We start from the raw sequence: 57,671 nt of genomic DNA, 5'->3' as shown, positions 1-57,671 counted from the left end.
GGCTCCTGGATGGCCGACGCGCGCACCGGCCAGGTCCTGTGGCAGACGGCCTCCGGGTCCGACAACGGCCGCGGTGTCGCCGCCGACATCTACGCCGGCAGCGCGGGCGCCGAGGCCTGGTCAGCCGCCGACACGACCCTGCGCTCGGCCACCGGCGCCTCGCTCGGGCGGGAACCGTCCAGTATCAACTTCCTCTCCTGGTGGGACGGCGACCCGGTCCGCGAACTCCTCGACGGCACCCGCATAGACAAGTACGGCACCTCCGGCGACACTCGCCTGCTGACCGGATCCGGCGTCTCCTCCAACAACGGCACGAAGTCCACACCGGCGATCTCCGGTGACATCCTCGGCGACTGGCGCGAGGAGGTCGTCTGGCGCACCAGCGACAACACCGCGCTGCGCATCTACTCGACCCCGCACGAGACCAGCACGAAGATCACGACCCTGCTCCACGACACGCAGTACCGCACGGCCCTGGCCTGGCAGAACACGGCCTACAACCAGCCTCCGCACCCGAGCTTCTTCATCGGCAACAACATGCCGACGGCTCCCAGGCCGACGGTCTACACCCCCTGAGAAAGCCGAGGGCGTATGCCGTCTCCGGCATACGCCCTCACCAGCACGGTCAGGCCACCGTGCAGCTCTGGTCACCCAGCTTGAACGCCGTCGGTTTCGTGTTCGTCCCCGACGAGTTGGCCGTGAAGCCGAAGCTCACGGACGAGCCCGCCGCCACGTTGCCGTTCCAGCCGACGTTCCTCGCCGTCACCGCCGAACCCGACTGCGCGGCCTCGGCGTTCCACGCCTGGGTCAGCTTCTGGCCGTCGGCGAAGGACCAGCCGAGCGACCAGCCGTTCCAGGCTCCGGCACCAGTGTTGGTGAGCTGTACGTCCGCCTGGAAGCCGCCCGACCACTGGCTCGTGACCTTGTACGTCACCTTGCAGGCACCGGCCGGCTCGGGGCCGGGCCCGGGGCCCGTGGTGCCGCCGTCGGAGCTGTCCCCGTAGATGACGCCACGGCCGTTCGTCGACACGTACACCCGGCCGTACACCCTCGGGTCACCGGTGATGGCCGCGCCCGTCCAGCCCCACTGGTGGACGTCGTCGTTGATGCGGGTCCAGGTCGCGCCCTTGTCCGTGGAGCGGAAGACGCCGCGCACGCCGCCGATCTTCGCGCTGGTGTAGAGCGTCTGGTAGGAGGCGCCGGGGGCCGCCTTGCCGAAGCCGATGGTGTCGGCCTGTTCGACGTTCGGCAGCTTCGTGAAGCTCGTGCCGCCGTCCGTCGAGTGCCACAGACCGTACGCCCCGTCGCTCGCGCCGCCCGCCAGCCACACGTCGCCCTTCCCGCCGGGCAGCGCCTTGAAGCGGACACTGTCACCGCCGGGCAGGCCCGTCGCCGGTGACTCCTTGAACGTCGCCCCGCCGTCCGTACTGACGTAGAACTTCCCCGACTTGAAGCCGTAGAAGGTCTTCGGGTCGACGCGGTCCGACTCGACGATCGCCCCGGAGGGGATCCCGCCGGACGCCTGCCACGAGGTGCCGAAGCCCGTCGCGTGGTGTACGCCGGCGCCCTCGGGGCTCCACACGAACCGGCTGCCGTCGGCCGCCGCCGCGACCGTGCCGCCGCCGCTCACGCCCGAGGGGTCGGTCCCCGCGAACCAGTTGGCGCCGTTGTCCGTCGAGAACGAGATGTGCGGACCAGAGTCGAGGTTGCCGACCCGGACGACCGTGTTCGGGTTCGACTCGGCGAAGTCCAGGCTCGTGGTCGTCGTGAAGTTCGGCTGGGTGAACATCATCGGCGGGACCTTCGTCAGATCCGTGTGCCGGAAGCCGCCGATGTCACCCAGCGCGCTCAGCAGCGGCGCGCCCGACGGCGGTGACGCCAGGTCGTTGACCGCCGTCTCCTCCAGTCCCTGCACCATCGGCTTGACGGCGAACTTGCTTCCGCTGTCCCAGTTGGTGAGGTTCTCGGTGCCGTAGATCGTCGCGCCCGTCCCGTACATCATGCGGTTCGAGTTGAACGGGTCGATCTCCAGGGCCTCCGTCATCCACCCCAGCTTCGGGGTCTGCTCGGGCGGCTGCGGGTTGGCGCCCCACGTCAGCCACGGCGAGGAGGAGACGTCCATCGTGTAGCGGTTCTCGCGGTTCGGGTACGACGTGTAGTCCCACGCCTTGGTCCAGGTCGCGCCGCTGTCCGTGGAGCGGAAGATCTGCGTGTCCGGCCACCAGGCGCTGTACGCGGTCGCCATCACCGTGCCCGGCTTCTGCCGGTCCACCGTTAGCCCGCTGAAGCCGTAGAACGTGTCGGCCTCCGCCACCGGGCTGATGTCCTTCCAGGTCCCGGTCCCGGTCGCGTACCGCCACAGCTGTCCCTTGCCGCCGTCGTACGGTCCGCCCTTGTCGCTGTAGGCGAGGTACAGATAGCCGTTCTTCGCGTCCAGGACTCCCTTGTGGGCGAGGTGGCCGGTGGGCTGCCCGGCCAGCCGCTGCCAGCTCGCGCCCGCGTCCGTCGAGCGGTACACCGCGTTGTCCTTGTCGGCGACCCCCACGTAGATCGTCTTCGTGGCACTGCCCGACGTGCCCGTGGACTCGTCGAAGGTGACCCAGACGATGCCCTGGTTGTCGGAGGCGTAACCGCTCGTGTCGCTCGGGTCCTGGGCGTAGTTGCCGACGTTGGGGAAGTTCGCCACCTGCGACCAGGTCACGCCCGAGTCCGTCGACCGCCACAGCCCCTTGCCGCTGGGCGCGCCCAGGTACAGCACGCTGTTCCGGTTCGGGTCGACGGCCAGCCGCTCGCCCATGCCCCGCCCCGGCATGTTGCCGCCCAGCTTGAACGGCAGATTGGCCTTCTGCCAGCTCGCTCCCCGGTTGGTGGAGCGCATGACCGCACCGTTCTTCGGATCCCAGCTGTTGGTGTACGTACCGACCGCCGCGTACACCTTGTCCGGGTCGACGGAGTCGGAGGCGATACTGACGACCCCCGTGTGCCCCCAGTCGTCCCAGCCCACGGAGTCCAGCAGCGGCGTCCAGGTCTTCGACGCCTCCTGCCACCGGTAGGCACCGCCGATGTCGGTCCGGGCGTAGGCGAGGTTCTTCTCACTGCGATTGAAGACGATCCCGGGGACAAATCCGCCCCCGTCGATCCGCGCGTTCTTCCAGGAGTAGCTATCGGCAGCGATCTTCACCGACGGCGGATCAGCGGCCAGGGCGGCGGGAGCGCCCGACAACAGCCCGGCCGCCAGCGCGAGCACGGCAGTGAGGATGCGGGTTCTTCGCACGGTGGGGGTCCTTCCGTGAGGGGGAACGTGCGAGAGCCGGGCGGCCCCCAGTGCGGGTGGGGACCGCCCGGCCGGTCGGCCCCGTCGTCAGGTGACGGGACCACGAACGCGGAGCTTCGGACGCACCGTCTTTTCAGGGGCGCGGGGCTGCATTCGATTTGCGGCTCCGCCGCGTGTGCGCGACCAGCCACACACCGGCCCGCAGATTGCAACCGCCGAACCCGCGGAGCGCCCGGCGGGGACTATTCGAGAAGCTCCGCGTACGAGCCCATGGCCAGCGCGATATCCGCCTGAGCCCAGAACCGGTGATACGTGAACGACGGCACCGCACCGCCCGCGAGATAACTCTCGATCTTCGACCAGGCCGGGTCGTCCTCGTAGAAGGACCGGATCGAGTCGAACGTCGACGACGAGTTGATCGCGTCACCGTTCGGCATCGTGCCCGTCCAGCCACTCGGGATGGACACCGAGTCGTCGAACCGGTTGTAGTCCGCTCGGTTCTCCGGGACGGCGACCCCGATGTCGTCCTGGTGGTTCGCCCACATACCGTCCAGCAGCTTCTTCGCCGCCGCCGCGGCCTCCGTGTCACCGGAGCGGTCGGCGTAGTACGTCAGGGTCTTGGCGTACGAGGCCGCCACACCGACGTCGTTGGTGTAGTCGGCGACGGTGACGTGCAGCCCGCTGTTGGAGCCGGGGCTGGAGGCGTTCCAGGTGTCGGGCTGGCCCGACCACTGGAGCGTCGACGGGATGCGGAACGTGCCGTCCGGGTTGAACGTGGTCTTGGACAGCGCCCAGTCGACCCACTTGTCGAGGACCGTCTTGGCCTGCGCGTTCCCCGTCTGCTGGTACAGCTCGGCGACCCGCTCCATGGACCACGCCTGGAAGCCGAACCACTGGTTGGACGGCGGGTCGTGGTAGACCGGCTTCTCGTCGTAGTACATGCCGTAGAACGTCGACTTCCCGGCGGGCGGGGTCGCGTACCGTCCCGCCCAGCTGTTGGTCGCGCCGCCGGCGATGCCGCCCTCGTCGGACTGCAGCCAGCGGTAGAACTCCAGCTGCCGGTCCATGGACTTGGCCCAGTCCGCCGCGCCCGTCGCCGACTTGGGCTTCAGCGGGGCGTAGCTGCTCAGCGCGTACGCGGCCAGCGGGTTCTGGTAGCCGCCGTGGGCGTGGCTGGAGCCGATGCGCCAGGACCAGCCCGCGCTGGTGTCGGTGGCGCCGCCCCAGGCGTAGTACCAGGACATCAGGTACATCGAGGCGTCCTTGCCGGTGCCCGCCGGGCAGGCCGAGGGGCCGACGCAGTTGCCGATCTTCTTGAAGTACTTGTCGAACATGGAGTAGCGCAGGTAGTCGCCCATCTTGGCCGCCTTGGCGACCGTCCCGGAGACCTGCCCGCCCTTGCCCTGCTCCTTCGCCCACAGGTCCGCCCAGTAGGCGGCCTGCACGGCGCGCGCGTCGGCGTCCGGCGCGTTGGTGAACTTCCACTGCTTGGCGTATGAGGCGTCACCGGTGAACAGGTCCAGATAGCCGTTCTTGCCGCCGTACTTGAAGGCGTCACAGGTCGGCTGCGGCACCGTCTCCCACACCGACTCCTGCGGGCCGCGCTGGAAGGTGTTGATGTACGACGGACCGGTGTCCGACGGCCCCGCCTCGCACTTGCCGGGCGAGTTGCCGTAGCCGTATACGTTGTCGACGTCCTGGAGCCAGTGCATGCCGTAGACGTCGTCCGTGCCGTACGCGCTCTTCAGCTCGGCCGCGATCGGGTCCCGGCCCACCGAGACGCCGGTGTCGAGCTTGGCCGGGTACTCGCCCGGCGTGTCCAGCTCGGGCGCGTAGGTCGCCGGCTTGGAGGCGTTGTAGAAGGAGTTGGTGGGCTGGTCGGCGTGTGTGGGGATCATGTACTTCTCCATGAGCTCCCACGCCCCGTTGAACTTGGACCAGTCACCGGTCACCTTGCCGTACATGGCCTGGAGCCACAGGAGGTAGCTGTACGCCTCCGAGGTGGTCTCGTGGCCGTGGTCCGGCGCCTCGACGATCAGCGTCTCGACCGAGTGGTAGGGAATGCCCTCGGGGGAGAAGTAGCCGTTCGCCGGGTTGGTGATCTTCCCGTAGAGCTCGAGGAAGCGGGCGTCGTACGCCTTGGCCGCCGCCAGCTGCGTGACGGTGACCGAGGCCTTGGCGTGACCCGCTGCCGTCGACTCGAACACGGCGAAACCGGTACCGGAGTCGGCCGCAGTGACGGTCACCTTCTGGCCGGTGTTCCAGTTCTGCGGGGTGAAGGTGAGCGAGGCGCCGCCGGTGACCGACAGGCCCGAGTTGCCGCTCGCGCGGGCCGACGTGACCGTCACGTTGGACGCCGGCTGCTTGGACAGCTTCACCTCGTACGTGCCCGACTTGCCCGACTGGACTCCCAGTTGAAGCGGCGAGGCGACGACGGTGGGGCCGGAGGCGACGGTGATGCCGACCGGGGTGGAGTCGGCGGAGGCGCCCATGCTGTCGTAGGCCTTCGCCACCAGGGAATGACTGCCCACGGTCAAATCTGAGACGGACAGCGCGTAGGGCGCGCTGGTGTCCGTGCCCAGCAGCTTGGTGTCGTCGTAGAACTCCACCTTGCTGATCGTGGCGTTGTCCGCGGCGGCGGCGGTGGCGGCCAGCGGGACCGCCTGGCCCTGGGTGTAGACGGCGCCGGCGGCCGGGCTGGTCAGCACGGCGATCGGCGGCTGGTGCGCGCCCGTGCAGGGGGTGCCGTTGACCGCGAAGGACGTGGGCGCGGTGTTGCTGCCGCTGTAGCTGAACTGGGCGCCGGTGGAGACGGCGGCGCCCGCGGCGACCCGCGCGTTGTGGGCGGCGTTCTTGACGGTGATGTTCTGGCCGGACTGCGACCAGGTGCCGTTCCAGCCGTTGCCCAGCTTCTGGTTGCCGGAGTAGGCGTAGGTCAGCGTCCAGCCGTCGATGGCGTCCGTGCCGCGGTTGGTGAGGGTCAGGTCCGCGGTGAAGCCGGAGCCCCAGTCGTTCGTCTTGTAATCGACACTGCACTGAAGTGCGGCCGCCTGCGCGGTGGTCGACCCTGAGGAGAGCATCGTCAACGGAAGCGCGAGAGCTGCGAGCGCGGCGGTCCACAGACGCCGCACCGCTCTCCGCCTCCGGGGTGGGGGATGCATGGTGCTGGTTCCTCCTTGCGGCTCGGAGAAGTCAAGGCTTGAACCAGTGGGAGCGCTCCCATAGTGCGGACGGGTCAGGTACCGGTCAAGGTCCTTGAAGAGTCGAAAAGATTCGACGCCGTGTGTTGAGCGAAAGTCAGTGACTCCCCTGTTCTTTGCCGACACTTGCCGCTACCTTCCTTGACACCAGTGGGAGCGGTTCCATCAGTCGACGCGTCCGTCACGACGGGCCCGACCTGCACGGAGTCGCTCATGCGACACCCCTCGCGTTCAGTACTTAGAGCCGCCGCCCTCGCGGTCGTCCCCGGCTGCGCGAGTGCCGGTGCCGGGTTCCTCATGTCCTTGTCGGAGCGCGCCCTGAACGGCTGACACCCCCACCACCGAAAGGGAAACCCGCAGTCATGAGCCGTACGAGAACAGCGTTACTGGCCGCCATGGCCCTGGTCGCCGGAGCCACCGGCACGGCGTTCGCCGTCGATCCGGGCGGCATCGGCACCGCCGCGGTCCCCTGCACCGTCGACTACATGGTGCAGAACCAGTGGAACACCGGCTTCACCGCCGCCGTGACCATCACCAACAACAGTGCCGCGAAGTCGTCCTGGTCGCTGAAGTGGTCGTACGCCGGCAACCAGAAGGTCACCAGCGGCTGGAACGCCAAGATCAGCCAGAGCGGTGCCGACGTCACCGTGGCCAACGAGAGCTACAACGCCCAGCTCGCCACGGGCGGTTCGGTCAGCTTCGGCTTCCAGGGCTCCTACAGCGGCAGCAACGCGATCCCGGCCACCTTCACCCTCGACGGCGTGACCTGCAACGTCGACAGCGGCGGTCCCGGCGGCCCCACGGATCCGCCGGACCCGGGCGGCCCCGCCAACCGGGTCAACAACCCCTACGACGGCGCCAAGGTGTACGTGAACCCCGAGTGGTCCGCGAAGGCCGCCGCCGAGCCGGGCGGCAGCCGGGTGTCCAACCAGCCGACCGGCGTCTGGCTGGACCGGATCGCGGCGATCAACGGCGCCGGCGGCAAGATGGGCCTGCGCGCCCACCTCGACGAGGCGCTGCGCCAGAAGGGCTCCGGCGAGCTCGTCGTCCAGCTCGTGATCTACAACCTGCCCGGCCGTGACTGCGCCGCCCTCGCCTCCAACGGCGAGCTGAAGCCCGACGAGATCGGCCGCTACAAGACGGAGTACATCGACCCGATCAAGGCGATCCTCGCCGACTCGAAGTACTCCTCGCTGCGGATCGTCACGACCGTCGAGATCGACTCGCTGCCGAACCTCGTCACCAACACCGGCAGCCGCCCGACGGCCACCCCGACGTGCGACGTGATGAAGGCCAACGGCAACTACATCAAGGGCGTCGGCTACGCGCTGAACAAGCTCGGCGACGTGCCGAACGTCTACAACTACGTCGACGCCGGCCACCACGGCTGGATCGGCTGGGACGACAACTTCGCTCCCTCCGCGACCCTGTTCAAGGAGGCGGCGACCGCCGAGGGCGCGACCGTCAACGACGTCCACGGCTTCATCACCAACACGGCGAACTACAGCGCCCTGAAGGAGGACCACTTCTCCATCAGCGACAACGTGGCCGGCAAGTCCGTCCGCGAGTCGAAGTGGGTCGACTGGAACCGCTACGTCGACGAGCTGTCCTTCGCCCAGGCGTTCCGCAACCAGCTGGTCTCGGTCGGCTTCAACTCCGGCATCGGCATGCTGATCGACACCTCCCGCAACGGCTGGGGCGGCGCGAACCGGCCCACCGGCCCCGGCGCCCAGACCTCCGTCGACACCTACGTCGACGGCGGCCGCTACGACCGCCGCATCAACCCCGGCAACTGGTGCAACCAGTCCGGAGCCGGCCTCGGCGAGCGGCCGAAGGCCAGCCCGGCTGCAGGGATCGACGCCTACGTGTGGATGAAGCCCCCGGGCGAGTCCGACGGGGCGAGCAAGGCGATCCCGAACGACGAGGGCAAGGGCTTCGACGAGATGTGCGACCCGGCGTACAAGGGCAACCCGCGCAACGGCAACAATCCGTCCGGTGCGCTGCCGGACGCCCCGCTGTCCGGGCAGTGGTTCTCCGCGCAGTTCCGGCAGCTGATGCAGAACGCGTACCCGCCGCTGTCCTGACCCGCTGACACCCCGTCCCCACGGATCCGCCGGGGCTCCGGCCCCGGCGGATCATTTTTTGCGGGAGCGGCAAGAGCGGTGGCCTTCCCCGGTGCGTCGGCTCAGGCTGGCGGCATGGAGAGGGAGAGGCTGAGCACCATGGCGCACGACCACGACCACGACCACGAGCACAACCAGGAGCACGGGCAGGGCCATGGCCACCATCACGGCTCCACGGACATCGACTGGGCCGAGATGGGCCCGAAGCTGGAGTCACAGGCGGAGCTGTTCGCGTCCCTGTACGAGCGGGCCATGGCCTGGCTGGCGCAGGAGGTGACCGAGCCGGGTCTGATCGTCGACGCGGGCAGCGGGCCGGGCGTCGTGTCCTGTCTGTTCGCCGAGACGTTCCCGGGCGCGAGGATCGTCGCGGTGGACGGCTCCGAGCCGCTGCTGGTTCGGGCACGGGCACGGGCCGAACGGCTCGGGGTCGCCGACCGCTTCGGCACGATCGCCGGTGAACTCCCGGACGTGCTCGACCAGTTGGACTACCCCGCCGACTTGCTCTGGGCAAGCCGCAGCCTGCACCACCTGGGCGACCAGCGGGCCGCGCTCACCGCCTTCGCAGCGCGGCTCGCGCCCGGCGGCACGCTCGCCCTGATGGAGGGTGGTCTGCCCCCGCGGTACCTCCCGCGCGACATCGGCATCGGCCGGCCCGGACTGCAGGCGCGCGTCGACGCGGTGGAGGCGGAGTGGTTCACGCGGATGCGGGCGGAGCTGCCGGGCCATGTCGCGGAGACGGAGGACTGGCCGGGGCTGCTGGCCGCCGCGGGACTGAAGCATGCCAGGACGCATACGTTCCTGCTCGACCTGCCCGCGCCTGCTTCGGAGCGGGCGCGGGGCTATGTCGTGGCGTCCCTGTCGCACATGCGCGAGAGGCTCGCGGACGGCCTGGACGCGGAAGATCTCGCGACTCTTGATCGGCTGCTTGATCCTGACGACGAGGCGAGTCTGCATCGGCGGTCGGATGTGTTCGTCTTGGAGGCCCATACGGTGCACACGGCCGTTCGGGCTGGCTAGGACCTGTCTGACACGGGTGCTGGGTGTTGATGCTGGGGGCGGGTGGGTGCGCAGCCCGGCGGTGCGGTGTGCCGCTGCGCCCACCCGTGCCGCCCCAGCGGCACGAATGCCCGCAGCTCAGCGAGCTGCGAGCATTCGGGGGGGAACCTCAGGCGCCGTCGAACGTCGCCGGGTCCGGGCCCAGGCGGCGGTCCTCGTTGAGGGCGCTGATGGCCGCCAGGTCCTCCGTGTCCAGGCTGAAGTCGAAGACCTCGATGTTCTCCTTGATCCGCGCCGGCGTCACGGACTTGGGGATGACCACGTTGCCCAGCTGGATGTGCCAGCGCAGGACGACCTGGGCCGGCGTGCGGTTGTGCTTCCGGGCGATGGCCACGATCGCCGGGACCTCCAGCAGGCCCTTGCCTTGTCCGAGCGGCGACCATGCCTCCGTGGCGATGCCCTGCTCCGCGTGGTACTCACGGGCCTCGCTCTGCTGGAGGTGCGGGTGCAGCTCGATCTGGTTCACGGCCGGGATGACCGACGTCTCGCCGATCAGCCGCTCCAGGTGCTCGGGAAGGAAGTTGGAGACGCCGATGGCCCGGATCCGGCCGTCGGCGTGCAGCTTCTCGAACGCCTTGTACGTGTCGACGTAGGTGCCCCGGGCCGGCAGCGGCCAGTGGATCAGGTACAGGTCGACGAAGTCCAGGCCGAGCTTGTCCAGCGACGTGTCGAAGGCGCGCAGCGTCGAGTCGTACCCCTGGTCCGCGTTCCAGAGCTTCGTGGTGACGAACAGCTCCTCGCGGGGGAGACCGGACGCGGCGATGGCCTTGCCGGTGCCCTTCTCGTTGCCGTAGATCGCCGCTGTGTCGATGCTGCGGTACCCGGCCTCCAGCGCCGTCGCGACGGCCGACTCGGCCTCGTCGTCCGGCACCTGCCAGACGCCGAAGCCCAGCTGGGGCATCTCGACGCCGTTGTTCAGGATGATCGGGGGGACCTTGCTCACGAGCTCTCGATCCTTCGGTTTGTGGTCGGTGTACCTCCCATCGTCAACGATCACGAGCCGTGATGCATTCCTGACGGGAGAATTGCGGCGTGAAATTCACCTGTCACCTGGACATTCACGCCCGGTACAGTGCCTCGACCTCGTTCTCATACGCCTTTTCGATCGCCTTCCGCTTCAGCTTCAGGGACGGGGTCAGCAGCCCGTGCTCCTCGGTGAACGGCTGGGCCAGGATGCGGAAGGTGCGGATCGACTCGGCCTGTGAGACAAGGGTGTTGGCCGCGACCACCGCGCGCCGCACCTCCGCCTCCAGATCCGCGTCGCGCACCAGCTCCGCCGCGGACATCCGCGGCTTGCCCCGCATCGTCAGCCAGTGCTCGACGGCCTCCTGGTCGAGGGTCACGAGGGCGGCGATGTACGGGCGGTCGTTGCCGACGACGATGCACTGGTTGACCAGTGGATGGTCACGGACGCGTTCCTCCAGCACGCCTGGCGAAACACTCTTGCCGCCCGATGTGACCAGGATCTCCTTCTTGCGGCCGGTGATGGTGAGGTAGCCGTCCTCGTCGAGGGAGCCGAGGTCGCCGGTGGCCAGCCAGCCGTCGTGCAGGGTCTGGTCGGTCGCCTTGGGATTGTTGAGGTACCCCTGGAAGACGTTCTGGCCGTGCAGCCAGATCTCGCCGTCGTCCGCGATGTGCACGGTCATGCCGGGGATGGGCTGCCCGACCGTGCCGAACCGGGTGCGGCCGGGCGGGTTGGCGGTCGCGGCGGCCGTGGACTCGGTCAGGCCGTAGCCCTCGTAGATGTGCACGCCCGCCCCGGCGAAGAACAGGCCGAGCCGCCGGTCCATCGCCGAACCGCCCGACATGGCGTGCTTGATACGGCCGCCCATCGCGGCGCGGATCTTGGCGTAGACGAGCTTGTCGAACAACTGGTGCTGCATGCGCAGGCCGGCGGACGGGCCGGGGCCGATGCCCCAGGCCTTCGCCTCCATCGCGTCCGCGTACTTGATGGCGATGTCGACGGCCTTCTCGAACGGGCCGGAACGCCCCTCCTTCTCGGCCTTGCGGCGGGCCGCGTTGAACACCTTCTCGAAGATGTACGGCACGGCCAGGAAGAACGTCGGCCTGAACGCGGCCAGGTCCGGCAGCAGGGCCGCCGCGTTCAGCTGCGGCTGATGGCCGAACTTCACCTTGCCCCGGATCCCGGCGACCTGGACCATCCGCCCGAAGACGTGGGCGAGCGGCAGGAACAGCAGGGTGGCGGCCTCGTCGCCGCGCTTGGAGTGGAACACCGGCTCCCAGCGCTCGATGACGGTGTCCGCCTCGTACATGAAGTTGCCGTGCGTGATGACGCAGCCCTTGGGGCGGCCGGTGGTGCCCGAGGTGTAGATGATCGTGGCGACCGAGTCGGGGGTGACGGCCTGCCGGTGGCGGTGCACCACCTCGTCGTCGAGGTGTGCGCCGGCGTCGTACAGCTCGTGCACGGCGCCCGAGTCGAGCTGCCACAGGCGGCGCAGCTGGGGCAGCCGGTCGATGACGGTGGCGATCGTCATCGCGTGGTCCTCGTGCTCCACGACCGCGGCCGTCACCTCGGCGTCGTAGAGCATCCAGAAGCACTGCTCGGCCGAGGATGTCGGGTAGACGGGCACGACCTGGGCGCCGATCGTCCACAGCGCGTAGTCGAACAGCGTCCACTCGTAGCGCGTACGGGACACGATCGCAACGCGGTCGCCGAACCGGATGCCGCTCGCCAGCAGGCCCTTGGCCAGGGCGAGCACCTCGTCGCGGAACTCGGCGCTGGTGACGTCGCGCCACTGCCCGGACTCGTCCTTGCGGCCGAGCGCGATGCGCAGCGGGTCCTCCTGGGCATGCTCGAAGACCACGTCGGCCAGACCGCCCACGGGAGGTGCCAACGCCAACGGAGGGTTGGTGAACTCGCGCAAACCCCGCTCCCCGCTCCTCAGCGCTTTTGTTGAGTGACGCTCCGCACAGCGCCGTGAAAGCTACCCCAACCGGGCAGAGGGCGGGAGGGGTGGCGAAGGCGAGCAGCGCTCTTGTCCGCGCTGCAGGGAGGGAAAATGCGCCCACATGGGGAAGGGTCGGACAGAATCCTGACGGTTGAGTAAGTTTCGGAGCCGTAATCTCCACCGAATCTGTACGACCCCCTACGGCCCGAGGCTCCTCGTGCGCGGTGCCCGGCCGTCTCTTCTGTCAGCGCCCCGTAGACGGATTTCGTCACTCCGGTTCAGTCGGTCGCCGCCCGCCAGGATCGCCGCGGCCAGGGCGTCCGCCGCCCCCTGGGCGGCGGGGCTCCGCCGGCCGTGGACCACGACGAAGTCGACCTGTCCCAGTTCCGGCAGCCCGGCCCGGTCCGGGATCCGGACCAGGCCCGGCGGGATGAGGCCGCGGGAGTGGGCCATCACGCCGAGCCCCGCCCGGGCCGCCGCGACGAGGCCGTTGAGGGAGCCGCTCGTGCACACCACACGCCACTCGCGGCCCTGCCGCTCCAGCGCCTCCAGGGCGAGCGCGCGGGTGATGCCCGGCGGTGGATAGACGATGAGCGGCACGGGACGGTCAGGGTCGAGCCGGAGGCGCTCCGCGCCGATCCACACCAGCCTGTCGTGCCGGACCAGCTCGCCGCGCGGATCCTCGGGCCGCCGCTTGGCCAGGACGAGGTCCAGCTTCCCGGCGGCGAGCTGCTCGTGCAGCGTGCCCGACAGCTCGACCGTCAGCTCCAGGTCGACCTCGGGGTGGTCGTGCCGGAAGCCCTCGAGGATCTCCGGCAGCCGGGTCAGTACGAAGTCCTCCGACGCGCCGAAGCGCAGCCGGCCGCGCAGCCGGGTGCCCGTGAAGAACGCCGTCGCCTGCTCGTGCACCTCCAGGATCCGGCGCGCGAACCCGAGCATGGCCTCGCCGTCCTCCGTGAGCTCCACCGAGTGCGTGTCCCGGGTGAACAGCGTCCGCCCGGTGGCGTCCTCCAGCCGCCGCACGTGCTGGCTGACGGTGGACTGCCGCAGCCCGAGCCGCCGGGCGGCCTGCGTGAAGCTCAGTGTCTGCGCCACCGACAGGAAGGTGCGCAGATGGGCGGGGTCGTACATGCCCGCCAGGCTATCGCAGAACGTGATGACAGTGAGAGCGGTATACGGGATTCCCGATCGCCGTGCCGGGGAGCAGGATGGAAGGGGGCCGTACCGGCCCCGCACCGCACCTGAGTACCGCACGTATGTACCGCCCGTAAGTCCCGAGCAAGTGGAGCACCGTGAAACGCCTGCGCCGGCCGCGTCGGATGCCGATCGACCCGTACATCCTTCTCCTCCTCGCGACAGTGGGTGTCGCCGCGCTGTTCCCGGCGCGCGGGACGGTGGCCGATGTCGCGTCCGGTGCCTCCACGGCGGCGATCGCCCTGCTGTTCTTCCTCTACGGCGCCCGGCTGTCCACCCGTGAGGCCCTGGACGGGCTGCGCCACTGGCGGCTCCACGTCGCCGTCCTGGCCTGCACCTTCGTCGCCTTCCCGCTGCTCGGCCTGGCGGCCCGCGGGCTGGTGCCGGTGATCCTGACCCACCCGCTGTACCAGGGCCTGCTCTTCCTCACGCTCGTCCCGTCGACCGTGCAGTCCTCGATCGCCTTCACCTCGATGGCCCGCGGCAACGTGCCCGCCGCGATCTGCGCGGGCTCCTTCTCCTCTCTCGTCGGCATCGTCGCCACCCCGCTGCTCGCGGCCTCGCTGCTCGGCGGCAGCGGCGGCGGGTTCTCCGCCGACTCGCTGCTGAAGATCGTGCTGCAACTGCTCGTGCCGTTCCTCGCCGGGCAGCTGCTGCGCCGCTGGATCGGTGCCTTCATCACCCGCCACAAGAAGGTCCTCGCCCTGGTGGACCGCGGCTCGATCCTGCTCGTCGTCTACACCGCGTTCAGCCAGGGCATGGTCCAGGGCATCTGGCACCAGGTGAGCCCCCTCCGGCTGGGCGGGCTGCTCGTCGTCGAGGCCGTGATCCTCGCCGTGATGCTGCTGCTGACCTGGTACGGCGGCAAGGCGCTGGGCTTCGTCCGGGAGGACCGGATCACCCTCCAGTTCGCCGGTTCGAAGAAGTCCCTGGCCGCCGGACTGCCCATGGCGAGCGTCCTGTTCGGCGCGCAGGCCTCGCTGGCCGTGCTGCCGCTGATGCTCTTCCACCAGATGCAGCTGATGGTCTGCGCGGTGATCGCCAAGCGCCGCTCGCACGACCCCCGCCCGGAGGTCACCGGGCCGGAGCCAGCCGCAGCGTCACGAACCGCGGTCGGTACAGGGACACGTTCCGGCTGAGCTGGGCGGCGGCGCCCGTCGTCTCCAGCCAGTTGACGTCGTAGCTCAGCACGAGACGCCCGTCGCCGCTCAGCACCGGGTGTGCCTGCGGGTTGTAGGCGGCCACCTGGCCCTGCGGCAGCGACGGGCTGAACTCCTTCGCGGGCCCGTGCCACGGCCCGGCCGGAGAGCACGCCCAGTACGAGGCGACGGTGGTCAGGCCCTTCGTGCCCGCGGCCATCGTGAACAGCAGGTACGTCCCGCCGTCCCGGACGACCGAGAACGCGCTGCCCACGCCCCTGCGCTGCCCGTCTCCGAGCACCGCCCGGGGGCGGGCGCCGGCCGCCCACGCCGAGCCGTTCCAGTACCGCCAGGCCGCCGGATCCCCGAGCCTGCCCTCCGGCACCCGCGCCACGTACGCGTGCGAGGCCGGGCGGGAGGCGGCCCGGCCGTCGTCGCCGCCGAAGACGTACGTCCAGCCGTCCTCCTCGACCAGCGTCGTGCCGAACAGCACCCGCCGGGACGGGTCGGGGACCAGCTGCTGGTCGAGCACCTTGACGACCGACTCCAGGCGCAGTTCGGGCAGCGACAGCGTGGCCACCTCGGTCGCGGTGGGCACGCCGTAGATCCACGGGGCCTGGCCGGCAGTACGCACCCACAGCAGCACCCGGACGACCTGTTCCGAGGAGCCGGGGGAGCGGGATTCGACGCGGGCGGCGACCGGCCAGCGCCACTGGTTCGGCGCCGGGTCGGCGAAGAGCGGGGCGGGGAGGGTGGTCTCCAGCCGGCCGTCGCGCATCAGGACGGCCGAGTTGCGCACCAGCGGCGCGGTGGTGTCCCGCCAGGCGTGGGACTCGCCGGCCGGGTTGGGCGGGCCGTACACCCGGCCCAGATAGGTGTCGGAGAACAGCCACAGCACCCGGCCGTCCGGCAGCCGCACCGAGTGGGTGCCGTCGCCGCCGGTCCAGTCGTCGGTTCGGGCCGCGTCGTCGCCGTAGCGGGCGAACTCGGCGGTGAGTCCGTCGTCCGCCTGCCAGGAGCGGACCGTCCGCGCCCAGCAGGCGGTGTCGTCGTCCGGGCTCTCGTCCTCCGGGAGGGCGATGAGCAGCGCTGCCCCGAGAACCAGAACCAGCAGCAGGCCGATCCCGGTTCCCGTGCGCTGCCGTGCTCGTGCTGCACTTACGTCGTCGGGCACGTGCCGTGACGTTAGTTGCTGCCGCTCACCCGGTCCATGGGGAGCCACAGCACCGTGCCCCTGGCGGCCGCGCCCTTGGTGCCGGCGCCCAACTCCCTGTCGCTGAGGGCGCGGTTCCAGACGCGGACGTCGTCGATCGCCCCCGTCAGGAACGCCCGGCTGTCCATGCGCTGGCCGATGTGCACGCCGAACGGGGAGTTACGGCTGACCGAGCCCGGCACGTCCGGGGTGCTGATGGGCGTGCCGTCGAGGAAGAGGGTCAGCTGCCCGCCGCCCCGGCGCAGGACCAGGTGGTGCCAGCGGCCGTCGTTGTGGGCGCCGTCGGTCCACACCGAGGCCGTCCGGACGGTCGTCGCGCCCGACCGGGTGGTGATGAGCGCCCGGACCCGGTCGCTCGCCGGTTCCCCGCGCAGCCAGACCTGCGGCTGGGTGGTGCCGATGCCGCCCATCCACAGGAAGGGCTGTTCGCCGGTCGTGGCCGTGTAGCGGAAGAACAGCGAGGCCGTGAAGTCCCCCTCGCCGAGCGGCAGTCGGGACCGGTAGGGCAGGCGTACGGCGTCGTCGGCGCCGTCGAAGGACAGCGCGCCGCCGCGGACACCGGCCGTCCGCCCGGCACCGCCGAGCACGGCCGCCGGCTTCGCGCCCGGTGCCGCGTCGAGGGTGGTCGGGTCGGCGCCACGGCGTGGTTTCAGCCAGTCCTCGGTGAAGCGGACGAAGCGGATCTCGTCGCGGGCGTCGACGGCGCCGCCCTCGTACAGCAGGCCCACCGTCGAGGCGTCGACCGCCGCCATGTCGGAGTAGCCGGACCAGTCCCTGGTGACGACCGTGCCCCGGTCCACGCTGTCCCAGGTGCGCCCGCCGTCGTAGGAGGAGCGGACCATCATCGTCCGGCGGCGGTCGGGATCGGCCGGGGCGGACAGCAGCATCCGGTGGCCGAGGCGCAGTGTCGCGCCCTGGACCTGCGGGGTGTAGAGGTCCGGGAGGGCGTGGAAGGGCGTGGCGAAGCTGTCGCCGCCGTCCAGGCTGAGGGTCTGGGAGCGGTGTCCCAGGTCGGTGCCGTCCTGTTCGCGTCCGCTGACGAGGAGGGCCCCGTCGGCCCGTTCGGTGAGCGTCACCTCGGAGGGCTTCTGCCGGAACATGCCGTCCTGCGCTATCGGCCAGGAGTCCGTGGCGCCGGTCCGCCATTGGTCGCCGCCGTTATCGCTGACGATGAGCGCGGCGTGGTTGGCGCTGACCCGGCTGCCGTTCCAGGTCTCGGTGTTGACGCCGAAGACCAGCCGCCCGGCGTGCTTGCCGCGGGTGAGCTGGATGCCGTGCACGGGCCCGGTGGCGTACCAGGAGTTCCAGTGGCCGGGCAGGATCTGGTCGCTCAGATCGCGCGGCTCGGACCAGGTCCGGCCGTCGTCGTCGCTGTACTGGAGGTGCGGGGTGCGGTCGCAGGGGACGGTGCAGTTGCCGGCGTCCGTACGGCCCGTGTTGTACGTCTCGGCCAGCAGGATGCGGCCGGTCCTGCGGTCCACGAGGGGCGCCGGGTTGCCGTGCGTGTCGCCCGCGCCCTCGTTGACGACCTGGAGCGGTCCCCAGGTGCGGCCGCCGTCGGTGGAGCGTTTGAGGACGATGTCGATGTCGGCCGCGTCACCGCAATTGAGGACGCGGCCCTCGGCGAAGGCGAGCAGCGTGCCGGCCGTGGTCCGCACGATCGCCGGGATCCGGAAGCACGCGTAGCCGGGGTCCTGGGAGGCCTTGAAGAGGACCTGTTGCTCGAACTCCGGTAAGACGGTGACGGGTTGGGCACGGGCCGGGCCGACGGGCGTGAGCAGTGCCGCGGCGGTGAGGACGGCTGTCAGGCTGGATCTCAGACGTGCGCGAAGTCTTGACGGCATGGTGCGACCTGCCCTTCATGCGTCTGTCGGCTGGACCACCGAGGCATGGGAACGGGAATCCGGGGGTCGGAAGTCCGAGGAGCGGACATTCGGTCAATCGGACATCCCACGTCCCATGTGTGGGGCCACAGACGGTACTTGGCTTCACAGACCCCCCACAAGGAGCGTGCGTCAGGGGATCAGGACGACCTTGCCGAGGTTGGCCCTCGCCTCGATCTCCCCGTGTGCCTTCGTCGCGTCCTGAAGGGCGAACTCCCCGTGCACGACAGGCCTGACCTCTCCGGCGGCGAACAGCCGCCACAGTTCCTCCCGCCACTGCTCGTACAACTCCGGCTTCCCGCGCGCGACACGGGCCATCTGGAACCCGATCACCGACTTGGCTCCGGCCAGCAGGTCGTACGCCTGGACGGTGCCGCCGCCCGAGCTGTACGCCACCAGCCGTCCCTCCGGGGCGAGTGCGGCGAGGGCCGGGGTGAGCAGCTCGCCGCCGACCGCGTCCAGGGCGTAGTCGACCGGGGTGCCCCAGGTGTCGTCGCCGTAGGTGACGACGTGGTCGGCGCCGAGGCCGCGCACGAAGCCGGCCTTGGCCGGGTCGGATACGGCCCCCACGACCCGCCCGGCGCCCCGCGTCCTGGCCAGCTGCACCGCCAGGTGCCCGACACCGCTCGCCGCGGCGGTGACAAGGGCCGCTTCACCCGGCTCGGGCCGTGCCGCCTCCAGGGCGCCGAGGGCGACCAGACCGCTGCGGACCAGGGCGACGGCCGTGACGGCGTCGGCGTCCGCCGGGACCGGGGAGGCCATGGCCTCGTGCAGGAGCGCGAAGTCGGCGTAGCCGTGGCCGAAACAGAGCCCCGTCACGCGGTCGCCGGTGCCGAAGCGGGTGACGCCCCCGCCGACGGCCGTCACCTCCCCGGCGATCTCGCCGCCGAGCGGGACCGGCTCCGCCGCCTCGCCGACCTTGCGGACGACCGGGAGCGTGACGCCGATCGCCTCCGCGCGCACGAGCAGCTCTCCGGGGCCCGGCTCGGGCACCGGTGCCTCCTCCAGGAACAGGGGGCCGCCTCGGGATTCGTAGCGGACGCGGCGCATCGCACCTCCGGATGTCGTTGGTGGTCCCCACGAGTTCGTCGGGGTCCCCGACGGTATAGGAGGATCATAGGGAGAACCAACGATTTCTTGGTTAGGCTGCGGCCATGTCGGAAGCCCCCCTCCCCGCGATCCGCTCCCTGCCCAGCTGGCTGCTCGGCCGTGCCGCCGCACGCGGCCGGGCCCTGGTGGCCGCGGCACTGGCCGAGCAGGACATGCGGATGTGGCACCACGTGGTGCTGTCCGCCGTCCGCGACCTCGGCCCCGTCGCGCAGGCCGACCTCGGCCGCGGGGTCGGACTGGACCCCAAGGACCTGGTCGGCATCCTGAACGACCTCCAGGCGGCGGGCCTGGTGGTGCGCGAGCCGGACCCGAAGGACCGGCGGAAGAACGCCGTGTCCCTCACCGCCCGGGGAGCCCGGCTGCTGACGCGCTGCGAGAAGGCGGCCCGCGCGGCCAACGACGAGCTGCTGGCCCCGCTGTCGGAGGCCGAACGCGAGCAGTTCACGCGCATGCTGCGGCGCATATCCGGCACGGCGGACTGACACCCCGGGGCCCGTCGGGCCGAGACGGGGCCCCTGCGGCGCAGGGGGCGCTCCCCGCCGGTCGGGGCCCCGCCGCCGTGTCGCGGAGGGAACCTGGTCAGCCCTGGGCGGCCGCGGCCCGCAGGGCGATCCGGTCCTCACCCGCGTACACGTTCATGGAGCTGCCCCGCAGGAAGCCCACCAGCGTCAGGCCCGTCTCGGCGGCCAGGTCCACCGCCAGCGAGGACGGCGCCGACACCGCCGCCAGGACCGGGATACCGGCCATCACGGCCTTCTGCGCCAGCTCGAAGGAGGCCCGGCCCGAGACGAGCAGGATCGTCCGGGACAGCGGCAGCTCCCCGTTCTGCAGGGCGCGGCCGACCAGCTTGTCGACCGCGTTGTGCCGGCCCACGTCCTCCCGGACGTCCAGCAACTCGCCGTCCTCCGAGAAGAGGGCCGCCGCGTGCAGGCCGCCGGTCCGGTCGAAGACCCGCTGGGCGGCACGCAGCCGGTCGGGCAGGCCCGCGAGCAGCTCGGGAGTGACCCGGACCGGCGGAGTGTCGGCGATGGGCCAGCGGGCCGTCGTCCGCACCGCGTCCAGCGAGGCCTTGCCGCACAGCCCGCAGGAGGACGTCGTGTAGACGTTCCGCTCCAGCGTGATGTCGGGGATCACCACCCCGGGGGCCGTCTGCACGTCGACCACGTTGTACGTGTTCGAGCCCTCGGCCGTGGCCCCGGCGCAGTAGACGATGTTCCGCAGGTCCCGCTGCCCGCCCAGCACCCCCTCGCTCACCAGGAAGCCGGCCGCCAGCGCGAAGTCGTCGCCCGGCGTGCGCATGGTGATCGCCAGGGGTTTGCCGTTCAGCCGGATCTCCAGGGGCTCCTCGGCGACGAGCGTGTCCGGACGGCTGGAGACCGCCCCGTCGCGGATGCGGAGCACCTTGCGTCGTTCCGTGACTCGTCCCATGTCCTGATCAGCCCCGGTTCTGTACGTGCTGGTAGCCGAAGCGGCCCTTGATGCAGAGGTTGCCGTGGGTCACCGGGTTGTCGTGCGGTGACGTGACCTTCACGATCTCATTGTCCTGCACGTGCAGCGTCAGGTTGCAGCCCACTCCGCAGTACGCGCACACCGTGGTCGTCTCCGTCTGCCGCGACTCGTCCCACGTACCCGCCGCACGCATGTCGAACTCGGACTTGAAGGACAGCGCGCCCGTCGGGCACACCTCGATGCAGTTCCCGCAGTACACGCACGCCGAGTCGGTCAGCGGGGCGTCGTGCTCCACGGCGATCCGGGCGTCGAAACCCCGCCCGGCGACCGAGATCGCGAAGGTGTTCTGCCACTGGTCGCCGCAGGCGTCGACGCACTTGTAGCAGAGGATGCACTTGTCGTAGTCCCGCACGTACAGGTCGTTGTCGACCCTCGGTTCCTCGTTGAGGCGGGCCGCGTCCGGGCCGAAGCGGTCGGGCTTCGCCTCGTACTCCTTGAGCCACTCGGCGACGCGGGGCGTGGTCGACAGGTCGGCCGAGGACGCGAGCAGTTCGAGGACGACCTTCCGGCTGTGCCGGGCCCGCTCGGTGCCGGTACGCACCTCCATGCCCGGCTCGGCCTTGCGGGAACAGGCCGGGACCAGGGTGCGCGCCCCCTCGACCTCGACGACGCAGACCCGGCAGGCGTTCTTCGGCCGCAGGGTGTCGCCCTCGCACAGGGTCGGGATGTCCTTCCCGGCCGCCCGGCAGGCGTCGAGGATCGTCGAGCCCTCGGGAACCCTGGCCTCCTCGCCGTCGATCGTGAACTCCAGCATGCGGCGCGGGATCCCCAGCGGTGTGACGGTCATTCGTACGCCCCCAGACGGTCGATGGCGGATTCCACGGCGTTCCAGGCGGTCTGCCCCAGACCGCAGATCGAGGCGTCCCGCATCGCGCGGCCGACCTCCCTGAGCAGGGCGATGTCCCCGGCCGCGGCGGCTCCGGTGCGCTCCACGATCCGGTGCAGCGCCTCCTCCTGCCGCACGGTCCCGACCCGGCAGGGCACGCACTGGCCGCACGACTCGTCGCGGAAGAACTCCGCGATGCGCAGCAGCAGCCGGGGGAGCGGCACGCTGTCGTCGAAGGCCATGACGACCCCCGAGCCGAGCGTCGTGCCCGCCTCCCGTGTCCCTTCGAAGGTGAGCGGGATGTCCAGCTCGTCGGCCCGCACGAAACCGCCCGCCGCCCCGCCGAGCAGCACCGCCCGCAGCCCGTCCCGCACCCCGGCGAGGGTGAGCAGGTCGCCCAGCGTCGCGCCGAACGGCAACTCGTAGACGCCCGGCCGCTCCACACTCCCCGAGACGCAGAACAGCTTCGGCCCGGTGGACCTGCCCGTGCCGATCGCCGCGTACGCCGGGGCGCCCATGGTGAGGATCGGCAGCACGTTGACCAGCGTCTCGACGTTGTTCTCGACCGTCGGCTTGCCGAACAGGCCCTTCTCCACGGGGAACGGCGGCTTCGAGCGGGGCTCGCCCCGGTAGCCCTCGATGGAGTTGAACAGGGCCGTCTCCTCACCGCAGATGTAGGCGCCCGCACCGCGCCGGATCTCGATGTCGAAGGCGTAGCCCTGGCCGAGGACGTCGTCGCCGAGCAGGCCGCGCGCACGGGCCTGCGCGATCACGTGTTCGAGGAGGTGCAGGGCGCGCGGGTACTCGCCGCGCAGATACAGGTAGCCCTGGTGGGCGCCCGTCGCGTACCCGGCGATCGTCATGGCCTCGACCAGCGCGTACGGGTCGCCCTCCATGAGCACCCGGTCCTTGAAGGTGCCCGGCTCGGACTCGTCGGCGTTGCAGACGAGGTAGTGCGGACGGTCCGGCTGGGACGCCGTGGCCTGCCACTTGCGGCCGGTCGGGAAGGCGGCGCCGCCGCGCCCGACGAGGCCCGAGTCGGTGACCTCGCGGATGACCCCGGCGGGGCCCAGCTCGAAGGCCCGGCGCAGGGCGGTGTAGCCGCCGTGGGCGCGGTAGTCGTCCAGGGACGCCGGGTCGACCACGCCGACGCGGCGCAGCAGCATCAGGCCGTCCTGCCGGGCCTGGGGCACCGCCAGCGCGGCCGGGGGCTCCTCCGGCGCCGAGTCGGGGGCGCTCGCGGCGAGGACGGCGTCCTGCACGGTCGCCGGTGCCGAGACCGCCGTACGGACCGGGTCCCCGGCCCTGATCGCAAGCGCGGCCGGGGCGCGTTCGCACAAGCCCAGGCAGGGGCTGCGCTCGACCGCGACCCCGCTGCCGGGGCCCAGCCGCTCCTCGATCCCCGCGCACAGCTCCGGCGCCCCGGCCGCCGCGCACGCCAGGTCCGTGCACACGTGGAGCACGGTCGCCGGACGCGGCTTGACGGAGAACATGGCGTAGAAGGTGGCGACCCCGTACGCCTCCGCCGGTGGCACCGTCAGCCGCCGGCACAGGTAGTCGAGGGCGCCGTCGCTGATCCAGCCGACCCGGTCGTTGATCGCGTGCAGCCCCGGCAACAGCAGGTCGCGGCGGTCCCGGGCCGCGCGCCCGCCACGAGCCCACCTGAGATCCGCGTCGGAGCGGTCGGCGCCCTCCCAGGAGGACTCCGGAGGCCCGAGCAGGGCGTCGACGGCCGCCCGTTCCTCGTCCGTCGGTTTGCTGTCACCGAAGTGCAGGTCCACAGTGCGTCACCCCACGATGGTCGCGATGGGCAGCTTCTCGATCCGGATCGCCGACGCCTTGAACTCCGCCGTCCCCGCGATCGGGCAGTTCGCCTCGATCGTCAGCGCGTTGGTGTCCACCTCGTCGGGGAAGTGCATGGTCATGAAGGCGAGCCCGGACCGCAGCGCGGGGTCCACCCACACGGGTGCGGTCACCGACCCGCGCCGCGAGGTGACCTGCACCTGCTCGCCGACCACCACCCCGTAGCGCTCGGCGTCCTCCGGGCTCAGCTCGATGTACTCGCCGCGCCGCAGCGGCGAGGCGTAACCGCCGCTCTGCACCCCGGTGTTGTACGAGTCGAGGCGCCGCCCGGTGGTGAGCCGGATCGGGTACTCCTCGTCGGTGAGGTCCACGGGCGGGTCGTGCCGCACGATCCCGAAGGGCGCGAGCGGGCCGCGCTGGGCGGGGTCGGGTTCCCACAACCGGCCGTGCAGATAGGTCGGTTCGAGTCCGTCGGTGCTGGGGCACGGCCACTGGATGCCCTGGTGCTCCTCCAGACGCGCGTACGTCATGCCGTAGTGGTCGGGGGAGACCGACCGGAGCTCGTTCCACACGGTCTCGGCGTCGGCGTACTTCCAGTCGTGGCCGAGGCGGGCCGCGAGGTCGCAGAGGATGTCGATGTCCTCGCGGGCCTCGCCGGGCGGGGTGACGGCCTTGCGGACGCGCTGCACCCGTCGCTCGCTGTTGGTGGTCGTGCCCTCGGTCTCCGCCCAGCCGGCCGTGGCGGGCAGGACGACGTCCGCGAGCTCGGCCGTCTTGGTCAGGAAGATGTCCTGCACGACGAGGAAGTCGAGAGCCTTGAGCCGCCGTACGGCCTGCTCGCTGTCGGCCTCCGACTGGGCGGGGTTCTCGCCGATGCAGTAGACGGCCTTGAGCGTGCCGTCCTCCATCGCCTCGAACATCTCCGTGAGGTTCAGGCCGTAGTGTGGCTGGATGACGGTGTCCCAGGCGGACTCGAACTTCAGCCGGGTGTCCGGGTCGAGGATGTCCTGGAAGCCGGGCAGGCGGTTGGGGATCGCGCCCATGTCGCCGCCGCCCTGCACGTTGTTCTGCCCGCGCAGGGGTTGCAGGCCGGAGCCGTAGCGGCCGACGTGCCCGGTGAGCAGGGACAGGTTGATCAGGGCGCGGACGTTGTCGGTGCCGTTGTGGTGCTCGGTGATGCCGAGGGTCCAGCACAGCTGGGCGCGCTCGGCGCGGGCGTAGGCGTGCGCCAGCTCGCGGATGGCGGCGGCCGGTACGCCCGTCACCTTCTCGGCGAGCGACAGTGTCCACGGCTCGACCAGCGCCCGGTACTCCTCGAAGCCGGTGGTCGCCCGCGCGATGAACGCCTCGTTCGCCAGGCCCGCGTGGATGATCTCGCGGCCGATGGCGTGCGCCATCGGGATGTCGGTGCCGACGTTCAGGCCGAGCCAGCTCTCCGCCCACTCGGCGGTCGAGGTGCGGCGCGGGTCGACCGCGTACATCCGGGCGCCGTTCCTGATCCCCTTCAGCACGTGCTGGAAGAAGATCGGGTGCGCGAAGCGGGCGTTGGAGCCCCACATCACGATGACGTCGGTGTGCTCGATCTCCTCGTACGACGAGGTCCCGCCGCCCGAGCCGAACGCCGCCGACAGGCCGGCCACGCTCGGGGCGTGGCAGGTGCGGTTGCAGGAGTCGACGTTGTTGGTGCCCATGACGACCCGGGCGAACTTCTGGGCGACGTAGTTCATCTCGTTCGTGGCCCGGGCGCAGGAGAACATGCCGAACGCGCCCCGGTTGCGGGTCAAGGCTCGGGCCGCCCGGTCCAGGGCCTCCTCCCAGCTCGTCCGGCGGAAGGGCTCGTCGCGCGAGTCCCTCACCAGCGGATGAGTGAGCCGTGTGTAGGTCTTCGGGGTTCGGTCGCGTTTGCTCATGCGGCGCTCCTCAGCGCGAGCAGGTCCGAGATGGCGTGCACGGTGCGCAGGGTGGGCACCTCGACGCCGGTGATGTCCGCCAACTCGACGACCGCCGCGAGGAGTACGTCGAGTTCGAGCGGTTTGCCGCGCTCCAGGTCCTGGAGCGTGGAGGTCCGGTGGTCGCCGACCCGCTCGGCGCCCGCGAGCCGGCGCTCGATGGAGACGCCGACCTCGCAGCCGAGGGCGTTCGCGACCGCGAGCGTCTCGGTCATCATGATCTCGATGACCTTGCGCGTGCCGCCGTGCAGGCACATCTGCCGCATGGTCGCGCGGGCCAGCGCGCTGATCGGGTTGAAGGAGATGTTGCCGAGCAGCTTGAGCCAGATGTCATTGCGCAGGTCCGGCTCGACCGGGCACTTCAGCCCGCCCGCCTGCATGGCCTCGCTGAACGCCACGCACCGCGCGGACACGCTGCGGTCGGGCTCGCCGATCGAGAACCGCGTGCCCTCCAAGTGCCGTATGACGCCCGGCCCTTCGAGCTCGGTCGCCGCGTAGACGACGCATCCGACGGCCCGTTCGGGCGCGAGCACCGCACTGACCGCGCCGTCCGGGTCCACGCTCTCCACGCGGTGGCCGTCGTAGGGGCCGCCGTGCCGGTGGAAGTACCACCAGGGGATGCCGTTCTGGGCGGCCACGACCGCCGTCGTGTCGCCCAGCAAGGGCGCGATCAGCGGCCCGCACGCCGCGTACGCGTTGGCCTTCAGGCCGAGGAAGACGTAGTCGGCCGGGCCGACTTCGGCCGGGTCGTCGGTCGCGTGGGGGTGCGCGGTGAAGTCGCCGCGCGGGCTGCGTACCCGGACTCCGTGCTGCCTCATGGCCGCCAGATGCGGTCCACGGGCGATGAGATGCACCTCGGCGCCCGCGCGGTGGAGCGCGGCGCCGACGTAGGCGCCGATGGCACCGGCGCCGAGAACTGCGACTTTCACGGGAACACTCCGTTCGGTTTGAGGGATACCGCGGAGGTGACTGCCGAGTGGCCGGCTCACAACCGGTGTCAGCTTGTGTCGACGGAATATTGTCTACAGTATGGACGTTGGGTCAGCAAGGGTCCGTGCGACGACCGTTCGGCGCATGCTGGATACCGCTCACCGCATACTCGATGCGCCGCCTTCTCAACTCCCCTGCGACTGCCTACGGTTCCGGGTTCATGAGTCCCCCAGTCGCGCCCCCGGGCTGGAGCCGCTGGCTTGTCCCGCCCGCCGCTCTCTCCGTCCATCTCTCCATCGGCCAGGCCTATGCCTGGAGCGTGTTCAAGCCGCCCCTGGAGTCCGCGCTCGGCCTCAGCGGCACGCAGAGCGCGCTGCCCTTCCAGCTGGGCATCGTCATGCTGGGCCTGTCCGCCGCGTTCGGCGGCACGCTCGTCGAGCGCAACGGCCCGCGCTGGGCGATGACCGTCGCCCTGGTCTGCTTCTCGTCCGGCTTCCTGCTCTCCGCGCTGGGCGCGTCCCTGGAGCAGTACTGGCTGATCGTCCTCGGCTACGGCTTCGTCGGCGGCATCGGCCTCGGCATCGGCTACATCTCGCCCGTCTCCACCCTGATCAAGTGGTTCCCGGACCGGCCCGGCATGGCCACCGGCATCGCCATCATGGGCTTCGGCGGCGGTGCGCTCATAGCCTCGCCGTGGTCCGCGCAGATGCTGGAGTCGTTCGGCGGCGACAGCTCCGGGATCGCGCTCGCCTTCCTGGTGCACGGTCTGACGTACGCCGTCTTCATGCTGCTGGGTGTGCTTCTGGTCCGGGTTCCGAGCAGTGCCCCAGGGGCGCGGGGAACTGCGCGACCGGCCCCCACCGGCCCGCAGGTGTCCGCGAACCAGGCCATCCGCACCCCGCAGTTCTGGTGCCTGTGGATCGTGCTCTGCATGAACGTCACCGCGGGCATCGGCATCCTGGAGAAGGCCGCCCCGATGATCACGGACTTCTTCGCGGACACCTCCACGCCCGTGTCGGTGACCGCCGCCGCGGGCTTCGTCGCGCTGCTGTCGGCGGCGAACATGGCCGGACGCATCGGCTGGTCCTCGACGTCCGACCTGATCGGCCGCAAGAACATCTACCGCGTCTACCTGGGCGTCGGCGCGCTGATGTACGCGCTCATCGCCCTGTTCGGCGACTCCTCGAAGCCGCTGTTCGTCCTGTGCGCGCTGGTGATCCTGTCCTTCTACGGCGGCGGCTTCGCGACCGTACCGGCGTACCTGAAGGACCTGTTCGGCACCTACCAGGTCGGCGCCATCCACGGGCGGCTGCTCACCGCCTGGTCCACGGCGGGCGTGCTCGGGCCGCTCATCGTCAACTGGATCGCCGACCGGCAGGAGGAGGCAGGCCGGCACGGCGCGTCCCTGTACGGGCTGTCGTTCGTCATCATGATCGGGCTGCTGGTCGCCGGCTTCGTCGCCAACGAACTCGTCCGGCCCGTCCACCCGCGTCATCACATCCCGGCACCGAAGGAGGCCGCGCATGTCCAGCGACAGCAGTCAGAGTCCGCCTAGCCCGGACCGGCGGTGGCTGATCGCCTTCGCCTGGGTGTGGGTGGGCCTGCCGCTCGCCTACGGGCTGTACGAGCTGGTCCGCAAGGCGACCCAGCTGTTCACCGGGTAGGTGGCTGTCCGGGCAGGTGACAGGTGCTCGGTCGTCCGAGGTCCTGACCGAAGCTGACAACGCGGGCACCTGTTTCCTGTCACCTTGCCTACCGTCGTACCGGCGAGTCACTGATCAGACTGGTGAATCCCGCTACCCAAGTTCCAACGAGGGGGACCGCCCACATGATCGGCTCGCGCATCGCCGCCGTCGGCCACTACCAGCCCGCCAAGGTGCTCACCAACGAGGACCTGGCGGGCCTGGTCGACACCAGTGACGAGTGGATCAGGAGCCGGGTGGGCATCCGCACCCGCCACATCGCCGGCCCCGACGAACCCGTCGACGAGCTGGCCGCACACGCCGCCGCCAAGGCCCTCGCGGCGGCCGGGCTGACCCCCGCCGACATCGACCTGGTGCTGGTCGCCACCTCCACCGCAGTCGACCGCTCGCCCAACACGGCCGCCCGGGTCGCCAACCGCATCGGCGTTCCGCGGGCCGCCACGATGGACCTCAACGTGGTGTGCGCCGGGTTCACCCACGCCCTGGCCACCGCCGACCACGCCGTCCGCGCGGGGGGCGCGAGCCGGGCCCTGGTCATCGGGGCCGACAAGATGTCCGACGTGACAGACTGGAGCGACCGCACGACGTGCGTGCTCGTCGGTGACGGGGCCGGGGCCGCCGTCGTGGAGGCCGCCGACGAGTCGGCCATCGGGCCGGTGCTGTGGGGTTCGGTGCCCGAGATGGGCAACGCCGTGCGGATCGAGGGCACGCCGCCGCGCTTCGCGCAGGAGGGGCAGAGCGTCTACCGCTGGGCGACGACGCAACTGCCGCCCATCGCGCGGCGGGCGTGCGAGCGGGCCGGGCTGGAGCCGGCGGACCTCGCGGCGGTCGTACTGCATCAGGCCAATCTGCGCATCATCGAACCCCTCGCGGAGAAGATCGGCGCCGTGAACGCGGTCGTCGCGCGCGACGTCACGGAGTCCGGCAACACGTCGGCCGCGAGCATCCCGCTCGCCCTGTCCAAGCTGGTCGAACAGGGGGCGATCGCCACCGGCGACCCGGTCCTGCTGTTCGGCTTCGGCGGGAACCTGTCGTACGCCGGGCAGGTCGTCCGCTGCCCCTGAGCCCGTGTCCGAGCCCGCGTCGCGGTGTGACGCGGTCAACTGTCCGTAGCCCTGGCTCTTGTGCGCCGTAGACTGTAGACGAAAGACAATCAATACTGACGCCACGGCTACACCGGCTTCCGCCGCGCTGTGCACGGCCCTGCCGAGGAGGGGGACCGCGATGCTGTCGACAGGCCTGCCCCAGGGGGCGGTACCCAAGCTGGAACGCCCGGGCCCGCTGCGCGACCGGGTCTACGAGGCGCTGCTCGAACTCATCACCACCCGTGCCCTCCAGCCCGGCCAGCACCTCGTGGAGAGCGAACTCGCCGGGCATCTCGGGGTCTCCCGGCAGCCGGTGCGCGAGGCGTTGCAGCGGCTCAACACCGAGGGGTGGGTCGATCTGCGGCCCGCCCAGGGCGCGTTCGTGCACGAGCCGACGGAGGAGGAGGCCGACCAGCTCCTCACGGTCCGTACGCTCCTGGAGGCCGAGGCGGCCCGGCTCGCCGCGGCGGGCGCGGACAGCGCCGGCATCGCGGCGCTGGAGGTGCTGTGCACGGAGGGTGAGAAGGCCGTCGAGGCGGACGACGTGGACGGGGCCGTCGCCATGAACGCCCGCTTCCACGCGAAGATCATGGAGCTCGCCGGAAACGCCGTCCTCGCCGAACTGGCCGCCCAGGTCGACCGCCGCGTCCGCTGGTACTACACGCCGGTCGCCCGCCAGCGGGGCCACCAGTCCTGGATCGAACACCGCGCACTCATCGCCGCGATCACCGACCGCGACGAACAGCGGGCCAGGCACCTGATGCGCGAACACACCGAGCACACGAGGCGCTCGTACCACGCGCGCGAGCGTTCGTAGGTCTCAGCCGACAGCCAGTCCCGTCTGGGCTCGCATCCCTCGCTTTGTCCTGTGAGTGGAAAAAGTAGAGGGCAATTCCTGCGCGACTTCTTCCCACCTCCGGCAGCCGCTGCTACGTTCCCTCCGAAAGCAAGCCACTGAGGTGGCGGAAAACCGGCGCGCACAGGCCGATCGAGGCGGGGAGGGGCTCGTGAGACGTATGACCGCACGACCCGGGAACGCCCACCAGGCCCGACTGCTCAAGCTGCTGCGCGACGGCGGCCCCAACTCCCGTGCCCAGCTGGGCGACCAGGTCGACCTCTCGCGGTCCAAGCTCGCCGTGGAGGTGGACCGGCTGCTGGAGACGGGGCTGGTCGTGGCCGACGGACTCGCCGCCTCGCGCGGCGGGCGCCGCTCCCACAACATCCGGCTCAACCCCGGGCTGCGCTTCCTCGGCGTCGACATCGGCGCGACCTCGGTCGACGTCGCCGTCACCAACGCCGAACTGGAGACGCTCGGGCACATCAACCACCCCATGGACGTGCGCGAGGGCCCGGTCGCGGTCTTCGAGCAAGTCCTGGCCATGGCCGCCAAGTTGAAGGCCTCGGGACTCGCCGAGGGGTTCGACGGCGCCGGCATCGGCGTCCCGGGCCCGGTCCGCTTCCCCGAGGGCATCCCGGTGGCCCCGCCGATCATGCCGGGCTGGGACGGTTTCCCCGTGCGGGAGGCGCTCAGCCAGGAACTCGGCTGTCCGGTCATGGTCGACAACGACGTGAACCTCATGGCGATGGGGGAGCAGCACGCGGGCGTCGCCCGCACCGTCGCCGACTTCCTCTGCGTCAAGATCGGCACGGGCATCGGCTGCGGCATCGTCGTCGGCGGCGAGGTCTACCGCGGTACGACGGGCAGCGCCGGCGACATCGGGCACATCCAGGCCGTGCCCGACGGCCGTCCCTGCGCCTGCGGCAACCGGGGCTGCCTGGAGGCCCACTTCAGCGGGGCGGCCCTCGCCCGTGACGCCACGGAGGCCGCCCAGCAGGGGCTCTCCGCCGACCTGGCCTCGCGGCTGGAGACCAACGGCGGGCTCACCGCCGTCGACGTCGCCGCCGCGGCCGCCGCCGGCGACGCCACCGCACTCGACCTGATCCGTGAGGGCGGCAACCGCACCGGCCAGGTCATCGCCGGCCTGGTCAGCTTCTTCAACCCGGGCCTGGTGGTGATCGGCGGCGGGGTGACCGGCCTCGGCCACACCCTGCTCGCCGCGATCCGCACCCAGGTCTACCGCCAGTCGCTGCCGCTGGCGACCGGCAACCTGCCCATCGTCCTGGGCGAGTTGGGACCGGCCGCCGGAGTCACCGGCGCGGCCCGGCTCATCAGCGATCACTTGTTCTCACCCGCGTAAGCACTCAGTTCAGTACGGCTTCTCACCCGCGTAAGCACTCAGTTCAGTACGGCGTACCAGCACCGCGCTCTGCTTTGCCCTGCCCTGCAACCGGCCCGCACGCCCGCCAAGGGGACCTCATGGCACCAGAACCACCGCTGCTCAGCATGTCCGGCATCACCAAGTCGTTCCCCGGAGTCCGGGCCCTCGACGGCGTCGATCTCGACGTCCAGGCCGGCGAGGTGCACTGCCTGCTCGGCCAGAACGGCGCCGGGAAGTCGACCCTCATCAAGGTCCTGGCCGGCGCCCACCAGCCCGACACCGGCGAGATCCGCTGGCGCGGCGAGCAGGTCACACTCCGCTCTCCGATCGCCGCCATGCGGCTCGGCATCGCGACCATCTACCAGGAACTCGACCTGGTGGAGCACCTGTCGGTCGCCGAGAACGTCCATCTGGGCCACGAGCCGACCACCGCCGGCTTCGTCGTCCGGGGGAAGTCCGCGAAGGAGTCGACGGCCGCTCTGCTCAAGCGACTCGGACACGCGGAGATCGATCCGTCCCGGCTCGTCGGGGAGTTGTCCGCGGCGCAGCAGCAGATCGTGTCCATGGCCCGGGCGCTCTCCCACGACGTGCGGCTCATCGTGATGGACGAGCCGTCCGCCGCGCTCGACCCGGACGAGGTCGACAACCTCTTCCGCATCGTCGGCGCCCTCACCGCCGCCGGTGTCGCCGTCGTCTACATCTCGCACCGCCTGGAGGAGATCCGGCGCATCGGCGACCGGGTGACCGTGCTCAAGGACGGGCGGGCCGTGGCGAACGGACTGCCGGCGAAGACGACCCCCACCCGCGAGGTCGTCGCCCTGATGACGGGCCGCAACGTCGAGTACGTCTTCCCCGACCGGCCCGCCTCCCCGCCGCCCGGCGAACCCGTACTGAAGGTCCAAGGCCTTTCGCGGCAAGGTGAGTTCGAGCCCCTCGATCTGGAGGTACGGCCGGGCGAGATCGTGGGACTCGCCGGACTCGTCGGCTCGGGCCGCTCCGAGATCCTCGAGACGGTCTACGGCGCCAGGAAACCGACGACCGGTCAGGTGCTGGTCGACGGCAAGCCGTTGAAGCCGGGCAGCGTCCGGGCCGCCGTCCGGGCCGGACTCGGGCTGGCCCCCGAGGAACGCAAGGCGCAGGCCCTGCTGATGCTGGAGTCCGTCACCCGCAACGTGTCGGTCTCCTCCATGTCCCGCTTCTCGCGCGGCGGCTGGATCGACCGGGGCGCCGAACTCGGCGCCGCCCGGGCCGCGACCCGCGAACTGTCGCTCAGGCCCGACAACCCGTCCGTGCCGGTGCGCACCCTGTCCGGCGGCAACCAGCAGAAAGCCGTCCTGGCCCGCTGGCTGCTGCGCGGCTGCAAGGTGCTGCTGCTCGACGAACCCACCCGCGGCGTCGACGTCGGCGCCCGCGCCGAACTGTACGCGGTCGTCCGCCGGCTGGCCGACGAAGGCCTCGCCGTGCTGCTGGTCTCCAGCGAGGTGCCCGAGGTGCTCGGCCTCGCCGACCGCGTCCTGGTGCTGCGCGAGGGCCGTGTCGTCCACACGGCACCCGCGCGCGAACTCGACGAACACCGCGTACTCGACCTGGTCATGGAAGGAAGTCCGGCGTCATGACGCAGCCCGTCTCCCCGCCGCGGGACAGCCGCACCGACAAGGTGCCCCAGGGCCAGCCCCCCGCCTGGCGCGGCCTGATGGCCCGCGCCGACGTCCGCACCCTCTCCCTGCTCGGCGTGCTCGCCGTGCTGATCCTCATCGGCGGCATCACCAAGCCCGACGAGTTCCTCGACACCCGCAACCTGCAACTCGTCCTCACCCAGGCGTCCGTGATCGGTGTCGTCACCGTCGGCATGACCTTCGTCATCGTCTCCGGCGGCATCGACCTGTCGGTCGGCGCCATCGTCGCCCTCGCCTCCGTATGGGCGACCACGGTGGCCACCCAGGAGTACGGCTTCGCCGGCATCCTCTTCACGGCGGTCGTCGTCGGAGTCGGCTGCGGCCTGGTCAACGGGGTGCTCATCGCCTACGGCGCCATGGTGCCGTTCATCGCCACCCTCGCCATGCTGGCCTCCGCCCGCGGCCTCGCCCTGCAGATCACCGACGGTAAGACGCAGATCGTGACCGTGCCGTCCGTCCTCGACCTGGGCGAACGCGACGCCTACGTCCTCGGCGTCCCGCCCCTGGTGCTGGTCTTCGCGGTGGTGACGGTCATCGGCTGGCTGGTGCTCAACCGCACCACCTTCGGCCGCCGCACCGTCGCCGTCGGCGGCAACCCGGAGGCCGCCCGGCTCGCCGGCATCGACGTCCGCCGCCAGCGGCTGTACCTCTACCTGCTGTCCGGGCTGTGCTGCGGCATCGCCGCCTTCCTGCTGATCGTCCTGTCCGGCTCCGGACAGAACACCAACGGCAACCTCTACGAACTCGACGCCATCGCCGCCGCGATCATCGGCGGCACCCTCCTCACCGGCGGCCGGGGCACCATCACCGGCTCCGTGCTCGGCGTCCTGATCTTCACCACGATCACCAACATCTTCGCCCTGAACAACCTGCAGAGCGACGTCCAGCAGATCGCCAAGGGCGCGATCATCGTCGCCGCCGTGCTGGTCCAGCGCCGTACCGCGAGCACGACCTGAGGAAAGGGTTCACCGCCATGACCGAGATCACGAGCCGCAGAGGACTGCTCTTCGGAGCCGCCGTCGTCTCCGCCGGTGCCCTCCTCACGGGGTGCACGAGCAACGAGCCCTCCGACTCCAAGGACGAGCCGGCCGGGAACAACCAGCCCGCCGCCGACGACAAGCCCGGCAAGCAGGTCACCATCGGCTTCGCCGGACCGCAGGCCGACCACGGCTGGCTCAACGCCATCAACGACAACGCCAAGAAGCGGGCCGAGAAGTACTCCGACGTCACCCTGGAGATCACCGAGGGCTCCAACGACACCGCCCAGCAGATCGGCCAGATCGAGACCCTCATCAACAAGAAGGTCGACGTCCTGGTCGTGCTCCCCGCCGACGGAAAGGCCCTCACCCAGGTCGGGCTGAAGGCGATGCGCGCGGGCATCCCCGTCGTCAACCTCGACCGCATCTTCAACACCCCGCAGGCCTACCGCTGCTGGATCGGCGGCGACAACTACGGCATGGGCCTCAACGCCGGGCACTACATCGGCGAGAAGCTCAAGGGCAAGTCGGGCGCCCGCGTCATCGAGCTGGCCGGCCTGGACAACCTGGAGCTGACCAAGCAGCGCACCCAGGGCTTCGACGACGCCCTGAAGAACTACCCCAACATCAAGAAGGTCGCCCGCCAGGCCGCCGAGTTCACCGTCGAGTCCGGGCAGGCCAAGATGGCCCAACTGCTCCAGGCGCAGTCCAGGTTCGACGCCCTGTGGAACCACGACGACGACCAGGGCGTGGGCGCGCTGCGCGCCATCGAGCAGGCCGGGCGCGACGACTTCCTGATGGTCGGCGGCGCCGGAGCCCTGTCCGCCTTCCAGGCCATCAAGCAGGACAACGGCGTGCTGAAGGCGACCGTCCTCTACCCGCCGACCATGGCCGCCTCCGCGATCGACCTCGCCCGCGCCCTCGGCCAGGGCAAGGGCATCGGCGGCATGGCCGAGTTCGAGATTCCGGCGTCCATCACGCTCTACTCGGCCGTCGTCGACAAGACCAACGTCGACCAGTACATGCCCACCGGCTTCCGGTGACCGGTTCCGCCCGCACCCCCCACGTGCGCCACCCCGACCAGGACGAGGAGGACACCCGTATGGGACAGCCGCAAGCGCAGTCAGATGGGACCGAGGCAGGCAAGCCACCCCTGCGCGTGGGGATGGTCGGCTACGCCTTCATGGGCGCCGCCCACTCCCAGGGCTGGCGCACCGCGGGCCGTGTCTTCGACCTGCCGCTGAACCCCGTGCAGACCGCGATCTGCGGCCGGGACGCCACCGCCGTGCGGGCGGCGGCCGACCGCCACGGCTGGGCGTCCACCGAGACCGACTGGCGCGCCCTCGTCGAACGCGACGACATCGACCTCGTCGACATCTGCACCCCCGGCGACAGCCACGCCGCGATCGCACTGGCCGCCCTCGCGGCAGGCAAGCACGTCCTGTGCGAGAAGCCGCTGGCCAACACCGTCGAGGAAGCCACCACGATGGTGCGGGCCGCCGAAGAGGCCCACCGGCGCGGGCAGGTGGCGATGGTCGGCTTCAACTACCGCCGGGTCCCGGCCACAGTTCTGGCCCGCCGCATGGTCGCCGAGGGCCGCCTCGGCGCACTGCGGCACGTGCGCGTGACGTACCTCCAGGACTGGCTGGTCGACCCGCAGTTCCCGCTGACCTGGCGGCTGCGCAAGGAACAGGCCGGCTCCGGCTCGCTCGGCGACCTCGGCGCGCACATCATCGACCTCGCGCAGTACCTGGTGGGGGAGCGGCTGGCGGGCGTCTCCGCGCTGACGGAGACCTTCGTACGGCAGCGGCCCCTGCCCACCGGCGCCACCAGCGGCCTGTCCGCCGTCTCGGCCGCCGGCACGGGGGAGGTCACCGTGGACGACGCCGCCCTGTTCACGGCCCGCTTCCCCTCCGGCGCCCTCGCCTCCTTCGAGGCCACCCGCTACGCCACCGGCCGCAAGAACGCCCTGCGCATCGAACTCAACGGGGAGCGCGGCTCGCTCGCCTTCGACCTGGAGCGGCTCAACGAACTGTCCTTCCACGACGGCACCGCACCCGGCGCGGAGGCCGGTTTCCGCCGCATCCTCGTCACCGAACCCGACCACCCCTACCTGGACGCCTGGTGGCCGCCGGGGCACGGCCTCGGCTACGAGCACACCTTCGTCCACCAGGCCCGCGACCTCGTCCACGCCATCGCCGAGGGCCGCCGCCCCGAACCCTCCTTCGCCGACGGGCTCCAGGTGCAGCGCGTGCTCGCGGCCGTGGAGGAGAGCGCCGAGAAGAACTCCGTCTACACGCCGATCGCGGTCTGAGGAGGCTGACGCGCATGCCGCGCACATTCACGCTGTTCACCGGCCAGTGGGCCGACCTGCCGCTGGAGGAGGTCTGCCGGCTCGCCCGCGACTTCGGCTACGACGGGCTCGAACTCGCCTGCTGGGGCGACCACTTCGAAGTCGACAAGGCCCTCGCCGATCCCTCCTATCTGGACGGCCGCCGGGCCCTGCTCGACAAGTACGGCCTCAAGTGCTGGGCCATCTCCAACCACCTGGTCGGACAGGCCGTCTGCGACGCCATCATCGACGAACGCCACCAGGCGATCCTGCCCGGAGAGGTCTGGGGCGACGGCGACCCGGAAGGAGTCCGGCAGCGGGCCGCGGACCGCATGAGGGACACCGCGCGCGCCGCGGCCGCCTTCGGCGTCGACACCGTCATCGGCTTCACCGGCTCCGCCATCTGGCACCTGGTCGCCATGTTCCCGCCCGCCCCCGACGCGATGATCGAGCGGGGCTACCAGGACTTCGCCGACCGCTGGAACCCGATCCTGGACGTCTTCGACGCGGAGGGCGTGCGGTTCGCGCACGAGGTCCACCCCAGCGAGATCGCCTACGACTACTGGACCACGCAGCGGGCCCTGGAGGCCGTCGGCAACCGCCCCGCGTTCGGCCTGAACTTCGACCCTTCGCACTTCGTGTGGCAGGACCTCGACCCGGTCGGCTTCCTCTGGGACTTCCGCGACCGCATCTACCACGTCGACTGCAAGGAGGCCCGCAAGCGCCTCGACGGACGCAACGGCCGGCTCGGCTCCCACCTGCCCTGGGGCGACCCCCGGCGCGGCTGGGACTTCGTCTCCGCCGGGCACGGCGACGTCCCTTGGGAGGACGTCTTCCGGATGCTGCGCTCGATCGGCTACCAGGGCCCGGTCTCGGTCGAGTGGGAGGACGCCGGCATGGACCGGCTGCAGGGCGCTCCCGAGGCGCTGACCCGCCTCAAGGCGTTCGACTTCGAGCCGCCCAGCGCGTCCTTCGACGCCGCGTTCAACAGCTGAACCACGCACTCCCCGCAGGCCGGGGACGGGGACCGGTTCCACCGCCGGTCCCCCCTCCGACCTGCCCGGATCCCGCTTTGTCCTGCGCGGGGAGAAAGCCCGACCGAACCCGATCCAAGGGGTGTTCGCCCCGGACGGACGCGGTTACCTTCCTTGAAGCGTTCAGGACACACGCACCTCCGGGGTGACGGCGCACCCCGGCGCCCGCACCGCACGTCTTCGCACCCGTTCCGTACGGCCCACCCCGTTCCCGGAGGGACTTCGTGCACAGAACCAGACCCAGAAGCACCCGCACCCCCAGGCGGCCCAGGCTGCGCACCACCGTCGCCCTGTTCACCGGCCTGCTCCTCGCCGTGGGCACCCCGGCCACCGTCGCCGGAGCCCAACCCGGCCAAGCGGAGCAGGACGAACCGGCGGCCGCCGAGGGCCAGTTCCAGCAGGTGCCGCTCGCCAAGGGCGAACCCGAGACGGGCGAGCCGATGTCGCTCGCCGTGCTCCCGGACCGCAGCGTCCTGCACACCTCGCGCGACGGCACGCTGCGCCTCACCGACCAGGGCGGTGTCACCAAGGTCGCCGGCAAGATCCCCGTCTACAGCCACGACGAGGAAGGCCTCCAGGGCGTCGGCATCGACCCGGACTTCAAGAACAACCGGGCGATCTACCTCTACTACGCCCCGCCGCTCGACACCCCCGCGGGCGACGCCCCGGAGACCGGCACCGCCGCGGACTTCAAGAAGTTCGACGGCGTCAACCGCCTCTCCCGCTTCGTCCTCAAGGCCAACGGCACGCTGGACATGGCCAGCGAGAAGAAGGTCCTCGACGTCGCGGCCTCCCGCGGCACCTGCTGCCACGTCGGCGGCGACATCGACTTCGACGCGGACGGCAACCTCTACCTGTCGACCGGCGACGACACCAACCCCTTCGCCTCCGACGGCTACACGCCGATCGACGACCGCGAGGGCCGCAACCCCGCCTTCGACGCCCGCCGCAGCGCCGCCAACACCAACGACCTGCGCGGCAAGATCCTGCGCATCAAGGTCGCCGAGGACGGCTCGTACACCATCCCGGAGGGCAACCTCTTCGCCCCCGGCACGGAGAAGACCCGTCCCGAGATCTACGCGATGGGCTTCCGCAACCCGTTCCGGATGAGCGTCGACGACAAGACCGGCATCGTGTACGTCGGCGACTACGGCCCCGACGCGGGCGCCGCCGACCCCAAGCGGGGCCCGGCGGGACAGGTCGAGTTCGCCAAGGTGACCAAGGCGGCCAACTTCGGCTGGCCCTTCTGCACCGGCGACAACGACGCCTACGTCGACTACGACTTCGCCACCAAGGAGTCCGGCGAGAAGTTCGACTGCGACGCCCCGAAGAACACCTCCCCGTACAACACGGGCCTGGTCGACCTGCCGCCCGCGCAGGCCGCCTGGATCCCCTACGACGACGGCTCCCTGCCCGAGTTCGGCACCGGCTCCGAGTCCCCGATGGCCGGCCCGGTCTACCGCTACGACCCCGAGCTCGACTCCAGCGTGAAGTTCCCCGAGGCGTACGACGGCGACTTCTTCGCGGGTGAGTTCGGCCGCCGCTGGATCAAGCGGATCGAGCAGAACGCCGACGGGTCCGTCGCGAAGATCAACGACTTCCCGTGGACCGGCACCCAGATCATGGACATGGAGTTCGGCCCCGACGGCGCGCTCTACGTCCTGGACTACGGCGTCTCCTGGTTCCAGGGCGACGAGAACTCCGCTCTCTACCGGATCGAGAACGCCGAGGACGGCTTCTCACCGATCGCCGAGGTGAGCGCCGACAAGACGTCCGGCGCGGCCGGCCTGAAGGTGAGGTTCACCGGCTCCGCCAAGGATGCCGACTCCCAGAACCTCACCTACAGCTGGGACTTCGGCGACGGCACCAAGGGCGAGGGCCTCAACACCACTCACAAGTACAAGAAGATCGGCACCTACAGCGCCACCTTCACCGCGAAGGACCCCGAGGGCAACACCGGCAACGCCAGTGTCCGGATCGTGGTCGGCAACACCGAGCCCAAGGTGCGGATCGACGTCCCCGGCAACGGCACCCTGGCCGAATTCGGCAAGCCCGTCCCGTTCAAGGTGAGCGTCACCGATCCCGAGGAGACCGTCGACTGCTCCAAGGTCAAGGTCGTCTACAGCCTCGGCCACGACTCCCACGCCCACGAGCTGACCAGCGAGATGGGCTGCGAGGGCACCCTGAAGCCGCCCCCCGGTGACGGCGGCCACGACCCCAACGCCGACATCTACGGCGTCGTCGGCGCCGGCTACACCGACGGCGGGGCGAACGGTCAGGAGGCCCTGACCGGCACCGCCCGCACCGTGCTCCAGCCGCTGCACCGCCAGGGAGAACACTTCACCACCCAGTCGGGCGTGTCGGTCATCGAGAAGACCGGCGCCAACGGCGGCAAGACCGTCGGCGACATCGACGACGGCGACTGGATCTCCTTCAGCCCGTACCGGTTCGACGGGCAGAAGAAGATGACCGTGCGGGCCTCCTCCGGCGGCGCGGGCGGCTTCATCGAGCTGCGCACCGGCTCGCCCGACGGTCCGCTGCACGGCTCGGCGTACATCCCGCCGACCGGCGGCTGGGACACCTTCCAGAACGTCGACGTGCCGCTGCGGTCGCTCCCCAAGAAGACCACCGACATCTACCTGGTCTTCAAGGGCGGCGAGGGCGCGCTGTACGACGTGGACGACTTCGAGTTCTCCAAGGAGCCGTTCAAGGGCGGCAAGAAGGTCCTGGTCTTCTCCAAGACCGCCGGCTTCCGCCACGACTCCATCCCGGCCGGCATCACCGCGCTGAAGGAGCTCGGCGGCCCGGCCGGCATCACGGTCGACGCCACCGAGGAGGCGAAGCAGTTCACCACGGCCAACCTCGCCAAGTACGACGCGGTGGCCTTCCTGTCCACCACCGGTGACGTGCTCGACGCCGAGCAGCAGCAGGCGTTCGAGAACTACGTGAAGAACGGCGGTGGCTACATGGGCATCCACGCCGCCGCCGACACCGAGTACGACTGGGAGTTCTACGGCGGCCTCGTCGGCGCCTACTTCGACTCGCACCCGGCCATCCAGAAGGCCACCGTCCGCGTCGAGGACCACGACCACCCGTCGACCGCGCACCTGGACGACGCCTGGGAGCGCACCGACGAGTGGTACAACTACCGCACCAACCCGCGGGCGCAGGCCAAGGTCCTCGCCACCCTGGACGAGACCACCTACCAGGGCGGCACCATGAAGGGCGACCACCCGATCGCCTGGTGCCAGAGCTACGGCGGCGGCCGGTCCTTCTACACCGGCGGCGGCCACACCAAGGAGTCCTACGCCGACGAGGCCTTCCGCGCCCATCTGCTCGGCGGCCTGAAGTACGCCACCGGCCAGGTGAAGGCGGACTGCAAGCCCAGCAAGGACTACCGGAAGATCTTCAACGGCCAGACCCTGGACGGCTGGAAGCAGGCCGGCCCCGGCACGTTCAACGTCAAGGACGGCACCCTGGAGACCGAGGGCGGCATGGGCCTGCTCTGGTACCAGGCCAAGGAGCTGAAGTCGTACTCCCTCAAGCTCGACTGGAAGATGCGGGGCGACGACAACTCCGGGATCTTCGTGGGCTTCCCGGCCTCCGACGACCCCTGGTCCGCGGTGAACAAGGGCTACGAGATCCAGATCGACGCCACGGACGCGGCCGACCGCACCACGGGCTCCGTCTACTCGTTCAAGTCGGCGAACATCAAGGCCCGTGACCAGGTTCTGCGGCCGCCCGGCCAGTGGAACTCCTACGAGATCAAGGTCCAGGGTGAACGCCTCCAGGTGTTCCTCAACGGAGTCAAGATCAACGACTTCACCAACAAGGACCCCCAGCGGAGCCTGACCGACGGCTACATCGGCCTCCAGAACCATGGCGCCGACGACCAGGTCTCCTTCCGCAACATCCGGTTGAAGGAACTGCCCGTCACGGGTGGCTGAGAGCGGCGGCGGGCGGGGGACGCCGGACCCCCGCCCGCCGTCTCCCGTCCCTACCCCGGGTTCACGCACGATCAGGAGGCTGCACATGTCCGCGTCCCTCTCCCGACCGCGTGTGGGGGTGTGGCTGATCGGAGCCCGCGGCTCCGTCGCCACCACCGTCGTCACGGGGTGCGCCGCCGTCGCCGCGGGACTGCACCCGCCCACCGGCATGGTGACCGAGACACCGGCGTTCACCGACAGCCGTCTGCCCGCGCTGTCCGGCCTCGTCTTCGGGGGCCACGACACCGTCGACTGCCCCCTGCCCAAACGCGCCGAGACCCTGACCGCCGGCGGCGTCCTCCCGCCGGGCATCGCCACCGCGGTCGCCGCCGAACTCGCCACCGCCGACCGGGAGATCAGGCCCGGTGGCCCCACTCCCGGGGACACCAGGAGCGAGGCCGACCTGATCACGGCCTTCGCCGACGACATCCGCGACTTCGTCGACCGCCATGACCTGGAGCGGGCCGTGGTGGTGAACGTCGCCTCCACCGAACCCGCCTCCCAGGGGCCCGACGCGCCGCTGCCGGCCAGCACCCTGTACGCGCTGGCGGCCCTGCGCGCGGGCTGCCCCTACGTCAACTTCACCCCCTCCGAGGGCATGCACCACCCCGTCGCCGCCCGCGAGGCCGAACGCAGCGGCCTGCCGTACGCCGGCCGCGACGGCAAGACCGGCCAGACCCTCCTGCGCTCGGTGCTCGGCCCCATGTTCGCCCAGCGGGCCCTGACCGTCCGCGCCTGGTCCGGCACCAACCTGCTCGGCGGCGGCGACGGCGCCGCCCTGGCCGACCCTGCCGCCGCGGCCGCCAAGAACGCCGGCAAGGAACGCGTCCTCACCGACACCCTCGGCACCACTCCCCAGGGCGAGACCCACATCGACGACGTCCCCGCCCTCGGCGACTGGAAGACCGCCTGGGACCACATCGCCTTCGACGGCTTCCTCGGCACGCGCATGATCCTCCAGACCACCTGGCAGGGCTGTGACTCGGCCCTGGCCGCACCCCTCGTCCTCGACCTCGCCCGCCTGACCGCCCGGGCCCACGAGTCGGGCCTGACCGGCCCGATCGACGCCCTCGCCTTCTACTTCAAGGACCCGGTGGGGAAGGAGGCGCCCTCGGGCCTCGCCGAGCAGTACGAGGCGCTGATCCGGTTCGCGGGGAGGCTCCGGGAGGGAGAGGCGGGGGAGGGAGCAGCCGAACGGGAGGACGCCGCAGACGGGGCCGCCCATCCGGCGCGGGAGGCGCGCGGGACGGGGGACCGGCCGTGACGGGACGTCGCGAGCAGCCTCCCGCAAACCGGGACGGTGCGGGGGACGGCGCCACGGAAGAGAACCCCTGTCGCACGGCGTCCTGCCGAGCTGCCGACCGTGCACACCGACGACGCGCCTGGGCCGAACTCCTGCGCCTGCCCGCCCTGTTCAGCGTGCCCGGCGACGCACTCGCCGGCACGGCCGCCGCCGGCGCACCGCCCAACGCCCGCACCCTGCTCGCCATCGGCTCCTCCCTCTGCCTGTACGAGGCCGGCATGGCCCTCAACGACTGGGCGGACCGCGAGGTGGACGCCGTCGAACGCCCCCACCGCCCCCTGCCCTCCGGCCGCGTCCGCCCCGCCGCCGCGCTCACGGCGGCCTGCGCCCTCACCGGAGCCGGACTGGCCCTGGCCGCCCGCGCCGGCCGCCCGGCCCTGGCCGTCGCCGCGCCCCTGGCGGCGACCGTCTGGGCGTACGACCTCACCTTGAAGCACACGTCCGCCGGACCCGTGGCCATGGGCGCGGCCCGCGGACTGGACCTGCTCCTGGGAGCCGCGGCCACCACCGGCCGCACCCGCCAGGCACTGCCCTCCGCCGCCCTCCTCGGCACCCACACCCTGGCCGTCACGACGGTCTCCCGCCAGGAGGCGCGGGGCGGCTCACCCCTGGCCCCCCTGGCGGCGCTTGCGACGACGGCCCTGCTGACCCGTGTGGTAACGCACCGCCCGTCGGACCACCGAGGGGCAGCCGCTCATGGCCTGCTCGGGCTGCGAGTGACTCCGCCTCCCAAAGCTGCGCTCGGCCGGAAACCCACGGCACACCTCACCACCGCCCTCGCGGCCGCTTACGTCGCGGCCACCGCCCGCCCCTACTTCCACGCCACGCTCAACCCCTCACCTCCGCTCACCCAACGAGCCGTCGGTGCCGGCATCCGCGCCACGATCCCCCTCCAGGCCACCCTGACCGCCCGCTCCAAGGGCACGGCCACGGCCCTTCTCATCGCGGCCCTGGCCCCGCTGGGAGCGCGGTTCGCGAAGAAGGTGAGTGTGACGTGAATGCAGGAACCTCTCCCCTCGACGCCCGCAGGCCCCTCCGCTTCGGCTACGGCACCAACGGCCTCGCCGACCTCCGGCTGGACGACGCGCTCCGTCTCCTCGCCGACCTCGGATACGACGGCGTCGGGCTGACCCTCGACCACATGCATCTCGACCCGCTCGCCCCCGACCTCGCCGCCCGCACCCGCCGGGTCGCCCACCGGCTGGACGCGCTCGGGCTGGAGGTCACCGTGGAGACGGGCGCCCGCTATGTGCTCGACCCTCGTCGCAAACACGGCCCCTCCCTGCTGGACCCGGACCCCGGCGACCGGGCCCGCCGTGCCGACCTCCTCCTGCGGGCCGTGCGGGTCGCGGCCGACCTCGGCGCCCACGCGGTCCACTGCTTCAGCGGGATCCTCCCGGAGGGCACCGACACGGACACCGCGTGGAAGCGCCTCGCCGAGACCCTCACGCCCGTCCTGGACGCCGCCGCGACCGCCGGCGTTCCGCTCGCCGTCGAACCCGAACCGGGTCACCTCCTCGCCACCCTGGCCGACTTCCACCACCTCCGCCGCATCCTCGGTGATCCCGAACCTCTCGGCCTCACCCTCGACATCGGCCACTGCCAGTGCCTGGAACCCCTCTCTCCCGCCGACTGCGTGCGCGCGGCCGCCCCCTGGCTGCGGCACGTCCAGATCGAGGACATGCGGCGCGGCGTCCACGAGCACCTCCCCTTCGGGGACGGGGAGATCGACTTCCCGCCGGTCCTGGCGGCCCTCGCCGCCACCGGCTACCCGGGCCTGACCGTCGTCGAACTGCCCCGCCACTCCCACGCCGGCCCGCATTACGCCGGGCACTCCCTCCCGTTCCTCCGCCACGCCGAGCAGGCCGCGGCCACCGCCTCACCGCACCCTGCTCCGGCCCTCCAGCAGGCCGCGCCACGCCACGGCGCTCCCTCCACCGCCCCTGAAGGGAGCAGCACCCCATGACCCACCCCCGCACCACACCACCGGCGAGAACCGACGGCCCGCAGGACACCCAGGACGACACCCAGGCCCACAGCACCCGCACCCCCCGAGCCACCCTCGACACCGCCCTCACCTCCTCCCTGGACGAGCTCCGCCGCCACCTCATCGCCCATCTCGATCCCGCCGCCCGCGCCTGGCTCGAGCACGCCCTCGACGAAGCCGCCGCCCACCCCGGCATGCACGGGCCCATCTCCGCGTGGGAACTGCGTCTCGCCGAGGCGGGCCGGCGCTGCGGTGCCGCGTACGCCGATGCCGCACGCGTCCTCATCCTCGAAGCGGCCCGTGCCGGCACCGACGCCCTGACCCGGGTGTACTTCCAGGGCACCGCCGACGAGCGCCGCGCCGTTCTGCACGCCCTGCCCCACCTCGTGTCCGGCCCCGGCGCCCTCCCGCTCGTCGAGGACGCCCTGCGCACCAACGACACGCGGCTCCTCAGCGCCGCCGTCGGCCCCTACGCCGCCCGGCACCTGGCCCCGCACGACTGGCGCCACGCCGTGCTGAAGTGCCTGTTCACCGGTGTCCCCGTCGACCACGTGGCGGACCTGCCCCGGCGGGCCCGCGGCGACGGCGAACTCGCCCGCATGTTGGGCGACTACGCCGCCGAACGCACCGCCGCCGGCCGCACCGTCCCCGAGGACCTGTACCGCGTCCTGGACCTGACCGAGTCCGTGACCCGGGCCCCCGGCACGGACCACCCCCACGGTAAGGAGTCCTGATGCGCATCTTCGACCCCCACATCCACATGACGTCCCGGACCACGGACGACTACGAGGCCATGTACGCCGCCGGTGTCCGCGCCGTCGTCGAGCCCTCCTTCTGGCTCGGCCAGCCCCGCACCTCGCCCGCCTCCTTCCTCGACTACTTCGACTCCCTCCTCGGCTGGGAGCCGTTCCGCGCCGCCCAGTACGGCATCGCCCACCACTGCACCCTGGCGCTCAACCCCAAGGAGGCGAACGACCCGCGCTGTGTACCCGTCCTCGACGCACTGCCCCGGTATCTCGTCAAGGACAACGTCGTGGCCGTCGGCGAGATCGGCTACGACTCCATGACCCCCGCCGAGGACACCGCCCTCGCCGCCCAGCTCCAGCTCGCCGCCGACCACGGGCTGCCCGCCCTCGTGCACACCCCGCACCGCGACAAGCTCGCCGGCCTGCGCCGCACCCTCGACGTCGTCCGGGAGTCCGCGCTGCCCCCGGGACGCGTCCTGGTCGACCACCTCAACGAGACCACCGTCAAGGAGGCCAAGGACAGCGGCTGCTGGCTGGGCTTCTCCGTATATCCCGACACCAAGATGGACGAGGAGCGGATGATCGCGATCCTGCGCGCCTACGGCACCGAGCAGGTCCTGGTCAACTCCGCCGCCGACTGGGGAAAGAGCGACCCTCTGAAGACCCGCAAGGTCGGCGACCTGATGCTGGCCGAGGGCTTCGGCGAGGACGACGTCGACCAGGTGCTGTGGCGCAACCCCGTCACCTTCTACGGGATCAGCGGCCGCCTGAACCTCGACGTCACCGGCACGGAGGCCACCCACGAGGGCAACTCCATCCTCCGCGGCGTACCCAAGGAGCCGGGGGAGCCGGGGGAGCCGGACCCCGGCCCGGAAGACGGCGGCGAGCCGGCCCGCGTCCCCGCCGCGGGGGCGTGAACCATGCGCTTCCGCCACCCCGACGGCTCCACCGTCCACCTCGCCTACTGCACCAACGTCCACCCAGCCGAAACCCTCGGCGGCGTCCTCGCGCAGCTCCGCGACCACTGCGAACCCGTCCGCCGCCGCCTGGGCCGCGACCGGCTCGGCATCGGGCTGTGGCTCGCCAGGGACGCCGCCCACGCCCTCGACACCGACCCGTCCGCACTGCGCGGCCTGCGCACCGAGCTCGACCGGCGCGGCCTCGAGGTCGTCACCCTCAACGGCTTCCCCTATGAGGGCTTCGGCGCCGAAGAGGTCAAGTACCGCGTCTACAAGCCGGACTGGGCCGACCCCGAACGCCTCGACCACACCACCGCCCTGGCCCGCGTCCTCGCCGGGCTCCTCCCCGACGACGTCCGCGACGGCACCATCTCCACCCTGCCCCTGGCGTGGCGCACCGCGTACGACGACGAACGCGCACAGACCGCCCGCACCGCCCTGCGCACCCTCGCCGAACGCCTCGACGCCATCGAGGAGCTGACCGGCCGCTCCCTCCGCGTCGGTCTGGAACCGGAACCCGGCTGCGTCGTCGAGACCACCCATGACGCCATCGCCCCGCTCACCGCGATCGCTCACGACCGCATCGGCATCTGTGTCGACACCTGCCACCTCGCCACCTCCTTCGAAGACCCGCACACCGCCCTGGACGCCCTCACCGAGGCCCGCGTCCCCGTCGTCAAATCCCAGCTCTCCGCCGCCCTGCACGCCGAACACCCCCATCTGCCCGAGGTCCGCGAGGCCCTCGCCGTCTTCGCCGAACCCCGCTTCCTGCACCAGACCCGCACGGCCACCGCCGCCGGCCTGCGCGCCACCGACGACCTCGACGAGGCCGTCGCCGGCCACGCCCTGCCCGACGGCGCACCCTGGCGCGCCCACTTCCATGTCCCCCTGCACGCGGCCCCCGCCGCGCCCCTCACCTCCACACTCCCGGTCCTGAAGGCCGCGCTCACCCGGCTCGTCGGCGGCCCTGTCCCGCTCACCCGCCACCTGGAGGTCGAGACCTACACCTGGCAGGCCCTCCCGCCCGAGCTGCGCCCCCGCAGCCGCAGCCAGCTCGCCGAGGGCATCGCCGCGGAACTGTTCCTCGCCCGCGACCTGTTGACGGACCTCGGCCTGAAGGAGCTGCCATGAGCACCCATGAGCACCCGGGCCCGGCCACCGCGGACCGCCCCACACCGCTCCTCGTTCTCGACGTCGTCGGCCTCACCCCCCGTCTCCTCGACCACATGCCCCACCTCAAGTCGCTGGGCCGGTCAGGCTCGCGCGCCGCGCTGGGAACCGTCCTGCCCGCCGTCACCTGCGCCGCCCAGTCCACGTTCCTCACCGGCACCATGCCTTCTGAGCACGGCATCGTCGGCAACGGCTGGTACTTCCGTGAACTCGGCGACGTCCTCCTGTGGCGCCAGCACAACGGCCTCGTGTCCGGTGACAAACTCTGGGACGCCGCCCGCCGCGCCCACCCCGGCTACACCGTCGCCAACATCTGCTGGTGGTACGCCATGGGCGCCGACACCGACATCACCGTCACCCCGCGTCCCATCTACTACGCCGACGGCCGCAAGGAACCCGACTGCTACACCAGGCCGGCAGCTCTGCACGACGAACTCACCGACGAACTCGGCACGTTCCCCCTCTTCCACTTCTGGGGGCCCGGAGCGGACCTCGTCTCCAGCCGGTGGATCATCGACGCGACCCGCCACATCATCCGCACCCGGCACCCCGACCTGACGCTCTGCTACCTCCCTCACCTCGACTACGACCTGCAGCGCTTCGGCCCCGACGACCCGCGCTCCCTGAAGGCGGCCGCCGACCTGGACGCCGCCATGGCCCCGCTCCTGGACGACGCCCGCGCCGAGGGCCGCACCGTCGTCGCGCTGTCCGAGTACGGCATCACCCGGGTGAACCGACCCGTCGACATCAACCGCGCCCTGCGCCGCGCCGGCCTGCTGGAGGTGCACACGCAGGACGGCATGGAGTACCTCGACCCGATGGCGTCCCGTGCCTTCGCGGTCGCCGACCACCAGATCGCCCACGTCTATGTGCGCCGCCCCGAGGACCTCGACGCCACCCGCGCTGCCCTCGACGGCCTGCCCGGCATCGAGCAACTCCTCGACGACCAGGGCAAGAAGGCCCACCACCTCGACCATCCGCGCGCCGGCGAACTCGTCGCCGTGGCGGAAGCCGACGCCTGGTTCACGTACTACTACTGGCTCGACGACGCACGCGCGCCCGACTTCGCGCAGCTCGTCGAGATCCACCGCAAACCCGGCTACGACCCGGTCGAGCTCTTCATGGATCCCCTCGACCCCTACGTCAAGGTCAAGGCGGCCACCGCTCTGGCGCGCAAGAAACTCGGCATGCGCTACCGCATGGCGGTCGTGCCCCTGGACCCTTCACCTATTCGCGGCAGCCACGGCCGCCTTCCGGCGAGCGACGACGACGGTCCGCTCCTCATCTGCTCCACCCCCCGCGCTGTCGGCGACCGCGTCGCGGCCACCGATGTGAAGTCACTGCTGCTCCGACTCGCCGGTCTCCACTGAGGCCGTAGCCCTCAGTCCCGACTGGTCACAAGTGAAGCACTCACCACTGACAACGCCCCGCGATCACGAGGAGTTCCACGCATGAGCCGCTTCTCCCAGCCCGACCCCGAGCTCACCCACCGCCTCAGCAGACGAGGCATGCTCGGCGTGGCCGCAGGCGCCACCGCGGCCGCCCTGCTCGGTGCCGCCGCCCCCGCGACAGCCGCCACCGGCAACGCCTCCGGCGCCACCGGCACGGCCTCCGGGGCCAAGGGCCGCGGCCGCCCCGTCCTGCCGCCCGGCCGCCTCGGCATCCAGCTCTACAGCCTCCGCGACAAGGTCTCCACCCTCGGCTTCGGCCCCGTCTTCGCCGAATTGGAGAAGTACGGCTACGACGAGGTCGAGTTCGCCGGCTACACCCAGGGCTCGGCCGGCCCCATCACACTCGCCCAGCTCAAGCGACTGGCCAGGAACCACGGCCTGAACCCGATCGGCAGCCACGTCGGTTACTACTCCGACGACCCGAACGCCTACACCTTCGCCCAGAACCTCACCAAGGTCCTCGACGACGCCCAGGCCCTGGGCCTCAAGCACATCGGCACGGCCGCCGGCCCGTTCCGCTACGGCTCGACCGTCGACGCCTGGAAGCGCGCCGCCGAGGACTTCAACACCTACGGCGCGGCGGCGAAGGCCCGGGGCATGAAGTTCTACCAGCACAACCACTCCGAGGAGTTCAGCTTCGCCACGGACAACCCGAAGGTCCGCCTCTACGACGTCCTGCTCAAGGAGACCGACCCGGACCTCGTCTACCTGGAGATGGACATCTACTGGGCGTACGTCGGCCAGTTCCGCTTCTCCAAGCGGCCCGACGGCACGCCCGCCCCGTTCGAACCGCTGAAGTACGTCCTCAGGCAGCCCGACCGCTACCCGCTGTTCCACGTGAAGGACGGGGAGAGCGACCCGTCGAACCCGTACGGCTACCGCATGACCGATGTCGGTGACGGCGACATCGACTACCAGCGGTTCATCTCCGCCGTGACCCGGCTGCGCGGCCACCGCATGGCCCACCACTGGCAGGCCGAGCACGACAACCCGGCCGAGTCCTTCACGTTCGCGCGGCGCTCCAGCGCGCACCTGCACTCGCTGCGGGAGAAGTGCTGACGCCGTAGGAGTGTGAGGAGGCCCCTCCCCGGCCGGGGAGGGGCCTCCTCACATGTGGGACGGTCAACCGTCGTTGTCATGGAGGGGACGGTGTGCGGCGCCGGACGGTGCGTGCGGGCTGCTTGCCCGGGACGGCTCCGGGTGCATGTCAGGTCGTGTCCTCGCCGAGCGGTTGCGGGTTGGGAGCGATGCGGCGCCTTTCCTTGTCGCGTCCCGGCGGGGTCAGGAACACTGCAACGCAGCCGGCGAAGAGGGAGATGGAGCCGGCCAGGATGAACGCACCGGAGTGTCCCCAGGCGCCGACGACCACGGCACCCATGCCCGCTCCCAGGCCGGAGACGAGCTTGGCGCTGTAGACCATGCCGTAGTTGGACGCGTTGTTGTTCTCACCGAAGTAGTCGGCGGTCAGTGCGGCGAACATCGGGAAGATGGCTCCGCCGCCGAAGCCGGAGATCGAGGAGAAGACCAGGAACAGCGGCAGGTTCTCGGCGTTCGCCGACCAGAGGATGCCGTACTGCGACAGGCCCAGGATGACGCACACCACGAGCAGGCACCGCTTGCGGCCGTAGAGGTCGGAGAGCCAGCCGATGACGCCGCGGCCGGTGCCGTTGACGATCGCCTTCAGTGACATGGCCGTGGCGACGATCCCGCCGGCGAAGCCGGCCTCCTCGCCGATCTCCACCTGGAAGGCGATGCCGAAGATGTTCACGCCGGACGTACAGGCCAGGCAGAACCACATCAGGGCCACCCGGCCTGTCTTCCATGCCTCCTTGGGGGAGTACTGGCGCACCGCCGGCGGGTTCATGCGCAGCGAGCGGGCCGCACGCGGGTCCTTCGGCGGGTTGAGCGGGTCGATCTCGGCGGGCCACCAGTTCTTCGGCGGGTCCTTGAAGAAGTAGCCGGAGCACGCCACGATCCCGGCCAGGAACACGCCGACCGAGACCAGCACCCAGCGGAAGTTGGTGAGGTCCATGTAGCCGTTGAAGAGGAAGACGAAGGGCACCGAGCCGTAGGCGAAACCGCCGTTGACGAAGCCGGTCTTGCCGCCCTTGCGCTCCGGATACCACTTGCCGACCATGTTGACGCAGGTGGCGTACACCATGCCCGCGCCCATGCCGCTGAACATGCTGAAGCCGATGTAGGCGAAGACGACGTGCGGTGCGAAGGCCAGTGACAGGTAGCCCAGCAGCGTGCCCGCCGCGCCGCACATCATCGCCCAGCGGGCCGGGAGTTTGCCGCTCTCACGCAGCTTGCCCGCGGGGAAGGCCACCGCGGCCTGGAAGAAGACCCACACGGTCATCATCCAGAAGATGTGCATGCTGTCCCACGCATGTGCCGTGTGCAGGGTCTCCTCCGCGGACGCGAACGCGTACTCGGCGGAGGAGATGCCCATCATGCCGATCCAGGGCAGGATCACCATCCACTTGCGCTTGCGCCCCATGATGTCGATGTCGGTCTCACCGAGGCGGTAGACGCGGCCGTTCGCGTCGCTGACCTCCCGGTAGGGAACCGTGGTGGGCAGATCGGTCGTTGTCATGTCGTGTCGCACCCCTTGCGTCGAAAGATCTGGCCGGCGCCCCCTGTCCCATGCCTTTCGTGCGCGCGCGGGTCCCGGGGCCGGCCGACGCGCACCGTCGGCCGGCCCCCCGCTGCCTCACCTCATGTACCGCCCCCCAGCCGCCCCGCCTCCCGCGCCCAGCGGTACTTCGCGCCGAGCACGGCCACCGGCTTCTCGGTCGTGTACGGGTACGCGACGACCCCGCGCTCGAAGAGGTACTGGCAGGCCTCCTCGACCTCCACGTCCCCGGCGAGCGACGCCACGACCGGTTTCTCGATCCCCCGCTCCCGGAACTCGGCCACCACGCGCGCGGTGAGCTCCGCGAAGACCATGGGAGGAGTGACGATGGTGTGCCAGTAGCCGAGGACGAGCGCGTGGATGCGGGGATCCTCAAGACCCAGCCGGATCGTCGCCTCGTACGTCGACGGCGGCTCGCCCCCGGTGATGTCCACCGGGTTGCCCGCGGCCCCGAAGGGCGGGATGAACTCGCGGAACGCCTCGTCCAGGTCCGGCGGGATCTCCATCAGCGACAGGCCATTGTCCGTGACCGCGTCCGAGAGCAGCACACCGCTGCCGCCGGCACCCGTGATGATCACGACGTTGTCGCCCTTGGGAGTGGGCAGCACCGGCAACGCGCGCGCGTACTCCAGCATGTCGTTCAGCCCCGGCGCCCGGATCACCCCGGCCTGCCGCAGGATGTCGTCGTACACGGCGTCGTCGCCCGCCAGCGCGCCGGTGTGCGAACCGGCCGCTTTCGCGCCCGCCGCCGTGCGCCCCGCCTTCAGCACGACCACGGGCTTCTTCGGCACGGTGGCCCGAGCGGCCTCCACGAAGGCGCGCCCGTCCTTGAGGTCCTCCAGGTGCATCGCGATGCACTCGGTGTGCGGGTCCTCCCCGAACCAGGTCAGCAGGTCGTCCTCGTCCAGGTCCGACTTGTTGCCGAGCCCGACGATCGCCGACACGCCCGTCTTGGTGGTGCGGGCGAAGCCGAGAATGGCCATCCCGATGCCGCCGGACTGCGAGGTCAGCGCCACCCCGCCCTTGACGTCGTACGGTGTGCAGAACGTGGCGCACAGGTCGTGCCAGGTCGAGTAGTAGCCGTAGATGTTCGGCCCCAGCAGCCGGACACCGTGCCGCTCGGCGATCGCCACGATCTGCGCCTGGAGTTCGTGTTCACCGGTCTCGGCGAACCCGGAGGGGATCAGTACGGCGTTCGGGATGCCCTTGCGTCCCACCTCCTCCAAGGCCGAGGCCACGAACTTGGCGGGGATCGCGAAGACCGCCACATCCACCTCACCGGGAACGTCCGTGACACTCTTGTACGCCTTGCGGCCCAGAATGTCATCGGCCTTGGGATTCACCGGGTGGATGTCGCCCGCGAAACCTCCGTCGACGAGGTTGCGCATCACGGAATTGCCGATCTTGCCCTGCTCGTTGGAGGCACCGATGACGGCGACCGAACCCGGCTGCATCAGCCGGCGCATCGACGTGAGGATCTCGTCCCGCGCGTGCTTCCGGCGCGGCGCGGGCTGCGACTCGGCGAGGATGATCCGGATGTCGGCCGCCACCGCCCCCTCCGCGGTGGCGATCACCGGGTTGAGGTCGACCTCCGCGATCTCCGGGAAGTCCGCTACGAGTTCCGACACCCGGCGGATCTGCTCGGCGACGGCCCACCGGTCCACGCCAGCCCGACCGCGCACCCCGCGCAGGATCTCCGCCGACCGGATCGAGTCCAGCATCGACAGCGCCTCGTCCGCGTCCACCGGAGCGAGCCGGAAGGTGACGTCCTTCAGCACCTCGACCAGCACCCCGCCGAGCCCGAACGCGACCACCTTCCCGAACGTCGGGTCCGTGACCGCCCCGACGATGACCTCCTGCCCCATGGGCAGCAGCTCCTGCACCTGCACACCCGAGATGCGGGCCTTCGGGGCGTACGCACGGGCGTTGTCGATGATGGTGTGGAACGCCGCCCGTACGTCGGCCGCGCCCTCGACCCCGACGATCACCCCGCCGGCGTCGGTCTTGTGCAGGATGTCGGGCGAGACGATCTTCATCACGACGGGACCGCCGAAGCGCGCCGCGAACGCCACGGCCTCGTCGACGTCGGTCGCCAGCTCCTCGCCGGGTACGGCGATCCCGTACGCGTCGGCGATCACCTTGCCCTCGGGCGCGGTCAGCGCGGTCCGTCCCTCGGCCCGTACGGAGTCCAGGAGGCCCCGCACCCGCAGGACCCGGTCTTCGGCCATCACGTCAGATCACTCCGTTCGACTTGAGCAGGCGCACTTCCTCGTCGCCGAGGCCGAGTTCGCCGACGTAGACCTCTTCGTTGTGCTCGCCGAGGAGCGGCGAACTGGTCACCTCGACGGGGGAGTCGGACAGCTTGAGCGGGCTGCCGACGGTGACGAACTCGCCGCGCTCGGGGTGCGGGACGGTGACGACCATCTCGTTGGCGGCCAGCGACCGGTCCTCGATGATCTCCCTGGTGGACAGGATCGGCCCGCACGGGATGTTGTGCGCGTTGAGCCGCTCCAGCACCTCCCACTTGGGCAGCGTCGAGGACCACTCCTCGATCAGCTGGAACATCTTGTTCAGCTTGGGCAGCCGCGCCTCGGGCGTCGCCCACTCGGGGTCGTCGGCCAGCTCCGGCCGGCCGATGAGCTCGCTGATGGGCCGCCAGCCCACGGGCTGCACGATGACGTACACGTAGTCGTTCGGGCCGCCCGGCGCGCACTTGACCGCCCAGCCGGGCTGGCCGCCGCCGGACGCGTTCCCGGACCTGGGAACCTCGTCGCCGAAGTCCTCGTTGGGATATTCAGCGAGCGGCCCGTGTGCCAGGCGCTGCTGGTCCCGCAGCTTCACCCGGCACAGGTTCAGTACAGCGTGCTGCATGGCCACGTTGACCCGCTGCCCGCGCCCGGTGCGCTCCCGTTGGTAGAGCGCGGCGAGGATGCCCGCCACGGCGTGCACGCCCGTCCCCGAGTCCCCGATCTGGGCCCCCGTCGCCAGCGGCGGCCCGTCCTCGAAACCGGTGGTCGACATCGACCCGCCCATGGCCTGTGCGACGACCTCGTACGCCTTGAAGTTGGTGTACGGGCCTTCGCCGAAGCCCTTGATGGAGGCATAGACGATCCGTGGATTGATCTCCTGGATGCGGTCCCAGGTGAAGCCCATCCGGTCGACCGCGCCCGGGCCGAAGTTCTCGACCATGACGTCCGAGCGCCGGATCAGCTCGGTGAGGATCTCCTTGCCGCGCTCGGTCTTGGTGTTGAGGGTGATGCTCCGCTTGTTGCAGTTGAGCATCGTGAAGTAGAGGGAGTCGACGTCCGGCAGGTCACGCAGCTGCTTGCGCGTGATGTCGCCGGTCGGCGCCTCCAGTTTGACGACGTCCGCGCCGAGCCAGGCGAGCAGCTGGGTCGCGGAGGGCCCGGACTGGACGTGGGTCATGTCCAGGACGCGGATGCCTTCGAGTGCCTTGGTGGACGGAGGAGTCATCGGGGGCACCTCACTTGTACATGGTCTGGTTCATGGTTCCGGGGGCGTACGCGTCCGGGTCGACCCAGACGTTGATCAGGGACGGTTTGCCGGACTCACGCGCGCGCCGCAGGGCCGGGCCGATGTCGGCGGGGTCGCGGACCTCCTCGCCGTAACCGCCCAGCATCTGGGCGAACTTGTCGTAGTGCACGTCGCCGAGGGTGTTGCCGACCCGCTCGCGGTCCTTGCCGTACTTGGCGGCCTGGCCGTAGCGGATCTGGTTCATGGAGGAGTTGTTGCCGACGATGCCGACGAAGGGGAGGTCGTAGCGGACGAGCGTCTCGAAGTCCCAGCCGGTGAGGGAGAACGCGCCGTCGCCGAAGAGGGCCACCACTTCCTTGTCGGGCCGCGCCTGCTTGGCGGCGAGCACGAAGGGGACGCCGACGCCGAGCGTGCCCAGGGGACCCGGGTCCATCCAGTGCCCTGGCGACTTGGGCTGGACGACCTGGCCGGAGAAGGTGACGATGTCGCCGCCGTCGCCGATGTAGATCGAGTCCTCGGTGAGGAAGTCGTTGATCTCGCTGACCAGCCGGTACGGGTGGATGGGCGAGGCATCCGACCTCAGGCTCGGCAGCCGCTTCTCCAGAGCGGTCTGCTCGGCCGCGCGCAGCTCGTCCAGCCACTCCTTGCGCTTCGACGCCCCGCCGTTGACGCGTCCGGAGGCCGCCTCGGTGACCGACTTCAGTACCAGCCCCGCGTCGCCCACGATGCCGAGGTCGATGTCGCGGTTCTTGCCGACCGTGCGGTAGTCCAGGTCGATCTGCACGACGGTCGCGTCCGGTGACAGCCGCTTGCCGTAGCCCATGCGGAAGTCGAACGGCGTACCGACGATGACGATGACGTCGGCGCCCGAGAAGGCGTACCGCCGGGAGAGCTGGAAGTGGTGCGGGTCGCCCGGCGGGAGGGTGCCACGGCCGGCGCCGTTCATGTACGCCGGGATGTTCAGCGTGCGCACGAGCTCGGTGGCCGACTCCGTGCCCCGGGTCGTCCACACCTGGCTGCCGAGCAGGATGGCGGGCTTCTCGGCGTGCACCAGCAGGTCGGCGAGCTTCTCGATCGCCTCGGGGTCGCCGGCCGAGCGGGTCGAGGCGCGGTAGGCGCCGGCCTGCGGCACGCGCACCTTGGACGCGGGAACCTTGGCGTCCAGCACGTCGCGCGGGATCTCCAGGAAGGAGGGGCCGGGCGCGCCGTGGAAGCACTCGCGGAACGCCATGGAGACCATGTCCGCCGCGCGCGCCGTGTCGGGCACGGTCGCCGCGAACTTGGTGATGGGGTTCATCATGTCGACGTGCGGCAGGTCCTGGAGGGACCCCATCTTGTGCTGGGTGAGGGCGCCCTGACCGCCGATCAGCAGCATCGGGGACTCCGCGCGGAAGGCGTTGGCGACACCGGTGACGGCGTCGGTCGTCCCCGGTCCCGCGGTGACCACCGCACAGCCCGGCTTGCCGGTGATGCGCGCGTAACCGTCGGCGGCGTGGGCGGCGACCTGCTCGTGACGGACGTCGACGACCTCGATGCCCTCGTCGACGCAGCCGTCGTAGATGTCGATGATGTGGCCGCCGCACAGGGTGTAGATGCGCTCGACCCCCTCGGCCTTCAGAGCCTTGGCTACGAGATGACCACCGGAAATGACGTCCTGGGTGTCGTCGGGCATGGCGAAGTCCTGTCCCTTCGTAGGGGGTTGGAACGTCTCGCGGTACATTGCATACAGTCGACGAATACTGTATGAAGCTTGTTATCCCGCATCCGATGGGGTGGTGTCCAGGGGGCGTGCGGCACTTTCAGTCAGGAGCCGGAATGGACCTGTACGAACATCAGGCAAGGGAACTCTTCGAAGAACACGGCATCTTGGTGCCGCGGGCCGAGGTGACCGACTCGCCCAAGGAGGCCCGTGAGATCGCACGCCGGCTCGGTGGCCGTGTCGTGGTGAAGGCCCAGGTGAAGACCGGTGGCCGGGGCAAGGCAGGAGGGGTGAAGCTCGCCGCGGACCCGGCCGCCGCCGAGCTCACCGCCCGTCAGATCCTCGGTATGGACATCAACGGCCACCGGGTCGGCACGGTGATGCTGGCCCAGCCCGTGGACATCGACACCGAGTTCTACGCGTCCTACGTACTCGACCGCGCTGCGGGCCGCTTCCTCGCGATCGCCTCGGCCGAAGGCGGCATGGAGATCGAGGAGGTCGCCGCCACCCGTCCCGACGCCGTGGCCCGCGTCCCCGTCGACCCCGCCGAGGGCGTCACCTCCGCGAAGGCGGGCGAGATCGCCGAGGCGGCCGGACTGCCGCCGCAGACCGTCGACGTCCTCGTACGGCTCTGGGAGGTCCTGGTCCGTGAGGACGCCCTCCTCGTCGAGGTGAATCCGCTCGTCCGCACCCGGCAGGGGCAGATCCTCGCCCTCGACGGCAAGGTCACCCTCGACGACAACGCCCGCTTCCGGCAGGCGCGGTGGGGCGCGGACGACACGGGACACGGCGACCCGCTGGAGGCGGCGGCCGCCGCCAAGGGCCTCAACTACGTCAAGCTCGACGGCGAGGTGGGCATCATCGGCAACGGCGCCGGACTCGTCATGTCGACACTGGACGTCGTCGCGGGCTGCGGCGCCCGGCCTGCCAACTTCCTCGACATCGGCGGCGGAGCGAGTGCCCGGGTCATGGCGGACGGACTGTCGGTCATCCTCTCCGACCCGGACGTGAGGTCCGTCTTCGTCAACGTCTTCGGCGGGATCACCGCGTGCGACGCGGTCGCCGACGGCATCGTCCAGGCGCTGGACACCGTCCG

Annotated in this window: 42 protein-coding genes (2 of these 42 running past the window's edge); 25 read left to right on the top strand and 17 right to left on the bottom strand. The window is 70.8% G+C overall.

What is annotated here, in order from left to right:
* Positions 1 to 576: the final stretch of a rhamnogalacturonan lyase gene (locus ACIBL4_RS03795; protein WP_399406160.1), read on the top strand. Its footprint begins 1,299 nt before the window's first position; only the last 576 of its 1,875 coding nucleotides appear in the window; the start codon falls outside the window, past its left edge; its stop codon occupies positions 574 to 576.
* Between the two features lie 49 nt (positions 577 to 625).
* Here ACIBL4_RS03795 and ACIBL4_RS03790 read toward each other — a convergent pair whose 3' ends face one another.
* Positions 626 to 3,274, bottom strand: coding sequence for a cellulose binding domain-containing protein (locus tag ACIBL4_RS03790; protein WP_399406158.1), 2,649 nt, complete (start codon positions 3,272 to 3,274; stop codon positions 626 to 628).
* Positions 3,275 to 3,516: 242 nt separating this feature from the next.
* Positions 3,517 to 6,435: a glycoside hydrolase family 48 protein gene (locus tag ACIBL4_RS03785; protein WP_399406156.1), complete on the bottom strand. Its 2,919-nt coding sequence runs from the start codon at positions 6,433 to 6,435 to the stop codon at positions 3,517 to 3,519.
* Positions 6,436 to 6,836: 401 nt separating this feature from the next.
* Between ACIBL4_RS03785 and ACIBL4_RS03780 the strand changes: the two genes are divergently transcribed.
* On the top strand, positions 6,837 to 8,558 hold the full coding sequence (locus tag ACIBL4_RS03780) for a glycoside hydrolase family 6 protein (RefSeq protein WP_399406154.1): 1,722 nt from the start codon (positions 6,837 to 6,839) through the stop codon (positions 8,556 to 8,558).
* A 138-nt stretch (positions 8,559 to 8,696) separates the two neighbouring features.
* Positions 8,697 to 9,614 carry a class I SAM-dependent methyltransferase gene (locus tag ACIBL4_RS03775; RefSeq protein ID WP_399406568.1) on the top strand — a complete coding sequence of 306 codons (918 nt, stop codon included), beginning with the start codon at positions 8,697 to 8,699 and terminating at the stop codon, positions 9,612 to 9,614.
* 148 nt (positions 9,615 to 9,762) lie between these two features.
* Here ACIBL4_RS03775 and ACIBL4_RS03770 read toward each other — a convergent pair whose 3' ends face one another.
* The 3 genes from ACIBL4_RS03770 to ACIBL4_RS03760 form a co-directional block, all read right to left on the bottom strand.
* Positions 9,763 to 10,554 (bottom strand): aldo/keto reductase, encoded by a 792-nt coding sequence (locus ACIBL4_RS03770; RefSeq protein WP_399406566.1) that lies wholly within the window; start codon positions 10,552 to 10,554, stop codon positions 9,763 to 9,765.
* A gap of 157 nt (positions 10,555 to 10,711) precedes the next feature.
* Entirely contained in the window at positions 10,712 to 12,538 is a 1,827-nt protein-coding gene (locus ACIBL4_RS03765; RefSeq protein ID WP_399406152.1) for an AMP-dependent synthetase/ligase, read from the bottom strand.
* A gap of 222 nt (positions 12,539 to 12,760) precedes the next feature.
* Positions 12,761 to 13,693: a LysR substrate-binding domain-containing protein gene (locus ACIBL4_RS03760; protein WP_399406150.1), complete on the bottom strand. Its 933-nt coding sequence runs from the start codon at positions 13,691 to 13,693 to the stop codon at positions 12,761 to 12,763.
* A gap of 188 nt (positions 13,694 to 13,881) precedes the next feature.
* On the opposite strand from ACIBL4_RS03760, the gene ACIBL4_RS03755 reads away from it, so the two are divergent.
* On the top strand, positions 13,882 to 14,895 hold the full coding sequence (locus tag ACIBL4_RS03755; RefSeq protein ID WP_399406564.1) for a bile acid:sodium symporter family protein: 1,014 nt from the start codon (positions 13,882 to 13,884) through the stop codon (positions 14,893 to 14,895).
* On the opposite strand, the gene ACIBL4_RS03750 is transcribed toward ACIBL4_RS03755, so the two are convergent.
* From ACIBL4_RS03750 to ACIBL4_RS03740, 3 genes are all read right to left on the bottom strand, one after another.
* On the bottom strand, positions 14,831 to 16,069 hold the full coding sequence (locus tag ACIBL4_RS03750) for a DUF4185 domain-containing protein (protein ID WP_399406148.1): 1,239 nt from the start codon (positions 16,067 to 16,069) through the stop codon (positions 14,831 to 14,833). The two genes, ACIBL4_RS03755 and ACIBL4_RS03750, sit on opposite strands and share 65 nt — an antisense overlap.
* An 11-nt stretch (positions 16,070 to 16,080) precedes the next feature.
* Positions 16,081 to 17,952 (bottom strand): exo-alpha-sialidase, encoded by a 1,872-nt coding sequence (locus tag ACIBL4_RS03745; protein WP_399406146.1) that lies wholly within the window; start codon positions 17,950 to 17,952, stop codon positions 16,081 to 16,083.
* A gap of 171 nt (positions 17,953 to 18,123) precedes the next feature.
* Positions 18,124 to 19,041 carry a zinc-binding alcohol dehydrogenase family protein gene (locus tag ACIBL4_RS03740; RefSeq protein ID WP_399406144.1) on the bottom strand — a complete coding sequence of 306 codons (918 nt, stop codon included), beginning with the start codon at positions 19,039 to 19,041 and terminating at the stop codon, positions 18,124 to 18,126.
* A gap of 104 nt (positions 19,042 to 19,145) precedes the next feature.
* Between ACIBL4_RS03740 and ACIBL4_RS03735 the strand changes: the two genes are divergently transcribed.
* Positions 19,146 to 19,583 carry a MarR family winged helix-turn-helix transcriptional regulator gene (locus ACIBL4_RS03735; RefSeq protein WP_399406142.1) on the top strand — a complete coding sequence of 146 codons (438 nt, stop codon included), beginning with the start codon at positions 19,146 to 19,148 and terminating at the stop codon, positions 19,581 to 19,583.
* 97 nt (positions 19,584 to 19,680) lie between these two features.
* On the opposite strand, the gene fdhD is transcribed toward ACIBL4_RS03735, so the two are convergent.
* The 5 genes from fdhD to ACIBL4_RS03710 are packed head-to-tail and all read right to left on the bottom strand — an operon-like array spanning position 19,681 to position 26,117.
* Positions 19,681 to 20,529: a formate dehydrogenase accessory sulfurtransferase FdhD gene (fdhD, locus tag ACIBL4_RS03730; RefSeq protein WP_399406140.1), complete on the bottom strand. Its 849-nt coding sequence runs from the start codon at positions 20,527 to 20,529 to the stop codon at positions 19,681 to 19,683.
* Positions 20,530 to 20,536: 7 nt separating this feature from the next.
* A complete protein-coding gene (locus ACIBL4_RS03725) occupies positions 20,537 to 21,397 on the bottom strand; it encodes a 2Fe-2S iron-sulfur cluster-binding protein (RefSeq protein WP_399406138.1) in 861 nt (286 codons plus the stop codon).
* The gene (locus tag ACIBL4_RS03720; RefSeq protein WP_399406136.1) at positions 21,394 to 23,217 is read right to left on the bottom strand and encodes an NAD(P)H-dependent oxidoreductase subunit E; all 1,824 of its coding nucleotides are present in this window, start codon (positions 23,215 to 23,217) and stop codon (positions 21,394 to 21,396) included. Before ACIBL4_RS03720 ends, ACIBL4_RS03725 begins: the two co-directional genes overlap by 4 nt.
* Before the next feature lie 6 nt (positions 23,218 to 23,223).
* Positions 23,224 to 25,149, bottom strand: a complete 1,926-nt coding sequence (locus ACIBL4_RS03715) for a molybdopterin oxidoreductase family protein (protein ID WP_399406134.1) — start codon at positions 25,147 to 25,149, stop codon at positions 23,224 to 23,226.
* Positions 25,146 to 26,117 (bottom strand): 2-dehydropantoate 2-reductase, encoded by a 972-nt coding sequence (locus tag ACIBL4_RS03710; RefSeq protein ID WP_399406132.1) that lies wholly within the window; start codon positions 26,115 to 26,117, stop codon positions 25,146 to 25,148. The genes ACIBL4_RS03715 and ACIBL4_RS03710 overlap by 4 nt, the downstream gene beginning before the upstream one ends.
* A 221-nt stretch (positions 26,118 to 26,338) precedes the next feature.
* Between ACIBL4_RS03710 and ACIBL4_RS03705 the strand changes: the two genes are divergently transcribed.
* The 19 genes from ACIBL4_RS03705 (at position 26,339) to ACIBL4_RS03615 (ending at position 49,805) form a co-directional block, all read left to right on the top strand.
* Positions 26,339 to 27,673 carry an OFA family MFS transporter gene (locus ACIBL4_RS03705; RefSeq protein ID WP_399406130.1) on the top strand — a complete coding sequence of 445 codons (1,335 nt, stop codon included), beginning with the start codon at positions 26,339 to 26,341 and terminating at the stop codon, positions 27,671 to 27,673.
* Entirely contained in the window at positions 27,642 to 27,782 is a 141-nt protein-coding gene (locus ACIBL4_RS03700) for a hypothetical protein (RefSeq protein WP_020276538.1), read from the top strand. The genes ACIBL4_RS03705 and ACIBL4_RS03700 overlap by 32 nt, the downstream gene beginning before the upstream one ends.
* A gap of 164 nt (positions 27,783 to 27,946) precedes the next feature.
* Positions 27,947 to 28,885: a beta-ketoacyl-ACP synthase III gene (locus ACIBL4_RS03695; protein WP_399406127.1), complete on the top strand. Its 939-nt coding sequence runs from the start codon at positions 27,947 to 27,949 to the stop codon at positions 28,883 to 28,885.
* A 160-nt stretch (positions 28,886 to 29,045) separates the two neighbouring features.
* Positions 29,046 to 29,723 (top strand): GntR family transcriptional regulator, encoded by a 678-nt coding sequence (locus ACIBL4_RS03690; RefSeq protein ID WP_399406125.1) that lies wholly within the window; start codon positions 29,046 to 29,048, stop codon positions 29,721 to 29,723.
* 199 nt (positions 29,724 to 29,922) lie between these two features.
* Positions 29,923 to 31,104 (top strand): ROK family protein, encoded by a 1,182-nt coding sequence (locus ACIBL4_RS03685; protein ID WP_399406123.1) that lies wholly within the window; start codon positions 29,923 to 29,925, stop codon positions 31,102 to 31,104.
* A 119-nt stretch (positions 31,105 to 31,223) separates the two neighbouring features.
* Positions 31,224 to 32,741, top strand: a complete 1,518-nt coding sequence (locus ACIBL4_RS03680; protein ID WP_399406121.1) for a sugar ABC transporter ATP-binding protein — start codon at positions 31,224 to 31,226, stop codon at positions 32,739 to 32,741.
* Positions 32,738 to 33,757: an ABC transporter permease gene (locus ACIBL4_RS03675; protein ID WP_399406119.1), complete on the top strand. Its 1,020-nt coding sequence runs from the start codon at positions 32,738 to 32,740 to the stop codon at positions 33,755 to 33,757. Before ACIBL4_RS03680 ends, ACIBL4_RS03675 begins: the two co-directional genes overlap by 4 nt.
* Positions 33,758 to 33,774: 17 nt before the next feature.
* Positions 33,775 to 34,821, top strand: coding sequence for a substrate-binding domain-containing protein (locus tag ACIBL4_RS03670; protein ID WP_399406117.1), 1,047 nt, complete (start codon positions 33,775 to 33,777; stop codon positions 34,819 to 34,821).
* A gap of 59 nt (positions 34,822 to 34,880) precedes the next feature.
* Positions 34,881 to 36,092 carry a Gfo/Idh/MocA family protein gene (locus ACIBL4_RS03665; protein ID WP_399406115.1) on the top strand — a complete coding sequence of 404 codons (1,212 nt, stop codon included), beginning with the start codon at positions 34,881 to 34,883 and terminating at the stop codon, positions 36,090 to 36,092.
* Between the two features lie 14 nt (positions 36,093 to 36,106).
* Positions 36,107 to 37,105 carry a sugar phosphate isomerase/epimerase family protein gene (locus ACIBL4_RS03660; RefSeq protein ID WP_399406113.1) on the top strand — a complete coding sequence of 333 codons (999 nt, stop codon included), beginning with the start codon at positions 36,107 to 36,109 and terminating at the stop codon, positions 37,103 to 37,105.
* A 263-nt stretch (positions 37,106 to 37,368) separates the two neighbouring features.
* Positions 37,369 to 41,091, top strand: a complete 3,723-nt coding sequence (locus ACIBL4_RS03655) for a ThuA domain-containing protein (protein ID WP_399406111.1) — start codon at positions 37,369 to 37,371, stop codon at positions 41,089 to 41,091.
* An 85-nt stretch (positions 41,092 to 41,176) separates the two neighbouring features.
* The gene (locus tag ACIBL4_RS03650; RefSeq protein ID WP_399406109.1) at positions 41,177 to 42,394 is read left to right on the top strand and encodes an inositol-3-phosphate synthase; all 1,218 of its coding nucleotides are present in this window, start codon (positions 41,177 to 41,179) and stop codon (positions 42,392 to 42,394) included.
* A gap of 131 nt (positions 42,395 to 42,525) precedes the next feature.
* On the top strand, positions 42,526 to 43,431 hold the full coding sequence (locus ACIBL4_RS03645) for an SCO3242 family prenyltransferase (RefSeq protein WP_399406562.1): 906 nt from the start codon (positions 42,526 to 42,528) through the stop codon (positions 43,429 to 43,431).
* Positions 43,428 to 44,399, top strand: a complete 972-nt coding sequence (locus ACIBL4_RS03640; RefSeq protein WP_399406107.1) for a sugar phosphate isomerase/epimerase family protein — start codon at positions 43,428 to 43,430, stop codon at positions 44,397 to 44,399. Before ACIBL4_RS03645 ends, ACIBL4_RS03640 begins: the two co-directional genes overlap by 4 nt.
* On the top strand, positions 44,396 to 45,154 hold the full coding sequence (locus ACIBL4_RS03635) for an EboA domain-containing protein (protein WP_399406105.1): 759 nt from the start codon (positions 44,396 to 44,398) through the stop codon (positions 45,152 to 45,154). Before ACIBL4_RS03640 ends, ACIBL4_RS03635 begins: the two co-directional genes overlap by 4 nt.
* Positions 45,154 to 46,083 (top strand): TatD family hydrolase, encoded by a 930-nt coding sequence (locus ACIBL4_RS03630; RefSeq protein ID WP_399406103.1) that lies wholly within the window; start codon positions 45,154 to 45,156, stop codon positions 46,081 to 46,083. Before ACIBL4_RS03635 ends, ACIBL4_RS03630 begins: the two co-directional genes overlap by 1 nt.
* A gap of 3 nt (positions 46,084 to 46,086) precedes the next feature.
* Positions 46,087 to 47,256 carry a metabolite traffic protein EboE gene (gene eboE, locus ACIBL4_RS03625; RefSeq protein ID WP_399406101.1) on the top strand — a complete coding sequence of 390 codons (1,170 nt, stop codon included), beginning with the start codon at positions 46,087 to 46,089 and terminating at the stop codon, positions 47,254 to 47,256.
* The gene (locus tag ACIBL4_RS03620) at positions 47,253 to 48,665 is read left to right on the top strand and encodes a nucleotide pyrophosphatase/phosphodiesterase family protein (RefSeq protein ID WP_399406099.1); all 1,413 of its coding nucleotides are present in this window, start codon (positions 47,253 to 47,255) and stop codon (positions 48,663 to 48,665) included. The genes eboE and ACIBL4_RS03620 overlap by 4 nt, the downstream gene beginning before the upstream one ends.
* 81 nt (positions 48,666 to 48,746) lie before the next feature.
* Positions 48,747 to 49,805 carry a sugar phosphate isomerase/epimerase family protein gene (locus ACIBL4_RS03615; RefSeq protein ID WP_399406097.1) on the top strand — a complete coding sequence of 353 codons (1,059 nt, stop codon included), beginning with the start codon at positions 48,747 to 48,749 and terminating at the stop codon, positions 49,803 to 49,805.
* A 148-nt stretch (positions 49,806 to 49,953) separates the two neighbouring features.
* Here the strand turns inward: ACIBL4_RS03615 and ACIBL4_RS03610 are convergent, their stop codons facing one another.
* From ACIBL4_RS03610 to ACIBL4_RS03595, 4 genes are all read right to left on the bottom strand, one after another.
* The gene (locus ACIBL4_RS03610) at positions 49,954 to 51,342 is read right to left on the bottom strand and encodes an OFA family MFS transporter (RefSeq protein WP_399406095.1); all 1,389 of its coding nucleotides are present in this window, start codon (positions 51,340 to 51,342) and stop codon (positions 49,954 to 49,956) included.
* Between the two features lie 122 nt (positions 51,343 to 51,464).
* Complete coding sequence (locus tag ACIBL4_RS03605) at positions 51,465 to 53,609, bottom strand: acetate--CoA ligase family protein (RefSeq protein ID WP_399406093.1); 2,145 nt, start codon at positions 53,607 to 53,609, stop codon at positions 51,465 to 51,467.
* Positions 53,610 to 53,613: 4 nt separating this feature from the next.
* Positions 53,614 to 54,855: a formyl-CoA transferase gene (frc, locus tag ACIBL4_RS03600; RefSeq protein WP_399406091.1), complete on the bottom strand. Its 1,242-nt coding sequence runs from the start codon at positions 54,853 to 54,855 to the stop codon at positions 53,614 to 53,616.
* Between the two features lie 10 nt (positions 54,856 to 54,865).
* On the bottom strand, positions 54,866 to 56,548 hold the full coding sequence (locus ACIBL4_RS03595; RefSeq protein WP_399406089.1) for a thiamine pyrophosphate-binding protein: 1,683 nt from the start codon (positions 56,546 to 56,548) through the stop codon (positions 54,866 to 54,868).
* A 143-nt stretch (positions 56,549 to 56,691) separates the two neighbouring features.
* Between ACIBL4_RS03595 and sucC the strand changes: the two genes are divergently transcribed.
* Positions 56,692 to 57,671 carry the 5' portion of an ADP-forming succinate--CoA ligase subunit beta gene (gene sucC, locus ACIBL4_RS03590; protein WP_399406087.1) on the top strand. The gene runs 151 nt beyond the window's last position, so only the first 980 of its 1,131 coding nucleotides appear in the window; its start codon is at positions 56,692 to 56,694; its stop codon lies off the right edge, out of view.

The sequence above is a fragment of the Streptomyces sp. NPDC050416 genome (assembly GCF_044458845.1).
Classification (GTDB): domain Bacteria; phylum Actinomycetota; class Actinomycetes; order Streptomycetales; family Streptomycetaceae; genus Streptomyces.
Note: the sequence above shows the minus strand (reverse complement) of the source record. Positions and strands in the feature narration are given on the sequence as shown.

Coding starts and splice junctions, on each gene's coding strand:
- ACIBL4_RS03785 (WP_399406156.1), bottom strand. CDS start 6,435: ATGCATCCCCCACCCCGGAGGCGGAGAGCGGTGCGGCGTCTGTGGACC.
- ACIBL4_RS03780 (WP_399406154.1), top strand. CDS start 6,837: ATGAGCCGTACGAGAACAGCGTTACTGGCCGCCATGGCCCTGGTCGCC.
- ACIBL4_RS03775 (WP_399406568.1), top strand. CDS start 8,697: ATGGCGCACGACCACGACCACGACCACGAGCACAACCAGGAGCACGGG.
- ACIBL4_RS03770 (WP_399406566.1), bottom strand. CDS start 10,554: ATGCCCCAGCTGGGCTTCGGCGTCTGGCAGGTGCCGGACGACGAGGCC.
- ACIBL4_RS03760 (WP_399406150.1), bottom strand. CDS start 13,693: ATGTACGACCCCGCCCATCTGCGCACCTTCCTGTCGGTGGCGCAGACA.
- ACIBL4_RS03755 (WP_399406564.1), top strand. CDS start 13,882: ATGCCGATCGACCCGTACATCCTTCTCCTCCTCGCGACAGTGGGTGTC.
- ACIBL4_RS03745 (WP_399406146.1), bottom strand. CDS start 17,952: ATGCCGTCAAGACTTCGCGCACGTCTGAGATCCAGCCTGACAGCCGTC.
- ACIBL4_RS03740 (WP_399406144.1), bottom strand. CDS start 19,041: ATGCGCCGCGTCCGCTACGAATCCCGAGGCGGCCCCCTGTTCCTGGAG.
- ACIBL4_RS03735 (WP_399406142.1), top strand. CDS start 19,146: ATGTCGGAAGCCCCCCTCCCCGCGATCCGCTCCCTGCCCAGCTGGCTG.
- fdhD (WP_399406140.1), bottom strand. CDS start 20,529: ATGGGACGAGTCACGGAACGACGCAAGGTGCTCCGCATCCGCGACGGG.
- ACIBL4_RS03725 (WP_399406138.1), bottom strand. CDS start 21,397: ATGACCGTCACACCGCTGGGGATCCCGCGCCGCATGCTGGAGTTCACG.
- ACIBL4_RS03715 (WP_399406134.1), bottom strand. CDS start 25,149: ATGAGCAAACGCGACCGAACCCCGAAGACCTACACACGGCTCACTCAT.
- ACIBL4_RS03705 (WP_399406130.1), top strand. CDS start 26,339: ATGAGTCCCCCAGTCGCGCCCCCGGGCTGGAGCCGCTGGCTTGTCCCG.
- ACIBL4_RS03700 (WP_020276538.1), top strand. CDS start 27,642: ATGTCCAGCGACAGCAGTCAGAGTCCGCCTAGCCCGGACCGGCGGTGG.
- ACIBL4_RS03695 (WP_399406127.1), top strand. CDS start 27,947: ATGATCGGCTCGCGCATCGCCGCCGTCGGCCACTACCAGCCCGCCAAG.
- ACIBL4_RS03690 (WP_399406125.1), top strand. CDS start 29,046: ATGCTGTCGACAGGCCTGCCCCAGGGGGCGGTACCCAAGCTGGAACGC.
- ACIBL4_RS03685 (WP_399406123.1), top strand. CDS start 29,923: ATGACCGCACGACCCGGGAACGCCCACCAGGCCCGACTGCTCAAGCTG.
- ACIBL4_RS03680 (WP_399406121.1), top strand. CDS start 31,224: ATGGCACCAGAACCACCGCTGCTCAGCATGTCCGGCATCACCAAGTCG.
- ACIBL4_RS03675 (WP_399406119.1), top strand. CDS start 32,738: ATGACGCAGCCCGTCTCCCCGCCGCGGGACAGCCGCACCGACAAGGTG.
- ACIBL4_RS03670 (WP_399406117.1), top strand. CDS start 33,775: ATGACCGAGATCACGAGCCGCAGAGGACTGCTCTTCGGAGCCGCCGTC.
- ACIBL4_RS03665 (WP_399406115.1), top strand. CDS start 34,881: ATGGGACAGCCGCAAGCGCAGTCAGATGGGACCGAGGCAGGCAAGCCA.
- ACIBL4_RS03660 (WP_399406113.1), top strand. CDS start 36,107: ATGCCGCGCACATTCACGCTGTTCACCGGCCAGTGGGCCGACCTGCCG.
- ACIBL4_RS03650 (WP_399406109.1), top strand. CDS start 41,177: ATGTCCGCGTCCCTCTCCCGACCGCGTGTGGGGGTGTGGCTGATCGGA.
- ACIBL4_RS03635 (WP_399406105.1), top strand. CDS start 44,396: ATGACCCACCCCCGCACCACACCACCGGCGAGAACCGACGGCCCGCAG.
- ACIBL4_RS03630 (WP_399406103.1), top strand. CDS start 45,154: ATGCGCATCTTCGACCCCCACATCCACATGACGTCCCGGACCACGGAC.
- eboE (WP_399406101.1), top strand. CDS start 46,087: ATGCGCTTCCGCCACCCCGACGGCTCCACCGTCCACCTCGCCTACTGC.
- ACIBL4_RS03620 (WP_399406099.1), top strand. CDS start 47,253: ATGAGCACCCATGAGCACCCGGGCCCGGCCACCGCGGACCGCCCCACA.
- ACIBL4_RS03615 (WP_399406097.1), top strand. CDS start 48,747: ATGAGCCGCTTCTCCCAGCCCGACCCCGAGCTCACCCACCGCCTCAGC.
- ACIBL4_RS03610 (WP_399406095.1), bottom strand. CDS start 51,342: ATGACAACGACCGATCTGCCCACCACGGTTCCCTACCGGGAGGTCAGC.
- ACIBL4_RS03605 (WP_399406093.1), bottom strand. CDS start 53,609: ATGGCCGAAGACCGGGTCCTGCGGGTGCGGGGCCTCCTGGACTCCGTA.
- frc (WP_399406091.1), bottom strand. CDS start 54,855: ATGACTCCTCCGTCCACCAAGGCACTCGAAGGCATCCGCGTCCTGGAC.
- ACIBL4_RS03595 (WP_399406089.1), bottom strand. CDS start 56,548: ATGCCCGACGACACCCAGGACGTCATTTCCGGTGGTCATCTCGTAGCC.